Annotated in this window: 55 protein-coding genes and 1 tRNA gene (1 of these 56 running past the window's edge); 27 read left to right on the forward strand and 29 right to left on the reverse strand. The window is 60.3% G+C overall.

Annotation, left to right across the window (positions count from 1 at the left end; translation table 11 throughout):
- Positions 1 to 115: 115 nt before the first annotated feature.
- From E0L29_RS03360 to E0L29_RS03440, 15 genes are all read right to left on the reverse strand, one after another.
- Complete coding sequence (locus tag E0L29_RS03360; RefSeq protein WP_131354738.1) at positions 116 to 976, reverse strand: NAD-dependent epimerase/dehydratase family protein; 861 nt, start codon at positions 974 to 976, stop codon at positions 116 to 118.
- A complete protein-coding gene (locus E0L29_RS03365) occupies positions 973 to 1,755 on the reverse strand; it encodes an aldolase/citrate lyase family protein (RefSeq protein WP_131354741.1) in 783 nt (260 codons plus the stop codon). Before E0L29_RS03365 ends, E0L29_RS03360 begins: the two co-directional genes overlap by 4 nt.
- Positions 1,756 to 2,493, reverse strand: coding sequence for an HAD-IIA family hydrolase (locus E0L29_RS03370; protein ID WP_165498816.1), 738 nt, complete (start codon positions 2,491 to 2,493; stop codon positions 1,756 to 1,758). It abuts the gene before it with no gap.
- A 16-nt stretch (positions 2,494 to 2,509) separates the two neighbouring features.
- Positions 2,510 to 4,306: a thiamine pyrophosphate-binding protein gene (locus E0L29_RS03375; protein ID WP_131354747.1), complete on the reverse strand. Its 1,797-nt coding sequence runs from the start codon at positions 4,304 to 4,306 to the stop codon at positions 2,510 to 2,512.
- Positions 4,303 to 5,640: a lipopolysaccharide biosynthesis protein RfbH gene (gene rfbH / locus E0L29_RS03380; protein WP_131354750.1), complete on the reverse strand. Its 1,338-nt coding sequence runs from the start codon at positions 5,638 to 5,640 to the stop codon at positions 4,303 to 4,305. Before rfbH ends, E0L29_RS03375 begins: the two co-directional genes overlap by 4 nt.
- 36 nt (positions 5,641 to 5,676) lie before the next feature.
- Positions 5,677 to 6,423: a ribonuclease Z gene (locus tag E0L29_RS03385; protein WP_131354753.1), complete on the reverse strand. Its 747-nt coding sequence runs from the start codon at positions 6,421 to 6,423 to the stop codon at positions 5,677 to 5,679.
- A gap of 14 nt (positions 6,424 to 6,437) precedes the next feature.
- Positions 6,438 to 7,508, reverse strand: a complete 1,071-nt coding sequence (gene rfbG / locus E0L29_RS03390) for a CDP-glucose 4,6-dehydratase (RefSeq protein WP_131354756.1) — start codon at positions 7,506 to 7,508, stop codon at positions 6,438 to 6,440.
- A gap of 18 nt (positions 7,509 to 7,526) precedes the next feature.
- Complete coding sequence (gene rfbF / locus E0L29_RS03395; protein WP_131354759.1) at positions 7,527 to 8,297, reverse strand: glucose-1-phosphate cytidylyltransferase; 771 nt, start codon at positions 8,295 to 8,297, stop codon at positions 7,527 to 7,529.
- A 52-nt stretch (positions 8,298 to 8,349) separates the two neighbouring features.
- Positions 8,350 to 9,081: a hypothetical protein gene (locus E0L29_RS03400; protein ID WP_131354762.1), complete on the reverse strand. Its 732-nt coding sequence runs from the start codon at positions 9,079 to 9,081 to the stop codon at positions 8,350 to 8,352.
- A gap of 360 nt (positions 9,082 to 9,441) precedes the next feature.
- Complete coding sequence (locus E0L29_RS11620; protein ID WP_242664263.1) at positions 9,442 to 9,594, reverse strand: hypothetical protein; 153 nt, start codon at positions 9,592 to 9,594, stop codon at positions 9,442 to 9,444.
- A 189-nt stretch (positions 9,595 to 9,783) separates the two neighbouring features.
- The gene (locus E0L29_RS03415; protein ID WP_131354769.1) at positions 9,784 to 10,713 is read right to left on the reverse strand and encodes a hypothetical protein; all 930 of its coding nucleotides are present in this window, start codon (positions 10,711 to 10,713) and stop codon (positions 9,784 to 9,786) included.
- Positions 10,714 to 11,274, reverse strand: coding sequence for a hypothetical protein (locus tag E0L29_RS03420; protein WP_131354772.1), 561 nt, complete (start codon positions 11,272 to 11,274; stop codon positions 10,714 to 10,716).
- Between the two features lie 267 nt (positions 11,275 to 11,541).
- Positions 11,542 to 11,781, reverse strand: coding sequence for a toxin-antitoxin system (locus tag E0L29_RS03430; protein ID WP_131354775.1), 240 nt, complete (start codon positions 11,779 to 11,781; stop codon positions 11,542 to 11,544).
- A 438-nt stretch (positions 11,782 to 12,219) separates the two neighbouring features.
- A complete protein-coding gene (locus E0L29_RS03435) occupies positions 12,220 to 12,444 on the reverse strand; it encodes a type II toxin-antitoxin system HicA family toxin (RefSeq protein WP_131354778.1) in 225 nt (74 codons plus the stop codon).
- Positions 12,444 to 12,668 carry a type II toxin-antitoxin system HicB family antitoxin gene (locus E0L29_RS03440; protein ID WP_131354781.1) on the reverse strand — a complete coding sequence of 75 codons (225 nt, stop codon included), beginning with the start codon at positions 12,666 to 12,668 and terminating at the stop codon, positions 12,444 to 12,446. Before E0L29_RS03440 ends, E0L29_RS03435 begins: the two co-directional genes overlap by 1 nt.
- Positions 12,669 to 13,544: 876 nt before the next feature.
- Between E0L29_RS03440 and E0L29_RS03445 the strand changes: the two genes are divergently transcribed.
- Entirely contained in the window at positions 13,545 to 15,416 is a 1,872-nt protein-coding gene (locus tag E0L29_RS03445) for a tyrosine-type recombinase/integrase (protein WP_131354783.1), read from the forward strand.
- On the opposite strand, the gene E0L29_RS03450 is transcribed toward E0L29_RS03445, so the two are convergent.
- Both E0L29_RS03450 and E0L29_RS03455 read right to left on the reverse strand, forming a co-directional pair.
- Complete coding sequence (locus E0L29_RS03450; RefSeq protein ID WP_131354785.1) at positions 15,413 to 16,504, reverse strand: glycosyltransferase; 1,092 nt, start codon at positions 16,502 to 16,504, stop codon at positions 15,413 to 15,415. The genes E0L29_RS03445 and E0L29_RS03450 overlap by 4 nt on opposite strands.
- A gap of 46 nt (positions 16,505 to 16,550) precedes the next feature.
- Positions 16,551 to 17,669 (reverse strand): Wzz/FepE/Etk N-terminal domain-containing protein, encoded by a 1,119-nt coding sequence (locus E0L29_RS03455; protein WP_131354788.1) that lies wholly within the window; start codon positions 17,667 to 17,669, stop codon positions 16,551 to 16,553.
- A 325-nt stretch (positions 17,670 to 17,994) separates the two neighbouring features.
- Here E0L29_RS03455 and E0L29_RS11505 point away from each other — a divergent pair, with 325 nt between their 5' ends.
- The 3 genes from E0L29_RS11505 to E0L29_RS03465 all read left to right on the forward strand — a co-directional run bounded on the left by E0L29_RS11505 (position 17,995) and on the right by E0L29_RS03465 (position 19,116).
- Positions 17,995 to 18,153, forward strand: a complete 159-nt coding sequence (locus E0L29_RS11505; RefSeq protein WP_165498817.1) for a hypothetical protein — start codon at positions 17,995 to 17,997, stop codon at positions 18,151 to 18,153.
- Between the two features lie 406 nt (positions 18,154 to 18,559).
- On the forward strand, positions 18,560 to 18,829 hold the full coding sequence (locus E0L29_RS03460) for a toxin-antitoxin system (protein WP_131354790.1): 270 nt from the start codon (positions 18,560 to 18,562) through the stop codon (positions 18,827 to 18,829).
- A gap of 17 nt (positions 18,830 to 18,846) precedes the next feature.
- Entirely contained in the window at positions 18,847 to 19,116 is a 270-nt protein-coding gene (locus tag E0L29_RS03465) for a type II toxin-antitoxin system RelE/ParE family toxin (RefSeq protein WP_242664264.1), read from the forward strand.
- Between the two features lie 39 nt (positions 19,117 to 19,155).
- Here E0L29_RS03465 and E0L29_RS03470 read toward each other — a convergent pair whose 3' ends face one another.
- From E0L29_RS03470 to E0L29_RS03480, 3 genes are all read right to left on the reverse strand, one after another.
- Complete coding sequence (locus E0L29_RS03470; RefSeq protein WP_131354794.1) at positions 19,156 to 20,340, reverse strand: ATP-binding protein; 1,185 nt, start codon at positions 20,338 to 20,340, stop codon at positions 19,156 to 19,158.
- A gap of 360 nt (positions 20,341 to 20,700) precedes the next feature.
- Entirely contained in the window at positions 20,701 to 21,531 is an 831-nt protein-coding gene (locus E0L29_RS03475) for a nucleotidyl transferase AbiEii/AbiGii toxin family protein (protein WP_131354797.1), read from the reverse strand.
- A complete protein-coding gene (locus E0L29_RS03480; RefSeq protein WP_242664265.1) occupies positions 21,531 to 22,415 on the reverse strand; it encodes a type IV toxin-antitoxin system AbiEi family antitoxin domain-containing protein in 885 nt (294 codons plus the stop codon). The genes E0L29_RS03475 and E0L29_RS03480 overlap by 1 nt, the downstream gene beginning before the upstream one ends.
- Positions 22,416 to 22,797: 382 nt before the next feature.
- Here E0L29_RS03480 and rfaE2 point away from each other — a divergent pair, with 382 nt between their 5' ends.
- From rfaE2 to E0L29_RS03515, 7 genes are all read left to right on the forward strand, one after another.
- Positions 22,798 to 23,310 carry a D-glycero-beta-D-manno-heptose 1-phosphate adenylyltransferase gene (rfaE2, locus tag E0L29_RS03485; RefSeq protein ID WP_165498826.1) on the forward strand — a complete coding sequence of 171 codons (513 nt, stop codon included), beginning with the start codon at positions 22,798 to 22,800 and terminating at the stop codon, positions 23,308 to 23,310.
- Entirely contained in the window at positions 23,297 to 27,892 is a 4,596-nt protein-coding gene (locus E0L29_RS03490; RefSeq protein WP_131354800.1) for a translocation/assembly module TamB, read from the forward strand. The genes rfaE2 and E0L29_RS03490 overlap by 14 nt, the downstream gene beginning before the upstream one ends.
- Before the next feature lie 172 nt (positions 27,893 to 28,064).
- On the forward strand, positions 28,065 to 28,352 hold the full coding sequence (locus tag E0L29_RS03495; protein ID WP_131354803.1) for a nucleotidyltransferase domain-containing protein: 288 nt from the start codon (positions 28,065 to 28,067) through the stop codon (positions 28,350 to 28,352).
- Entirely contained in the window at positions 28,349 to 28,723 is a 375-nt protein-coding gene (locus tag E0L29_RS03500) for a HepT-like ribonuclease domain-containing protein (protein WP_207387750.1), read from the forward strand. Before E0L29_RS03495 ends, E0L29_RS03500 begins: the two co-directional genes overlap by 4 nt.
- An 82-nt stretch (positions 28,724 to 28,805) precedes the next feature.
- Entirely contained in the window at positions 28,806 to 29,714 is a 909-nt protein-coding gene (locus E0L29_RS03505; protein WP_131354806.1) for an SDR family oxidoreductase, read from the forward strand.
- A 214-nt stretch (positions 29,715 to 29,928) separates the two neighbouring features.
- Entirely contained in the window at positions 29,929 to 30,309 is a 381-nt protein-coding gene (locus E0L29_RS03510; protein ID WP_131354809.1) for an antitoxin Xre/MbcA/ParS toxin-binding domain-containing protein, read from the forward strand.
- Positions 30,269 to 30,997, forward strand: a complete 729-nt coding sequence (locus tag E0L29_RS03515; RefSeq protein WP_242664266.1) for an RES family NAD+ phosphorylase — start codon at positions 30,269 to 30,271, stop codon at positions 30,995 to 30,997. The genes E0L29_RS03510 and E0L29_RS03515 overlap by 41 nt, the downstream gene beginning before the upstream one ends.
- Before the next feature lie 313 nt (positions 30,998 to 31,310).
- On the opposite strand, the gene E0L29_RS03520 is transcribed toward E0L29_RS03515, so the two are convergent.
- Positions 31,311 to 32,477, reverse strand: coding sequence for an ATP-binding protein (locus E0L29_RS03520; RefSeq protein WP_131354812.1), 1,167 nt, complete (start codon positions 32,475 to 32,477; stop codon positions 31,311 to 31,313).
- A 370-nt stretch (positions 32,478 to 32,847) separates the two neighbouring features.
- Between E0L29_RS03520 and E0L29_RS03525 the strand changes: the two genes are divergently transcribed.
- The 9 genes from E0L29_RS03525 (at position 32,848) to E0L29_RS03565 (ending at position 42,532) form a co-directional block, all read left to right on the forward strand.
- Complete coding sequence (locus E0L29_RS03525) at positions 32,848 to 34,062, forward strand: AAA family ATPase (RefSeq protein WP_131354815.1); 1,215 nt, start codon at positions 32,848 to 32,850, stop codon at positions 34,060 to 34,062.
- A 666-nt stretch (positions 34,063 to 34,728) separates the two neighbouring features.
- Positions 34,729 to 35,922, forward strand: coding sequence for an ATP-binding protein (locus E0L29_RS03530; protein WP_131354818.1), 1,194 nt, complete (start codon positions 34,729 to 34,731; stop codon positions 35,920 to 35,922).
- 131 nt (positions 35,923 to 36,053) lie between these two features.
- Positions 36,054 to 36,308, forward strand: coding sequence for a ribbon-helix-helix protein, CopG family (locus E0L29_RS03535; RefSeq protein ID WP_131354821.1), 255 nt, complete (start codon positions 36,054 to 36,056; stop codon positions 36,306 to 36,308).
- Between the two features lie 2 nt (positions 36,309 to 36,310).
- Entirely contained in the window at positions 36,311 to 36,607 is a 297-nt protein-coding gene (locus E0L29_RS03540; protein ID WP_207387755.1) for a type II toxin-antitoxin system RelE/ParE family toxin, read from the forward strand.
- Between the two features lie 73 nt (positions 36,608 to 36,680).
- Positions 36,681 to 37,940, forward strand: coding sequence for a bifunctional phosphopantothenoylcysteine decarboxylase/phosphopantothenate--cysteine ligase CoaBC (coaBC, locus tag E0L29_RS03545; RefSeq protein ID WP_131354827.1), 1,260 nt, complete (start codon positions 36,681 to 36,683; stop codon positions 37,938 to 37,940).
- Positions 37,937 to 38,554, forward strand: coding sequence for a uracil-DNA glycosylase (locus E0L29_RS03550; protein ID WP_242664268.1), 618 nt, complete (start codon positions 37,937 to 37,939; stop codon positions 38,552 to 38,554). Before coaBC ends, E0L29_RS03550 begins: the two co-directional genes overlap by 4 nt.
- Positions 38,551 to 40,092: a replicative DNA helicase gene (dnaB, locus tag E0L29_RS03555; protein WP_131354830.1), complete on the forward strand. Its 1,542-nt coding sequence runs from the start codon at positions 38,551 to 38,553 to the stop codon at positions 40,090 to 40,092. Before E0L29_RS03550 ends, dnaB begins: the two co-directional genes overlap by 4 nt.
- A gap of 12 nt (positions 40,093 to 40,104) precedes the next feature.
- Positions 40,105 to 41,883, forward strand: a complete 1,779-nt coding sequence (gene ptsP, locus E0L29_RS03560) for a phosphoenolpyruvate--protein phosphotransferase (protein WP_131354833.1) — start codon at positions 40,105 to 40,107, stop codon at positions 41,881 to 41,883.
- A 292-nt stretch (positions 41,884 to 42,175) separates the two neighbouring features.
- Positions 42,176 to 42,532 (forward strand): helix-turn-helix domain-containing protein, encoded by a 357-nt coding sequence (locus E0L29_RS03565; RefSeq protein WP_242664269.1) that lies wholly within the window; start codon positions 42,176 to 42,178, stop codon positions 42,530 to 42,532.
- Positions 42,533 to 42,541: 9 nt separating this feature from the next.
- Here the strand turns inward: E0L29_RS03565 and E0L29_RS03570 are convergent, their stop codons facing one another.
- From E0L29_RS03570 to E0L29_RS03585, 4 genes are all read right to left on the reverse strand, one after another.
- Complete coding sequence (locus E0L29_RS03570) at positions 42,542 to 42,868, reverse strand: helix-turn-helix transcriptional regulator (protein ID WP_131354836.1); 327 nt, start codon at positions 42,866 to 42,868, stop codon at positions 42,542 to 42,544.
- Complete coding sequence (locus E0L29_RS03575) at positions 42,861 to 43,187, reverse strand: type II toxin-antitoxin system RelE/ParE family toxin (RefSeq protein ID WP_165498828.1); 327 nt, start codon at positions 43,185 to 43,187, stop codon at positions 42,861 to 42,863. The genes E0L29_RS03570 and E0L29_RS03575 overlap by 8 nt, the downstream gene beginning before the upstream one ends.
- 159 nt (positions 43,188 to 43,346) lie before the next feature.
- The gene (locus E0L29_RS03580) at positions 43,347 to 45,452 is read right to left on the reverse strand and encodes a peptidylprolyl isomerase (protein ID WP_131354842.1); all 2,106 of its coding nucleotides are present in this window, start codon (positions 45,450 to 45,452) and stop codon (positions 43,347 to 43,349) included.
- Positions 45,453 to 45,507: 55 nt separating this feature from the next.
- Positions 45,508 to 46,170, reverse strand: coding sequence for a protein-L-isoaspartate(D-aspartate) O-methyltransferase (locus tag E0L29_RS03585; protein ID WP_131354844.1), 663 nt, complete (start codon positions 46,168 to 46,170; stop codon positions 45,508 to 45,510).
- Between the two features lie 97 nt (positions 46,171 to 46,267).
- Between E0L29_RS03585 and E0L29_RS03590 the strand changes: the two genes are divergently transcribed.
- Positions 46,268 to 46,843 carry a GIY-YIG nuclease family protein gene (locus tag E0L29_RS03590; RefSeq protein ID WP_131354847.1) on the forward strand — a complete coding sequence of 192 codons (576 nt, stop codon included), beginning with the start codon at positions 46,268 to 46,270 and terminating at the stop codon, positions 46,841 to 46,843.
- On the opposite strand, the gene ftsY is transcribed toward E0L29_RS03590, so the two are convergent.
- A complete protein-coding gene (gene ftsY / locus E0L29_RS03595) occupies positions 46,844 to 47,797 on the reverse strand; it encodes a signal recognition particle-docking protein FtsY (RefSeq protein ID WP_131354850.1) in 954 nt (317 codons plus the stop codon).
- Positions 47,798 to 48,024: 227 nt separating this feature from the next.
- Between ftsY and E0L29_RS03600 the strand changes: the two genes are divergently transcribed.
- The 6 genes from E0L29_RS03600 (at position 48,025) to E0L29_RS03625 (ending at position 53,625) form a co-directional block, all read left to right on the forward strand.
- A complete protein-coding gene (locus E0L29_RS03600) occupies positions 48,025 to 48,261 on the forward strand; it encodes a prevent-host-death protein (RefSeq protein WP_242664270.1) in 237 nt (78 codons plus the stop codon).
- Between the two features lie 44 nt (positions 48,262 to 48,305).
- Positions 48,306 to 49,370: a thiamine-phosphate kinase gene (gene thiL / locus E0L29_RS03605; protein ID WP_131354854.1), complete on the forward strand. Its 1,065-nt coding sequence runs from the start codon at positions 48,306 to 48,308 to the stop codon at positions 49,368 to 49,370.
- A 109-nt stretch (positions 49,371 to 49,479) separates the two neighbouring features.
- A complete protein-coding gene (locus E0L29_RS03610; RefSeq protein WP_131354857.1) occupies positions 49,480 to 50,667 on the forward strand; it encodes a Fic family protein in 1,188 nt (395 codons plus the stop codon).
- An 88-nt stretch (positions 50,668 to 50,755) separates the two neighbouring features.
- Positions 50,756 to 50,844 (forward strand) — tRNA-Leu (locus E0L29_RS03615).
- Between the two features lie 303 nt (positions 50,845 to 51,147).
- Positions 51,148 to 52,149, forward strand: a complete 1,002-nt coding sequence (locus tag E0L29_RS03620) for a transcriptional regulator (protein ID WP_131354860.1) — start codon at positions 51,148 to 51,150, stop codon at positions 52,147 to 52,149.
- 108 nt (positions 52,150 to 52,257) lie between these two features.
- The gene (locus E0L29_RS03625; protein WP_131354863.1) at positions 52,258 to 53,625 is read left to right on the forward strand and encodes a TrpB-like pyridoxal phosphate-dependent enzyme; all 1,368 of its coding nucleotides are present in this window, start codon (positions 52,258 to 52,260) and stop codon (positions 53,623 to 53,625) included.
- A gap of 133 nt (positions 53,626 to 53,758) precedes the next feature.
- Here the strand turns inward: E0L29_RS03625 and E0L29_RS03630 are convergent, their stop codons facing one another.
- From E0L29_RS03630 to E0L29_RS03640, 3 genes are all read right to left on the reverse strand, one after another.
- On the reverse strand, positions 53,759 to 55,063 hold the full coding sequence (locus E0L29_RS03630; protein WP_131354867.1) for an AAA family ATPase: 1,305 nt from the start codon (positions 55,061 to 55,063) through the stop codon (positions 53,759 to 53,761).
- A 314-nt stretch (positions 55,064 to 55,377) separates the two neighbouring features.
- Positions 55,378 to 55,794, reverse strand: coding sequence for a hypothetical protein (locus E0L29_RS03635; protein ID WP_131354870.1), 417 nt, complete (start codon positions 55,792 to 55,794; stop codon positions 55,378 to 55,380).
- Positions 55,795 to 55,954: 160 nt separating this feature from the next.
- A protein-coding gene (locus E0L29_RS03640) for an ATP-dependent Clp protease ATP-binding subunit (protein ID WP_131354873.1) crosses the window boundary here: on the reverse strand, positions 55,955 to 56,990 show its end. The gene runs 1,508 nt beyond the window's last position; the window shows 1,036 of its 2,544 coding nt (coding positions 1,509–2,544); its start codon lies beyond the right edge, outside the window; it ends in the stop codon at positions 55,955 to 55,957.

The raw sequence follows: 56,990 nt of genomic DNA on the forward strand, positions 1-56,990 counted from the left end.
CATGAATCGGCGGTTTCGAGGTGCAAGGTTTTTGGGGCTTTTTCAGGCTTTTCCTTGCACATAAGATACGAAAAATACCGCTTAATTCATTACCATAAAATGATTTAACTATTATTCAGCAGACCCTGATTAGATTTTCCGCATAATACCGATACAGCTCAGCAACTCCCTCATAATGTGAACAGAATTCCATAGGACACTCCTTGAGTATCTTTCCATTTGACGCAGTATACTCCAAATTCAGTCCAAGGGTTTCAATTATGATATCGGTTGGCTTTGCTGCAACTGCATTAACAAGTTCCGCAAGCGCGATGAGTTCCACCCCCTCTCCTCTGGTAATATTATATACTTTATAAAAAGTATCTGAAGTCATAGCCCAGAGAACCATTTTCATGAGGTCAGCTACATACACATAATCGAAGAGGACATTCTGTCGTATTCTGATCGGCATTCCCAGAAGGTTCTTAACGATTGCGTTGGAGATGAACTTGTATCGGTAATCTTCATACTTACCGTAACATCCGAAGATCCTCAGATTGATGATGTTCTTTCCTGAATGCTCGATATACCGAGAACAGACTGACTTATAAAATCCATAATCATCATGGGGAATCGAAACTCTAGCTTCATCTTCTTCAACCATCACAATGGCCTTGTGCTTGCCATATTCAGCCCCCGAACCAAAGTGAATGATTTTCTCAACGCTATCAGCGTATTTTACGATATTGAAAAACATTCTAAGGTTTGTGTGAACCACATCGACCATCCCCATGGTATCACGTCCACCACCTTTATTGGCCGCATGCACAATAATGTCCACAGGCTGTTTACGCATAAACGCATCGACAGCCTGCTCGTCAAGGAGACTGAGTTCAGCGCTGGATGGCGCGAGGATCCTGTAACCTTTTTTTTCGAGTGTTTCGGCAAGGTTTCGTCCGATGAAGCCTCGACCTCCGGTTATGAACACCGTCTTCATACCATCATAACTCTTTTTTCTAGGGCTTCGATACGATATTCGTCTTCGATTTTTATCCTGTGATAATACCTGCGCTTACTCTTCAGCCAGAGCAACTCAAAATTGAGAGCCAGATTTATGCCCTCCACCATCGATGAGCATTTGGCACTATCGAAGGCAATTTTTCGGGTTTCAAATTTATCCAGCAACCCCTTGTTATTGAGGGTAGTGAGAAAACTTTCGGAATTGCCGGTGATGCTTCCGCCAATGGCAAGCTTGAGTCCCTTATCTTTAACCCGCTCGGCGATGCTTATCGACATTTCAAGAATGTCTTGCCTGTCAACTTCGTTCCGTTTATAGTTCATGGACTCCACAAGATCCCCCCTGCCGATTGTGATCCCGTGCAACAAATCGATATTTGGAAGATCGAGAATAACATCGAGGTTATTGAATGCGGTAATGGTCTCGATGTTGATTGCGAATTCTATATCCTTCCGGTTATCTTCCGCAACGAACACCTCGATAGCATTCAGGAATTTGGAGACGGCGAAGGGCGTTTCGGCCATCGGCGCAATAATCCCCTTCGCCCCTATCAGCAAGGCGTTGTAAATATCGGTGATCGCCTCGACGCCTCCGATTTTCAGGATAATCGGGATTCCCGCTTTTGAAGCAACATCACTCAACCTCATCAGCTCTTCAAGCCTGCTACCTTCAGCCTCGAATTCAGCTTTGATCTCTATTGCCCCTTTTTCCTTGAGGTCCATGAGAACATCCATCATCTGATACTCTAGCTCATTCATTTATGCCTCTCCGTTTATAATTCCTATGATTTGATCCAATGACTTGACAACCAGACAATCCCTTGCGACGTCATCTGTCACCACAAGGCATGACTTGCAGCCGGCAGTCCTTGCCATGGCAATGTCACTTTCAACATTATCCCCGACCACCATCACGCTGTCGATATCAACTCCCAAATCTTTGCAGATCACCTTAATCGGGTACACTGACGGCTTGCCGACCACAATCCCGGGAGAGATACCCGTACAGCCTGTTATAGCGCCAACCATGGCACCGCATCCCGGCAGCAATCCGGATTCGACCGGATAGCTTTTATCAAGATTGCAGGCAACAAACGGCTTCTTGTCCATTACATGCCTGAACGACCGGGTAATCTTTTCATAGTTGAGCGTCATATCGTATCCGACAACCACACAATCAGGATCGTCTTCAACGCTTCTAACGCCACACCCCTCGATCTCGTTGATCAAACCGGCTTCCCCCAGCACATAGGCGCTGCCATACCCATGGTCCTTGAGGTACCGACCCGCGAGATATGATGCGGTATAGACATCCTCGAGTTCAAGCTCCAGTCCGAAGCCGAGCAGCTTCTCATAGATATCCACCCTGCCCTTGCGAGAATTGTTTGTCAAAAAACAGGTTCTTATCCCTTTCCAGTGCAGTTCATCCAGCACTTCATGCACTTTTTCAACCAGACTATTGCCGAAGTAAATCGTTCCGTCAAGGTCGAAAACCACTACACGTATCAACGCTTTACTCCTCGACTGTTTTGACAATCATGTTCGAGACAAATTCCTTTCGATCCAGAAACGGATACAGATCCTCCAGAGGCTTGGATACGATGCTCCCATTCTCCTTTTTGTACGACGATACTTTGGGACCGAGTTTCTCAAACGGATCCATGAGCACTTCGCACAGAATGGGACCATCGGATTCCACGCCATCGATGATGCTTTTCAGATGCTCTGCAACTTCCGGATCGTTCCTCAACCGGTAGGTATTCAAGCCATATGCCTCGGCAATCTTGACCATATCCGGCAGGGAAACACCGCTTTCCTGACCTTCTCCGACATAGTTGCAGTCGAAGAATCCCCTCTGCGTAGTCCTGATGGACAGGTACCCATTGTTGTTGAACACTATCACGACAATCGGAAGGCGATGATGGACTATGGTCTGCAGTTCCTGGATATTCATCTGTATGCTTCCATCGCCTGTCACACAGACCACTTTCCTGCCGGCAGCGAAACAGGCCCCGATTGCAGCCGGAAGATCATACCCCATCGACGCGCATCCGACATTGGCGAATATCCGTCCATCCTTCTTTACCTTGAACGCCTGGTATGTCGAGGTATATGCTGTTCCATTGCCTGTCACCACCACCGCATCATCACCGACGCAGTCGGACAATATCCTTGCGAAATAGTAGGAGCTGACATGATCGTCACTGCCGTGTCCATCAGCCCCGACAGGATACATTTTTTTCATCCTGTCACAGAAAGGCAGCCACGCATCATTCAGGTCGACTGCCTTGGTTAGCGTTTCATCCATCTTTTCGATGAAGGCAGAAGCATCGGCATGGATCTTCAGGTCGATATCGAGCGTTTTTTTATGCAGCTCATCCTCATCGATATCGACCATAATCTTGAACGCATCCCTTGCAAGGCATGCCCAATTGTAGCTTACGACTCGCAAATTCATTCTCGCGCCGATGATCAGCAGCAAGTCTGAATTCTGAAGGATGAAATTGGCCGCACGTTCCCCAAGAATACCCGGCCGGCCATAAAACAGCTCATTATCGCTCGCAATGACATCGATTCCAGAAATCGAAGTCAGTACCGGGATATGCATCTTCTCCACCAAATGAATAAATGACTCCTGTGCTCCTGACAGGCGAATGCCGTTGCCTGCAATGACAACAGGCCGTTCCGCCTTTTTCAGGGCATCCACAACCTGATCAATTTTGAGATCGTAAACCGGTTCGGAAGGCGCATGGAAGCCTTCGAGGAGTTCAGGTTCGACCTGCGCCCCCTGGATATCGAGAGGAACATCGATCCAGACCGGACCGGGTCGGCCGTGCTTGGCTTCATAGACAGCCTTTTCGAGATGGTAACGAACCTTGCTCTTGTCTGTGATCATGACGGCGTACTTGGTGATAGGACGAACAATATCGACGATATTGATCTCCTGATCTCCCAGCTGCCGTAGTTTCAACTCCGGCTGTGAAGCAATGGTTGTCTGAAATTTAACCTGACCTGATACAATCATCATGGGTATCGAATCAACCCAGGCGCCCATCACTCCAGTGATCGCGTTGGTACCACCGGGGCCTGTCGTCACATAAGCAATACCGATCTTGTTGGAGACTCTCGCATAACCCTCTGCGGCAATAGCACATGCCTGCTCATGATGATTGCAGACGTATCGAAGTTTTTCGTTCCTGCCAAGTGCATCGATCAAATGCATGTTACCTCCACCAGAAACCAGGAAAACAGTCTTTGCCGTCTCTTCATGTTCTGCAATAAATTGTGCGATATAGTCTGCGACTCTCATGCTCTGCTCCCGATAAACTCCCTTATTTTCTCTGCCATATAATCAACTGCCTCATCACGCATACCGGGGTAGACCCCAAGCCAGAAACTGTCATTCATCACTTTCTCAGTGTTCTTCAGTTTACCGCAGATCCGATAATCAACCCCTTCTGTCAACGTTTGGAACATAGGGTGCCTGGTCATGTTACCGGCAAACAGATTACGGGTCTGGATCCGGTTGTTTTCAAGATACTCTACGATGTCGTTTCGGGTGAATGGCATCCCGTCATTGACGGTGATCAGAAATCCGAACCAGCTCGGATCGGAGGACTGTGTCGCTTCGGGCAAGGCAATGTTCTTCTCCAGCCCTGCCAGCGCGCTTTTCAGGCGGTTGAAGTTCTGTTTCCGCTTTTCGACGAACGACGGAAATTTTTCAAGCTGTGCAAGTCCGATAGCAGCCTGCATATCAGTCACTTTGAGATTGAAGCCGAAATGACTGTAGACATACTTGTGGTCATACCCGAGCGGAAGCGTTCCGAACTGCTGGCTGAAACGGTTACCGCAGGTATTGTCATGTCCGCTATCACACCAGCAATCTCGCCCCCAGTCGCGTATCGAGAGAAGTATCCGTTTCAGAAGATGGCTGTTGGTATAGACCGCACCGCCCTCACCCATGGTCATATGGTGTGGTGGATAGAAACTGCTGGTACCGATATCTCCCCAGGTACCTGTCAGTTTCCCATCATATTTGCTGCCCAACGCATCGCAGTTGTCCTCGACGAGCCAGAGGTTGTGCCGGTCACAAAAGGCTTTGACACGCTTCAGGTCGAACGGGTTGCCCAAGGTGTGGGCAATCATCACCGCTTTTGTTTTTGGGCTTACTGCCGATTCGAGCTGCTGCACATCGATATTGCATGTTTTGAGGTCAACATCGACAAACACCGGTACAGCTCCAAACTGTACTGCCGGAGCGACCGTCGTCGGAAACCCTGCTGCGACCGTAATCACTTCATCACCGCGCTTGATCCGCCGATCCTGCAGCAAGGGCGAGGTCAGGGCGAAAAAAGCAAGCAGGTTTGCAGAACTTCCACTGTTGACCAGAAATGCCCACTGCACCCCAAGGTATTCGGCAAGCTTCTGTTCGAACTGCCGTGAGTAGGTTCCATAGGTGAGCCAGAAATCCAGTGAGCTATCAACCAGATTGATCATTTCCTTCTCGTCGAAAACCCTGCCCGCATAAGCCACCCTAGACTGTCCTGGTTCAAATGGTGCTTCCTGAACCGGCTTATGAACAAGTTCGTAATACTCTCTGGTCTTTGCCAGAATTTCCTGTTTCAGTACTTCTGCGTTTTTCATCTGCTATCCAGTATTCTCCTGATGGCGTTGATGTGATTATATGGCATAGGCCTGATTATCGATAGCGATCGACGTTTCAGTAAACACTCTTTTTGATGCTGACTCGGCTCTCCTGCGCATCTCGAGGTCCGGATACCGGTACGCGTCGAAATGGACCAGCACCAGTTTTTTTGCCCCAGCATCGTGGGCGAGCCGCGCTGCGCTTTCCGGATTGAGATGCGGCCATCGCTCGTCCTCTTCGCCTGGCCTGAACGCACATTCGGCGATCAGAAGATCAGCGTCCTTCGACAGTTCGACCGCGCTGTCGCAATAACCGGTATCGGGACAGTAGGCAAGGGTTTTCCCCTCTGTTTCGATGCGGAAACCGATCGTCGGTACTGAATGCCGCATCGGAGCCGAGCGTACCGTAAAACCATCGGTATCGAGCGTTGCCCCGTCATGCTCGATGAAATCGACCGGATAGGAGAGCGCGGAAAAAGGCATGGAATACGGGGGCGCTATTACCGCCTTGAGGTGTTCGAGGTCACCGTTTTGGCAATGGATCGTCAGCCCTTCAGGCATGTCGAACTTGTTCAGCAGATGCAGGCCGATGATATGATCGAGGTGCAGGTGGCTCAGAAAGAGGTGCACCGGCTTGTCGGCTTTCAGGTAACGGTCCGCCTTATGCAGGCCGCTTCCGGCATCGAGCAGCATGAAGGCGCGAGCGGTCTCGACCAGTATGCAAACGGTGTTTCCCGTCGGGGAGTCGTACCATCCGTTGGTACCGAGAAAAACCACCTTCATCTTCCCCGCTCCGTTTATCGCCCGTTCATGTAGTCGTCGATCTGTTTCAGGCAAAGCTCGTGCACCCTGCCTTTCCCGTACTCCCGGTACCACTCGATCGTTTCGCCGACGGCCCGGTCGATCTTCCAGACCGGAGACCAGCCAAGCAGGGCCTTTGCCTTGGTGATGTCCAGTTTGAGCAGATGGGCTTCGTGTACCGCTCCGGGCACCGACCGGTCTTCCCATGCACCGGAACCCCATGCCCTGACGATCGCATCGACCAGCGAGCCGACCGTAAGGAAACTCGAATCCTCAGGGCCGAAATTCCAGGCGCCCTCATAGGCCGTCGGCTTCTCGAACATCCGTTCGGCGAGCAGCAGATAGCCGGAAAGCGGCTCGAGCACATGCTGCCAGGGTCGGATCGCATGCGGATTCCTGACGACAATCGCCTCACCCTTCTCGAGGTGGCGCACACAATCCGGCACGATCCGGTCGACCTGCCAGTCGCCGCCGCCGAAAACATTTCCGGCACGGGCGGATGCGACGCTCTTGCCGTGAAGGGCATAATCTTCGGGATTGAAAAACGACTTCCGGTAGGCTTCGGTAACCAGTTCACTGCAAGCCTTGCTGGAGCTGTAAGGGTCGTAGCCGCCAAGCCGGTCGTTTTCACGGTACCCCCACACCCACTCCCTGTTTTCGTAACATTTGTCGGTGGTCACATTCACGACCACCTGCACGCTGTCGCTCAGGCGGCAGCATTCGAGTACGTTGACCGAACCGCCGAGATTGATGTCGTAGGTTTCCTTGGGCGTATTGTACGACTCCCGGACCAGCGGCTGAGCGGCGAGATGCAGCACGATCTCCGGTTTTGCCTCGTCGAAAAGGCGATGCAGTCGGTCGAAATCGCGCACATCGCCGATATGGTGCCTGATCCGGTTGGCGATACCCGACAGCACGAAGTTGTCATTCGGCGTCAGCGGATCAAGCGCGTAGCCGGTCACCTCCGCGCCAAGCTTATCAAGCCAGATGGCGAGCCAGGAGCCTTTGAAGCCGGTGTGCCCGGTCAGCAACACCTTTTTCCCAGACCAGAAATTTCGATTCAGCATAAACTCATTTATTGCATTTCACCAAACCTTCCACGGCGCATTCCCTGCCTTCCAGAGATCCTCAAGCATCATCTTGTCGCGAAGAGTATCCATCGGTTGCCAAAAGCCGTGATGCGCATACGCCGCAAGCTCACCCTCTCTGGCAAGGCGCTCCAGGGGCTCGCGCTCCCACGAGACGTCATCCCCATCGATGTACTCTATCACTTCAGGGGAGAGGACAAAAAAGCCTCCGTTGATCATCACTCCATCACCCTTTGGCTTTTCCTTGAACGAACGCACCTTGTGACTGTCAATATCAAGTGCGCCGAATCGGCCAGCCGGCATGGTTGCCGTCAGCGTTGCCTTAACGCCCTGGGAGCGATGAAATGCGAGCAGCTCAGCAATATTGACATCGCTGACGCCATCACCATAGGTAAAGAAGATCTCCTTCTCATCCGCCACATAGTCCCGAACACGCCTGAGGCGCCCGCCGGTCATAGTGTCTTCGCCGGTATCGATCAACGTCACACGCCACGGCTCAGCTTTTTTATGATGCACCTCCATCTCATTATGCTCCATATCAAAGGTCACATCGGACATATGCAGAAAGTAGTTCGCGAAATACTCCTTGATCACATACCCCTTATACCCGCAGCAGATGATGAAATCATGGATGCCGTAGGCCGAGTATATCTTCATGATGTGCCAGAGTATCGGCTTCCCCCCGATCTCAATCATGGGTTTCGGCTTCAGATGGGTCTCTTCAGAGATACGGGTTCCCAATCCACCAGCCAGAAGCACGACTTTCATTGATTTAAGCATACCTTGAAAAACGATTTACAGTACATTAACCGGCAAGGCCCTATTCTACGGCAGATACTTGTGAAGATTTCAACTGGTTGACCACTTCACCCGCATATTGGGCAATTGAGGCATATCCATGCTCAAAGAGATCCACGAGATGATCCCCAATTCGCACACCGACCTCACCGGCATATTTCTTCCCTACGGTAATCAGGAACGCCTTTACGAAGCCGGAAACCGATACGTCAGCTAGGCCCGCCTTATGCAACCGCTTGAGTATCTCTTGCTTATGGTGCTTATCGATCAGCTCATCGATCAGTGTTACCAAGGCCCCTTCAGGGATCCTGGCTATGGCGCCGGAAAAGGAGCCGTCAGACAAATAGCCGGCCGCCCTCACGCGCCGCCGCAACCGATCCATCGTCAACGGATCGGGAACCTCAACAAGAAAAAAGCTCCCGTCCTTGAGCACATGCCTGCCGCCGAGCACCGCCCTTAGGGAATCATCAATTTCCGTCACGCTCTGCCCTTGCTGCCTCAAAGCAACCTGATAAAGAAGATTCCTGGCTTTAGTTTTCGTTATCCTCAGCTTTTCGACAAGCTCGAACTCATCACTCCTCTCCGGCAGATAGCCAATTACCTGCAACGCATTAAGCGCCGCGACCTCATGTTCCACGGCTTTTGCGGCGCCAAACACAGGCAGGGCATGAGCAGCTAGCAGCAGACGCAACGACTCGCGAAGCGCCTCCGGCCTCGCGGCGTTGATTGCTTCTGAATACTGGTGTAGACCCATAGATCATAATGGATTAACAAGACGCCCTCTGATTGCTCATCCCGCCTCACCCCCCCCACGCCCGCTAAAGCACACGTTAGCGGGCGCGCTTTTTTTTAGCTTTTAACAGCCGGGGTCCGGTCGGGCCGTGGTGAGGCTGCGGGGCGGCCTCGGAGAGGCTTCGGAGAGGCTTCGGGGACTTATGGCTGTTCGGACGTCAGTTCCGGAGCTGCTGCTGACGGACTTACGGCTGCTGAGACGTCAGTTCCGGAGCTGCTGCTGACGGACTTACGGCTGTTTATACGTAAAGAGCAGCCGGGGTGCTGACGGATAGCGGTCAGCAGCTCATTTACTCCGCCATTTACCCCGCCATTTAATCCCTCATGCCGGTCCGGAAAGGCAAACGTCACCCTCGGGCGACCTCCCCGAGATCGCTCCGTAGAGCACGTCGGGACCGGCGTCGGCACCGTTCGGCCAGACGATGGTCCCCAGTTCGGGACCGAGCGGAACGGAGCGGAAGAACGACGCTTCCAAGAAGCGGCAGGAAGACTCCCGTGTAGTGCCTCTTCACCCGGTCCATGTCAAGCTCTCCCTCGAGACCGTCGGCGAACCTCAAGAAGAGCCTCCGCTCACCCAGCGGCTTGACCTCGACGACATCCGGAAGAAACATGAGGCATCAACAACAACGACGGGAAAGAAGCGACATAACAATCATGTATCGTCTCAACCTTTTGCACTCTCGGCCTCTTCAGGCTCACGAACCAGCTGGTAACGCGGCCGAGCCTCTCCAACCGTTGCTTTCAGCATATGCACGACAAGCTCTTTGCCAAGAAAACTGTTGAGGGATTCCGGCTCATCGATTGTCTGGCTGATGCGCCCCTTGATGAGCTCATTGTCAACGCTTCTGAACTCGAAGGTACGCGAACAGGGCAAGATGCCAAGCAATGTTCCGTTCAGGACAACCGTTTCTTCATGACGGTTGTCTGTCGCCAGGCGTGCCAGGCATGTGCGTAGTTGACCGACATCGGAAAAACGAATTGAACGGCCTTTTGACTGCATCGTACAAACAGCCTGATTTTCCGACAGCAGCTGAAGGAAACCCACGATCTTGTCAAGGGCTCGCGGATCGGTCTCAGCCAGCGAATCGGCAAGATCATCGTCACTACCAAGCGATCCTTCCAGCAGCCGCTCCACATTTTCAAGGGCCCTACCAACGCCGCTCAGCAGACCATCTGCACCATCCTCTTTCGGGCACTCCTCAAGTTCAAAGCCAAATGACCCATGCACCGTCCTTGTGATCAGCAATTGATGCTCCCCTCTGGCGGGGATCGGACCCATCGGAGCCAGCGGCGCCTGAAGGGATGCTGCAACTGCGCTGATGGCATCATTGAACGCGCTCAATGCTTTCACGCCAAAATCCGCATAGATGCCATGCGTACCGATAACCGGCGCCCCATTAAAGGCTAACCGGACCCTTGCCGGAGCTGAAGACGCCATTGCAGGCGCCCTTTCCAGTCGACTCTCCAGATCCCGAATCCTTGACTGGGTACTCATACGCATGATCCTGGCATTTTCAGGCAAGGATTCAAGCCTCTGACGAAGAAAAGTCAGTTCCGACTCCCTGTGCATACGCTCATCTCTATCCATCTCCATTCACTCCCCCCTCTCTTCAGCGTAATTGAGTAGTTCGAGTGCTTCAGCATCTTCTTCAGCATCAAGATCAATCTGCAGAAATCCTTTCCATTCCTGTGAACGGCGATGCGACCATAAACCATACCAATATGCCGTCCATTGCACAAGTTCATCAAAACTCAAGCCCGATTCGACATAGTAACCATCTACCTGGAATGTTTTTTTGAGATATGCCTGATCAAACAACACAGGGTCAATGTCGTCCTCACGCTCACATGGAGCAGCCAGGAAGGTCACAACATCAACATCGTTTGGGCAACGATCTTCCAGGCGCTCAACATGCTCGGCAAAACTGCCGTCAATCCACTGAAACCCGCAAATACATCCAGCTTCATGCAAAGCAAGCCGGTAACGCAACAAACCCCGTAAAATACTCCTGCGCTCACGGGAAGTTGAAAATCGAAGAACCACATCTTTCAGTGAAACCAGATAAGGGGACCGTAACACCGAGGCCGGCTGAAAGGGGTCAACTGGAGGAAGCGCCCCATCCTCGTTCCACTGAGGAATAATGGTTCTCAGCAATGAATCCTCCCCGGCCGCCCATCATCAATTACCCTGTCGAGGGGTTTGACATTCCCGGCCTCAATGGAACCGTTGCTTTCAGCAAGGATTTTCAGCATGGCATGGGTTTTCAGGAAGCGGACAGGCTTGATGGCCGTACCGTATAAGTTCATGGCATTTAACAAGAGAGCCAGATTGATTCAGAGGGCTGACTGTCCACCCATTTCACAACCTTCGGGTCGAGCTGTTGCTGCATCAATGCCGAAAGCACATTGGTGTCAAGAATAATCATTCAACAAAGCCCATTGGCTTAACTCTCTGAGGGAGCAGTTCCGAAAGTGGTCCCTGCAAACCAATACCGGCAAAACGGGCGGCAATCCTCGAGCCGAGCCTTTGGCGTTTTGGTGAAGTTTCGGTGACCGCACTGCGCAATATCTGACATACTTCCTCCTCAAGGCTACGGCCATGTTGGCTGGCGCGGACTGCAAGACGGATTTTCAAATTCTCTGCAATATTGCGGATAATCATAGCTGCAATAGTCTTTTCTTCAGGTTACGATATGCAATGAAACAAACCGTACTGAAGGAGATATCCGTTCACCTATGCCGGCGTTATGCAAAAGGGTTCATGATTGCCCATGGACACAGCGAGCGGCGAGGTTCAGCAGGGCGAACGGGAGGAAGCCTTATCGGGGTCCCGCTTGAAATCATTGCATGAAACCCATAAAGAAGTCATGGGTAATGCGTAATTATTTCAAGTACCGGGGCGATTGAACCGCAAAGGCAGTGGCTTACGCATCATGCACCGGGGAGGGCGTACGGCTCCAGGCGCTGCGCTCACCCGGGAACCTGCCGATCGATGTCCTCTTTGGATCGGGTTCCCGAAGAGGCGTTGCCGGGAAGCCACTTCCTGACAATCGGCTGTTCGGCCGGCTCTTTTTGCCCGACAGGGCAACGGAAAGCCGGTTCAGGCTCCGAGAAACTCATCGACACTTACCTGGGCCTGCTTTAGGATAGCCCTCAGCGTCCCCTCCGGGATATCTCCGGGATGATTGGGAACGGTGGTATAAATTCTTCGCCCGGCATGAAACCATATTTCATGACTCCCGGCAGCCTGCCTGAAAAATTCAAACCCCAGCTTTTTCAGCTTTTTGACAACGAGCCTGTAGCTATGATTGGCAAGTCTGCCCACTACACTCCCACAACCAGAGGATAATCAAAGGCCTCCTGCAGATTGCTTTCCTTTTGCCCGTTTTCCTGACTGGCTTCAAGCAGTTTCTTTGCGACATCGCGCGCGATCTCAAGGGTTTCGCTGATAGTCCTCCCCTGAGCGACAAGCCCCTGAAGATCGTCAGAAGTTGCCAGATAGACTCCTTCCGGCAACTTTTCTATGTGAATCTTGACAATCGTTTCCATACGTCGTGCACCTCGTCAAAAAGGTTGAATTCTTTGCATCAGACCACCTCGGACTGCACCGAGTACAACACGGCTCAGACCCGACGGTCGAGATACCTCCCGACAATACTTCGTTCCGCACTCATAACAAACCGGATCCGTGGAGGTATTCGTTCATGAGAAATCTTTACCCGGAAGCCACTCCGGATCGACTGGGAACGGATACTCTTTTTCACGGCTCCGCCCCTTCAGTCACAACCCTGGGGCCTGGAGTGAACGGGGGCGTACCCATGCAATGCGTCGTTTCGGGGCCGGATCGCGGGGACGGGAGCGGGGGGCTTCAGGTGGCCGGACGCGCTTCCCGGCGGGGGGATCCGGGGCGGCAGAACCGCACTGCCTTTATAAGTACGGCATTACGGGATTTCTTGCAATGGGAATACTGATTTCCGGTTCCCTCCCATAGCCCTCTCTTCACTGCAGGTGAGGCCGGCGGCACCGGGGCCCTGCATTCGATGGCGACCTGCTTTCCCGAACGATCCATGACGAATGTCGATCTCCGCCCCGTTCGTAGTCCGGCAACAGGAGAGTCCGGCGCGGGGAAACAGTCCCTATGCTGACCGGCACCAGCCTCTCCCGGAGCGAACCGGACACCATCCCCGGCAACGTCACGACAGACGCCGAGGATGGTATCCCCCTGTGCTTCCGACAGACGCATGAGGCATGAAGCATGTTCCTTTTCAGGCAATACGCATGGTGCGGGGGCGCCGCCCAAACCGGCCGACCGGGGATGGCCATAACCTACACCCTTACACACTTCCCTACAAAAGCATATATTACCCCCATATCACGCGACGAAACCGGAACGTAACCACCGGAAACGAAGAGAGGGACCCGCCCATGCAGAACGAAACAGAGACCAGGGAGCGGTTCGAGGCCGTCATCGAACGGCTCGAGGGAGCCTACGCCTACAACACCATCCGGGCCTACCATGCCGACATGGAGGAGTTCATCCGATACTGCCTGGAGCACAACCTCGAGGCCCTGCCCGCTTCGGCCGGAACCGTAGCGGCGTTCCTCGAGGCTACCATCCATTCAGGCATCAAGAGCTCCTCGATACAGCGCAAGTTCCACTCGATCAGCACCATCCACCAGCTGGCCGATCTTCCGGACCCGACAAGGGAGCCGGTCGTGCAGCTGGCCATGCGCAAGGTGTTCCGCTCGCTCGGAGGGCGCTTCACGCCGGCCTACCCCGTCACCCGCCCGCTGCTCGACCGGCTGCTCGAGGCCGCCGGCGGAGAGCTTCGGGGACTGCGCGACCGGGCCCTCCTGCTGCTCGCCTACGACAGCCTGCGCCGCCGTCAGGAGCTCACGAGCCTCCGCCTCGAAGAGCTCGAGTTCCACGGCCTGGAGGCCGTGGTGCTGCTGCGCAAGAGCAAGAGCGACCGCTCCGCCACCGGACACCTCATCCACCTGCACGCCGAAGCCGCCTCGGCCGTGAAGGCCTGGATACAGGCGGCGGGGATCAGCGAAGGGTTCATCCTGCGGGGCGTCACCGCCGGAGGGGAGGTGACCGGGGGCCTCGGCGCCCGGCAGTTCTCGCGCATCGTCAACACCCTCGCCCTGCGGGCAGGCCTCGGGCCCGAGATCCTCAAAACCATCAGCGGCAACTCCATGCGGGTCGGCGCCGCCCAGGACCTGCTCGAACAGGGCGCCACCCTCGTGCAGATCATGCAGAAGGGCGGATGGGAGAAGACCGACACCCTCCGGCGCTACCTCGAACGGCTCCGCTCCCCGGGGATGGTCCGCGAGGAGCCGGAGGGCGACACCGTGCGGGAGAGTGCCGCGCGCGACATCCTCCTGCAGGCGATCGGGCAGATGGAGGGGGCCTACGCCCCCGCCACCCTCAAGGCCTACCGCTCGAACATGGAGGAGTTCATCGGGTTCTGCGAGTCAGAGGGCCTCGAGCCCCTGCCGGCATGCTCGCGAACCGTGGCGGCGTTCCTGCTCATGCTCTCGGAGCACGGGCTCTCGAGCAAGACCATCCGGAAACGCTGCACCGCCATCAGCGCCATCCACCAGCTCTCAGGGTTCGGGGACCCGGCCGGCGGCGCCGACACGCGCCTTGCGATGCGCTCCATCTACACGAAACTCGGCCGGCAGTCGAAACAGGCCTACGGCATTACGCGCCCGATGCTCGAGAGGATGCTCAGAGGCTGCGGCGGCGACCTGCGGGGCCTGCGCGACCGCGCCCTCCTGCTACTCGCCTACGACACCCTGCGCCGGCGCCGGGAGCTCGTGATCCTCCGGCTCGAGGATCTCGAGTACCGCGACCGGGGCGCCGTGGTGCTGCTCAGGAAAAGCAAGACCGACCAGTACGGGGAGGGCCACTGGCTCCACCTGCAGGAGGAGACCGCCCTCGCGCTGAGGGCGTGGGTAGCGGCGGCCGGCATCACCGAAGGCCCTCTTTTGAGGGGGTTCACGAAAGCGGGCGGACTCACCCCGGAACTCAAGGCCGACCGGATCTCCCCCATCTACAAGCGCCTCGCCCGCAAGGCCGGGTTCGAGGAGCGCGTCGCCGGGGCCGTCAGCAGCCACTCCATGCGGGTCGGCGCCGCCCAGGACCTCCTGCAGAACGGGGCCACCCTCCACGAGATCATGGAGAAGGGCGGCTGGAGCAAGATCGACACCGTCATGCACTACGTCGAACGGACCCGCCCGCCGGGCCTCGTCTGCGAAGAGGAGGGCGAGGGAGAGGAAGAGCCCGGCTAGGAGGCGCTCCCCGGCTCCCCTGCCGGCATCCGAAGAAGGGCCGCGTGGAGGGCGGCGTAACCGACGAACATGGCGGCAACCGCGAGCATGAGCGCCGCGGTGTCGCGGTAGAGGAGCGTCGCCGGAAGGGCGAAAAGCACTGCCAGGGCCCAGCAGAAGGGCGAGACCAGGGCATTGCGCAGGCTCGGTGCGAGATGCGCGAAATAGCGGCGCACGAGCCTCGTCTTCACGAGGCTGTGCAGGTGCTCCGTGTCCGGAAGGCCCGGATGCTCCCGGTTCCAGAGCCGGCGGAGCATGCTGAAGATGGTCTCTATCAGCGGATAGGCGCAGACCGCGACGGGAGCCCACGGCGAGACGTCGGGGTTGCGGGCGGGCAGCATCACGGCCGTCCAGCCGAGCAGGAACCCCATGAGATAGGCGCCGCCGTCCCCCATGAAGAGCTTGCCGAAGGGGAAGTTCAGGAGCATGAACCCGCCGACCGAGAGCATGAAGAGCAGCGAGAGCTTCGAGAGGTGCACGTCACCCGCCGACCAGGCGATCGAACTCAGGACGGCGAAGCAGATTAGAAGCACCCCGCCCGAGAGCCCGTTGAAGCCGTCGATGATGTTGACGGCGTTGGCCACCCCTCCCACCGCGAACGCGGTGAAGGCCACCGACACGAGCGAAAAGGCCAGCAGCAGGTCGACGCCCGGCACGTCGATCCGGGTCAGGCTGTAGCCGGTCAGGTACCAGGCCGCAACGCCGCTGAGCATGGTGGCAAGGAGCCGTTCCCGGACGCCGACCTTCTTCGTGAGATCCTCCAGGAACCCGGCGAGGAACGCGGGCAGCGAAGCGATGACCATGGAGCCCAGCAGCTCGACATGCCGGTCGCGCATGAGCCACCAGGCCATGCAAAGCGCCGTCATGAGGGCGAGCCCCCCGATGCGCGGGGTCGGGTGCGTGTGGAACTTCTGCACCCCCTCGGCGCAGTCATGGGTATGCTTGCCGTGCCAGCGCCCGGTCAGGACGATGGCGAGCGAGGCGACGGCGCTCGTCAGTCCGACAAGCAGGGCCACCGAAGGCTCGATGAGCTGGGTCTCGAGAGGCATCAGTCGGTAGAAGGGTTCGCTTGGGGGGAAGGGAGGGGAAAAAGGCTCACTTCCAGCCCAGGGACTCCTTCAGAAGCTGGAGTTTCGGCTGTTGCTCGCTGTCCTGCGCGGCGTTCCTGAGGGCTTCGGCGACGAACGCCCAGAGCACGGCGAGGAACAGGGCGGCAAGCGCCGCGATAAGAATGATCTTCGAGCGCTGCGGCTTCGACGGAGCGGCCGGAACGTCGGCGCGGTCGAGCACCTGCACCATCGGGGCTGCGCGCTCTTCAGCCTCTTTGGCAATATCGATCTGGCGCTTGAGTGCCGCCGCCCGTACTTCGGCATATTTCAGGTTGCCGACGGAGCGGATGTATGTCGCCTCCCTGTCGGGAACGCTGGTAATGAGCACCGACAGCGAGGCGAGCTGATCCCAGAGTCCGCCCAGCTCCTTCGCGGCAACCTCCGATTTCCCGATGCCCTCGTTTCCAGCAAACGAAACCTCCATTTCCTTCATGGCGATGCGGGCCTTGAGGTCAGAGATGGACTTGACCAGGGAGCCGACCTTCTCGTCCGACGTCATGGTCCGGGCGCTCGCCTGTGCGTTGCGCATCTCATTGCGCGCGTCCCTGATGGCGGCTTCCGATACGGGAAGCTGTTTTTCAAGCAGCATGCGGCGCTCGGACTCCGGCGTCAGGACATACTGGTTCGTCAGCCGGTTCAGGGCGACTGGATAAGCGTTCGCGATGGCAGCAGCCCTCTCGGGATCCGCGTCGCCGACCTCCACCGCGATGAGGCCGTCGCGACCGACACTGACTTTCGTCGCATCGGAAAGCCGGCCCCGGGCAGCGCCTTCGTCTTTCAGGCCGAATGCCTGCTGCAGGTTCAGCCGGGCGACAAGCGTGTCGCCCATCGGCTGGCTCTCCAGCAGCGAAACGAAAATCTCTTTCGGGGTATCCTTTCCAGACCTGACAAGCAGCTTGGTTTCGGCGGTATAGGTGAGCGGCATCAGAGCGGTCGCTACGGCCGCGACCGCCGCCACAAGGAGCGGGAGGCCGATGATGAGCTTCTTGTGCTTTGCGAGGGTGATGGCCAGGTCGAGAAGGCTGATTTCGTCATCGTACATGTCGGGGCGCTGGTACTGCGCGCCCCGGCGCTCGTCGGCACTGCCCTGTAACGGGTCCTGCATGGCTCTCCTGAAGGTATGCTGATGGTATGCTGAAAAGGGGAAGGAATACATGGCTCCGCCGACTTGATTCACACCCCGGAACGGGATGCACGTCGAGGCCGGCGAAGTCTTCTAAGCAGGGGAACAAGGGGCGGGAAAGACGGCCACACATGCTCCGTTCGACGTTAAATATATGCAAAAGGCCTGAAAAAGTCGGACACAAAAACACGAAGCTACGTTTTTTTTATGGAGGGAGAGAGAAAACACGAGCCGACTGCGCAGCGAACACTCCGCCCGTATAGACGAGAACATATAGCAGCATACATACACGCACAGAGCGCTTCGGGTGCCGGGATGCCGCCGGCCCCCTTCAGGAGCGACCCCCGGCGGGATGCTCCACCCCGTCGAGCACCTCCAGCTGGTAGCCGGAGGCCTCGACGCAGGCCTTCGGCTTCACCTCGCCGATGAGATCCTCGACCCTCTCCCGCCATGTGCCGGGGAGTGATCCACCTCAGCTACAGCTACAACCGGATCGTTCATTGCGGCCATGCAGAAGATCCAGCAGTGGAGTTCCGAGTTCGACTACACCGACCTCGACCGTGTCATCGCCCACATGAAGGCCTGCAACACACTGTAACAATCCCGCACAGTACCGCCAGCTCAGCACGAGAGAGGTGACGAATGAAAGAGAAATATCATCGACAAGCCGAGCCCAGGATCGACCCGCCGCCTCACGGCCAAATCCACAAGCGCCCACCTGCATGTAACAACACGGGCAATTGTCTGGAAATAACGGATTCAGGACATACGACAGGAGTGCATTCGAGCTACAAACGAGAACGGATACACCCGGAAATCGATTGCATTTGGTTGCACCTTATACTACCTTTCTTAAAAAACGAGGAAAATCGATGGCACAGACAAGGGGCGTAAAGCTGGACGATACCACACAGATGCGGCTGGTAGCCCTGGCCCGTATCCGCGAACGTTCACCGCATTGGCTGATGTGCAGGGCGATTGAAACCTATCTGGACCGCGAGGAAAAGTTCGAGAAGGAAAAACGGGAAGACATGCAGCGGTGGGAAGACTATCAGCTTACAGGGATTGCCATACCTCACGAAAAAGTTGCCGCATGGCTTGAAGAGCTGGCAAAGGGGGAGGATAAACCTTGCCCCAGATAGTATGGCTCCCGGAGGCATTGACTGACATTGAACGCCTGCGTGCCTTCCTCCAAACAAAAAGCCCTGACGCTGCGGCACGTGCGGCAAAAGCCATTCTGGACGGAGCGGGGATACTGCAATCAAGAGCGGACATTGGACGCCCGATGGATGACGACACAGACAGGCGCGAATGGTTCATCTCTTTCGGATCCGGAGCCTTTGTCCTTCGCTACCGGCGCGATGTCCTTGACAGGGTTGTCATCATCCGTGTCTGGCACAACAGAGAACACAGGGATCCGGGCCGGTAATCCATCGGTCTTCTCCAGACCCGTCCAGTATTCCCATACCTATACATGCGGCACGGCGCCATAGGCGCCGGCCATGTACTTTGCGTAGAGGTTGTCATCGGCACGCACCCCCTTGACGCTGTCCAGGCGCCATGCCTCACTCCCACCCTCGCGATCCTTTTCCACCAGCACCACCTGGGCCTTGTGCAGCAGACCCAGGACCTCCATCGAGTGGCTTGTGAAAATGATCTGGGCGTTATGGGGGTTGGTGACGGGAGAAAAGAACAGGTCCAGGAGAGGAGCGAGCATATGGGGATGGAGATCGGCCTCCAGCTCGTCGATCACCACCAGTCCGCCATGCTGCAGTGCGGGAAGTATCCGTGAGAGCAGGACGAAAGCGCCTATGGTACCGCTCGACTCATGCAGGAACATCAGGCGATGCGCCCTCTCACCGATACGGTGCACGCCGAACGGAACATTGATCTCCCTTGATGCTCCGCCCTCATCCTGCACCGTCTGTTTCTCGATGCGCACGTCGCTGAGTCCGAAATCCCATTCGCGGAGGAGTTCCGCCATCCGGGTCCGGAAAGCATCGTTTCCGGCGTAGAAATCCGAAGCCGGCATAAGCTGGTTGTGGTCCATGCCGAGCCGGCCCAGCGCATGGACATTGCTCCAGAGACTTGTCGACACCAGGCGCAGGGCAAGCGGCACATCGTACTGCGCCGCAGTCGAAATCAGCGAAGCGTTCTCACGTACCTTTCCGGCCTCTCTGGCCAACATGCCGAACTGCCGCTGCTTGACCCTGTAACCCTCGACAGCGGGATCCCAATCCCGCACGAAGAGATACGAAAGAGAGCTGGTCCTGCGGGAGTAGAGGGACTCGTGATAGACACGCTCTGTGGAAGCCTTGAGCCTGTAGCGCCACTCCCGCCCGTCCAGATCGAACGAAACCTCGAAGGTGGACGGCTCGGACGCTCTTGAGAAATGCGCAAACAGCGGAATCGGCTCGTCCGGCTTCGCCCGGAACGAATGCTTTACGAACCAGTCGAGGAACACCAGGGACTTGATGAGGGCCGTCTTGCCGCTCGCGTTGGGACCTATGAGGGCGATTGCCTTCGACAGGCGGGTTCCGTCCGCCACTGCGAAAGACCTGCCGTCCTCGGGCGAGTGGCCGTTCAGCTCCAGCGAGATGCTGACGGGATCCCTGAAGGACTGGAAGTTCTGAAACGTAAAGGAGCGGAGCATAATGATGCGTATTAATTAATTTTCAACAATTATTTGTAGAATACAGTATTTTACATAAAAAGAAAAGCCGCCCGAAACAGTCAGAACAATGGAGAAACCCTCCCGATTTCGGCACGAAAGACCCATGAAGAACTCGGAAAGGCGCCAATGAAGCAGGCATCTGCGGCCCGAGAACCAGGGAAGCACAAGCGATGCCATGGAAGGGTGGCGGATTAACCGTCTAGTAAAAAAAAGGGGGGGGCTGGTTTTCGCACTAAATGGCGAAGTCGAGCGGAAGGAGCGGCGCGAGGCACGGCCGGAGTGCACAGGACTGGTAGCCGGCGGAATGATCCGATAACGAAATCAGGAACTGCTGGAAACTCAGGGCAACCCTGCATTGCGCAGCGCGCGCTGAAGGGCCCGAAACACCTCACCAAAGGGAGGAAGATCATCCATCTGATGGGCCAGGCGTTTTTCCCAGAGCAGTGCAAACCTTTTCTCTTTCCGGGTGATCGCCGCATCAAGACCCGAAAGTGAGCGCTGGCGGAAATCGAGCTTCGAGGCAAGTTCGCCCTGCATTTCGCCAATCCGATAATCACCCGACTCCAGCAGATACCAAAGGTCATAGAGATCACGCGGTTCATTGCGCGCAGGATCACTGAGGGCCAGGAGTTTCTCGGCGATGATCTCTTCCTTGGCGTATACCTTCAGGGTGCGCCCTTCCGGTAAATCATCAAAACCATCATAGACCCGCAGGATTGGCCGGTCCTGCAGGGAATAGCATAGACGCTCGTTGATCGTGATATCGACTTTCACGTCGTTCGGAGCGGGCAGCGGCCCCTCATAGCGAAGGTAAAAGGTATGACTATTGCGGTGCAAATGCCGGTCAGGACGGTCATAGCCGATCTTGAGGCCTACGCTACTCTCGATGCGGGCAAAAACATCGCCGAGCCCCAACAGGATAGCTTCGAGCGGCATCGGCTTGATCATGGTGAAATCAAGATCTTCAGAAAACCGGTAGTGTTCGAACCAGCAACGACGAAGGGCGGTTCCATCCTTGAATGCAAGCACTTCTCGCAACGAATGTTCTGCCAGGCCATTAAGGAGCCATGCAAGGACATAATCACGCTCGATGACGCTCTCAAGGACGCGCCGCCCTCCTTTACGCGCGAGGCCATTGGCGATGAGGGATATGTTTCGCTGTGGAATCATCAGCTGCTCCGGACCATATCGAGTTCCTCAGCCTCCACATTCAGCTGAAGTCTCCACCGTGCCAGCGACGGCCCCTCATTAGGCAGCATCGGATCAAGGCGCTGATAGGTTGCCGTGAGCTGCTCGCGAAGGGGCCGAAGAACCACATCATCTGCCATCCCGAAAAATTCGAGCAGATATCCCAGACGGCGGATTACCGAGCCGGCCCCCAATCGCAAAGCATACTCCACGAGCCGCTCACAATCGAGTCCGTCCCGCCGCATCCACATCCCCTTGGCAACCTCGGTGATGCCTCCGCAGAACTCAGGATGACGGAGCGCGTCGACTACCGTACGTTCGGGATCGCTCACCATGACGAAGCGTGCTTTGTCCACCCAGTACTTGGCGAGGCCAAACACATGCGCCTCCGTCACATGGAGGCACCGGAAGCCGTATCCGCCGACACGCCGGGAACGAATGCGCCGTGTACAGGAAAACGTCAGGGTCAGGCTCGGCTGGGTCACCATGCGATGCAGTTCCATCGCACTGCCATGCGAAATAAAGTAGGGGGCCTCCCCGGCCAGCTCACGAGCAATGATGTAAGGGCTGTCGACGTGCTCGGTGGCACGCCCGAGTTCGAACGGCACCAGACAATATACCCCCGACTTGAGCCTTGTCGCCACGCCGCGACGCACCGCCCTGTACGCAAGGCTTCGCGATGCATATTCGCCAAGGCCCGTGACATCAGCCACATCGGCGACCGTGAATGTCGTCCGCTGCCGTTCATGCAACTCCGTAATGAGTTGAGCGACACGGAAACCAACCGTCTTTGTCATAAAATGATATTCTCTGGCAGAAACATCTCTTTTAGTGAAATGAATCTGCCAATAAATATCAATACCCATAAACATCCAGACCATTATGGGAATTACGCCCGACGTCGCCACAATAGAACCCGAAGAGCTCATCGTCCGGAATCGGAACCCGCCAACCCATACACCCAACCGCTTTTGATACAATCAGTTGATATGGCGTCCGAGCCAAGGCAAAAGTTTTCACCCTGTCAGGAACGACCGGCAACCCGACGAACAGGTGCGCCAGAACCCCGAAGAGGGTTCGCCGTCCATCTGCCGGACAGTGCCCGATAACCGCCCAAAGACCCCGTACGGGCGGCACGCCCCGCATTTTACCCTCCGTCGTTTTCGGAAAAATATGCATTATACAGTAGAGGCGCCCTCCGGGCACAGTACCCACAGAAACGTAACGATGAAAGAGAGCATAGAGCGCATGATAGACTACAGGAACAAGGTGATGGGGCGCATCGACGCCCACGACCAGGTCAAGGAGTGGCAGCGGCAGGGCGAGCGGGTGGTCTTTACGAACGGATGCTTCGACATCCTCCATGCCGGCCACGTCGGCTACCTCGCCGAAGCCCGCAGGATGGGAGAGCGGCTCGTGGTGGGGCTCAACAGCGATGCCTCGGTGCGCCGCATCAAGGGCCCCCTGCGCCCCGTCTGCCCGGAATCGGACCGCGCACTCGTCCTCTCTGCGCTCGAGGCGGTGGACCTCGTCACCGTCTTCGACGAAGAGACCCCCGAAGAGCTCATCGGCGTGCTCCTCCCCGACATCCTCGTAAAAGGGGCCGACTGGCCGCCAGAGAAGATCGCCGGAGCAAAAGCGGTGCTCCAGCACGGCGGCAGCGTGCTCAACGTCCCGCTGCTCCAGGGACGCTCCACCACCGGCATCATCGAACGCATCATCGAGGCATACGGCGGGGGGTCGCGCTGTGAAACACCTTAAACAACTCCTCTTCAGGCTACTCGCCACACTCTCGGCGCTGCTGCTCATCCTCTCCCTCTCGCTCGCGGTGGTGCTCAACAGCGGCGTCATCGACAACTGGGCGAGGGAAGCCGGTATGGCGCTCTTCAACAAGGAGCTGCGGGGCCGGCTCGAAATCGAGCGGGTCGAGCTGAAGTTCCCCGACCGCATCACCCTCGTCCGCCCCCGCCTCTACGAACCCGGAGAGCGCGTCCCGGCCCTCGAGGCGGGACGCATCACCGCCCGCTTCAACGTGCTCTCGCTCCTCCGCCCGGAGCTCACATCCCTGCACTTCCGCCGGCTCGCGGCCGACTCGCTGAGGGTGCGGGCGATCGAGCGCGAAGACGGCAGACTCAACCTCGAAGTCATCTTCACCCCCCGCGAACCCGACAGCACGAAGAGAGGGATCGAGGAGTTCTCCTGCCGCCGGCTCCGCCTGCAGCACGCGAGCCTCTCCTACGCAACCCTGGAGAACGACGGGAAGGCCGCGGCCCCGAAGACCGCGTTCCTCGCCAGCGACCTCGACCTCCGGCTCTCCTCCTTCGCCCTCGGGGAGGGGCTCCTGAAAGGCGAGCTCCGCTCGCTCGCCCTCAGCATGCCGCAGGAAGGGTTTAGGCTGAAGGAGGCCTCGGGCCGGTTCCTCGTGACGGACCGGCGGGCGGAACTGATCGGCCTCGACGCCAGGGGCGGCGAAAGCCGCCTGCAGGGCTCGGTGTCGCTCGACGGGGTGGACCTCTTCCATTTCAACCCCGAAACAGCCGCCGCCACGGGCAGCTCCTTCATCAACCTCCGCTCGCTCGAGCTCGACAGCCGCGACATCGCCGCACTCGCCCCGGGCCTCGAGCTGCCCTCCGGCACCTACACCCTGCAGGGGAACCTCAAGGGCAACACCGAGTCCTCCGAGCTGCTCGACTTCGCGCTCACCCACGACGGCAGCCGGCTGAAGCTGAAGGGAGAATTGATAAACCTCACCGACAGCCGGGCGTTCGCCTACCGGGTGCGCTGCGACACCTCCAGGGTGAGCGGCGAGCTGCTCTCTTCCCTGGCGCCGCGGGGAGCGGCCGCTGAAGCGGCCCTCCGCTCCGGAGGGATCACCTTCACCGGCACGGCCGAGGGAAGCCTCGAAGGGGTGAAGACGAAGCTCGCCTTCAGGACGGAGGCGGGAGCGGGCTCGCTCGAGGCCCTCGCCCTGAAAAACCCCGGCGGGAGCACCAGCGCCTCCGGCTCGCTCGAGCTCGCAGGGTTCGAGCCGCACCGGATCCTTGCGATGGACGGCATCGAGAGCACGCTGAACCTCAGGGGCACCTTCTCCGGAGCGCTCGGCAAGGAAGGGCTCGAGCGCGCAAAGGCCGACATCGCGCTGCAGGGGTCCAGATGGCACCGCCAGCCGATCGAAGCGGGGAAGGTGAAGGCGGACTACCGCGACGGGCGGCTGAGGGTGGACGCCTCCTTCGACGACCGGCGCTCGACGAAACTCACGCTCGAGGGCACCGGGGAGCCGGGAAAGAAAGAGCCGGCCTACAGCCTCACGGCCTCGATGCAGGGCATCGACCTCGCCCGGCTCGTGCCCGCAAGTACCTACGCCACCGACCTCAACGGCGTGGCGGCGCTGAAAGGGTCCGGGTTCGACCCCTCCACCCTCAACATGGCCCTCAGCGTGCGCTTCGAACCCTCTTCGCTCAACGGCCTCCGCCTCCGGGGCGGCTCGCGCCTCTCGGCCGAGATCGCCCAGTCGGGCGGAGCCTCGAAGATATCCCTCCGGAGCGACTTCCTCGACCTCGGTCTCCAGGGCAACTACTCGCTGGAGCAGCTCTCGGCGCTTGCCAGCTACGCCGCCCGAGCCGTCACAGAGGAGGTCTCGAGGGAGAACCTCTGGCAGAAGGGCGGCGCACCGGCGCCCGCATCAAGCCCGGCCCTCGAACGGCCCTTCACCGTCAACTACAGCGTGAACGTCCGCGAGAGCGCCCCCCTGGAGCTCCTTCTCCCGCTCGGCGGGACCTCCTTCCGCGGCAGCGCCGTCGGACGCGCGGCATCCTCCCGGGGGCATTGCTCCATCACCTCCTCCGTCGACGTGCCCTCGCTTGCGCTCCGCGCCTCAGACGGCGCCTCCGGCACCGCCATGGACCAGCCGCTGACGCTCGGGGCCCTCAACATGCAGGCCGCTCTCGAGTGCAGCTCGAACGGCATCTCCACGGCCTCCCTCACCGGCAGGGTCGGCGCCCTCGACGCTCTCGGCCGCAAAACCGGCAACGCCTCCTTCAGCGCACGCTACGCCCCCTCGTCCCTCTCCATGAAACTCGATGCCTCGGTGCCCGATCCGTCTACGAGGGTGGCGGCATCGGTCGAGGCCGTGCGCACCGGCGCCGCCTACCGCCTGCGCTTCAACACCCTCTCGCTCGCCGACAGCTCCGGCACCTGGGGCCTCGAGGGCATGCCGGTGGTGAGGGTGGACCGCTCGGCCATGCGCTTCGAGCGCTTCACGCTCTCGAAGGGAGGCCAGCGGGTGGTGCTCGACGGCGCGCTCAGCGAACGTGAGGCGGGAACCTTCACGGCCGCCCTCACCGGCTTCGAGCTCAACGACCTGCAGCGCTTCACCCTCGATCCCTCCCTGGCCCCGCTCTCCGGCACCCTCGACGCCACCGTGAGGGTCGAGGGCGCTCCTGCGGCCAAGACCACGACGCTCGAGCTGCAGGGCAGGAAGGTGCGCTACGAGCGCTTCCAGCTCGGCGGGCTCAGGGCCTCGGCGCGCCACCGCGGCAGCACGCTCGGCTTCAGCATGCAGAGCGGAGGAACCGGAGAGGACGGTGCTGCCGTGAACACCATCACGGGATCGGGCACCGTGCCGCTCGAGCTCGGCTACTTCCCGCTCTCCCTCAGGGTGCCGGAAGGCCGGCCCGTCAAAGCCTCGTTCAACGCCCCCGACCTCTCGGCCGAGGTGCTCGCCTACGCCCTCCCCTTCTTCGCCTCCGCAGAAGGAAGGGTGCCGACCGTGCTGCGCGTAGAGGGCAGGACCCCGTCGCCCGACATCCATCTCACGAGCACCCTTCGCGGAACGAAAATCAGGGTGGCGCCGACCGAGGTCGACTACACCCTCGACGGAGAGATCGTCCTTACGCCCCGCCAGCTCGAGCTGCGCCGCATCGCAATCAGGGACGCCGAGGGCGGAAGCGGCACCATCCAGGGCACGCTGCAGCTGCACCGGCTGGAACCCGGCGCGCTCTCGCTCGACATGCGGCTGCGCCGGCTCCTGCTCTACGACAAGAAGGACAAGAAGGACGAGACCTCCTTCGGCACCATCGTCGGCACGAGCGGCGGCATGCACCTCGGCGGGGAGCTCTCCTCGCCGGTGCTCGAGGGCGAACTGCGGGTGAACTCGGCATCGTTCTCGCTCTACCGCTCGGGCGCCAACGAAAGCACGAAGTTCGTAGGGGCGGAGAAGTTCATCGAGTTCGTGCCGCGCTACCCTGCACCGGCGGTGCCGGGCGAGCGCGCAGTGAAGCGGCCGAAGGACGCGGAGTTCTACTACTCGCTCATCGACATCCTCGAGATCAGGGACTTCAAGCTCACCGGCCAGGAGCCGATGCGCTACAGCATGATCTTCGACCGGCTCCGCGGCGAAGGGCTCGAAACGACCGTCAACAACCTCTCGCTCGTCGTCAGCAAGCACAACCAGCGCTACCGGCTCTTCGGCTCGGTGCAGGTGGTGGGCGGCAAGTACCGGTTCTCGAACTCGAACTTCGACCTCGAGGACGGCGGGCGCATCAGCTGGAACAGCGCCGAGATCCGCGACGGCTCGATCACCGACCTCTACGGCTCGAAGTTCGTCAGCGCCCTCTACCAGCCGACCGCCGAGCGCGACAACGTGAAGCTGCTGCTTGCCATCACCGGCACCATCAACGAGCCGCGGGTGGCGATGGGCTACTACCTCAACGAGACCGCCCAGCCCTATGCCGCCACCACCACCCTCGGCACCCACTCGGCACAGATCGACCCCAACGCGGAACTCAACGTGATCTCCATGCTGCTCTCCCGCCAGTGGTACATCCGCCCCGGCAGCAACGGCGTCGGGGGCGGCGGGGTGGCGGCCTCGAGCGTGGGGCTGTCGGCCGGCACCGGCCTGCTCTCGGCGCAGGTCTCCAACGCCGTTCGGAACCTCGCCGGGCTCGAGAGCTTCAACGTCAACGTCGGCACCGGCCAGGACGGGGCGCTCACCGGACTCGACCTCTACGTCGCCATGCACGTGCCGGGTACGGGGGGGAAGCTCCGCTTCATCGGCACGGGAAGCTCCACCGACATCAAGCAGTCCTCGCTCTTCGGAGCGTACGGCACCTCGCAGAAGCTCGAGTACCGCATCACCCCGAAGATCTCGGCCGAAGCCTACCGCTCCTACGGCCAGACCTCAAGCGAGCTCATCAGCACCAACCTCCAGAAACCCACCGAGACCTGGGGCGTGAGCCTCTCCTACAAGGAGCGCTTCCACACCTGGGACCAGTTCTGGCGGCGGCTGACCGGCACGTCGAAGCGGAGGGCGCCGGAGAAGGGGGAGCCTGAAAAGCAGCCTTAAAGCCCATCAGGCTTGATACATCGAGATCAGAGCATCAGCCCGCACCAAGCTCTCTTCAAGTAGTAAAGCTCGCGGACAACCCCGCATCATCTCACGTAGCAATTAGTGTTGGAATCATGGCTAAGCGAACGTATTCTTAAAGAAAGGATCGCTAACAACAACGAAAAGAACGATGATCCAAGAAACGGTTCTGAAGATTCTCAGTGAACATAAAGCCGAGCTCAAACATCGCTACCACGTCACCAGGCTTGGAATCTTCGGTTCCCAGGCAAGAAACACATCTGACGCCGAAAGCGACATAGATATCGTCGTCGACATGGATCCGAATCTGCTTCTCCAAGCGGAACTGAAGCAGAAACTCGAAACACTCATGCAGAACAGAGTGGATCTTGTGCGATACAGGAAAAGAATGAACCCATACCTTAAAGCACGTATCGACAGGGAGGCGCTCTATGTATGACCAGCGTCTGCTCGAAGAAAAACTTCTTCAAATCAATGATGCGCTGGAGAGAATCCATAGAAGGTGTCGGGGACATAAACTCCGTCGATGATTTTCTTGACAGCGACCATGGAATAGATATGCTTGACGCGATTGCCATGATGCTGATTGCCATAGGAGAAAACTTCAAAAAAATCGATAAGGAGACCGAAGGAAAACTGCTCAGCAATTACCCCACAATCAACTGGGCCGGTGTCAAAGGCATCAGAGACATACTCTCACATCAGTATTTTGATATTGATGCTGAGGCCATTTTCCACGTCTGCACAATTGACTTACCAGCGCTTCGCCTTGCGGTCACGTCGATGATTGAGACTACCCGCAGCGAATGATTTTTTCCCATTACCAGGGAACCCACGCCTCGACCCCGCTGTTCAGACAGCTGTCCGCTTCAAACGAAACAACATCATAGCGATGCAGACCGTCCTTGTCGCCGGAGCCGCCGGCTACCTCGGCCGCCACATCGTCGTCGAACTGAAGCGCCGCGGGTACCGTGTCCGGGCGTTCGTCCGCGACGGCCGGAAGCTGAAGCAATCGGGCCCCTTCCTGGAACCGGCCGTCGACGGGCTCGTCGACGAGGTGTTCGAAGGGGACGCCACCCGGCCCGAAACCCTCCGCGGCCTCTGCCGGGGAGTGGACCTGGTGGTATCGGCCATGGGGCTCACGCACCCCGATGCGCGCATGACGCCCGAGTCGGTCGACCACCAGGGCAACCGGCGCATCCTCGAGCAGGCGCTTGAGGCCGGTGTGGGGAAGTTCGTCTACGTCTCGGTCTTCCACGCAGGGGAGATGATGGAGGTCGAGACGGTGAGGGCGCACGAGGCGTTCGTCCGGGATCTCGAGTCCTCGGGGATGGAGTACGCCGTCGTGAGGCCGAACGGCTACTTCTCCGACATGGCCATGTTCCTGAAAGCCGCCAGGGTGGGGTTCATGGTGTGGATCGGCGACGGGCGCAGCCGCATCAACCCGATCCACGGGGCCGACCTCGCCGGGGTCACGGTGGACGCGCTGGAAGGAACGGAGCGCGAGGTAGAGGCCGGAGGCCCCGAGACCTTCACCTACCGCGAACTCCTGGAACTCGCGTTCGAGGCCCTCGGAAAGAAACCCCGCATCCTCTTCATCCCGCTCAGGGTCGCAGAAGCGGTCCTCTCCGTCATCGGCCGCTTCAGCCCGAAGCTCGCAGCCCTTGGCTCCTTCGCCGTGGCGGTCGCCGGCATGGACAACTGCGCGCCGCCGCACGGGAGCCGCCGCCTCGGAGCGTTCTACCGGGAACTTTCCGCGAGAGAGAAACGAAATCACACAACATCACACCAGGAAATATAGGCGGCAGCACCTGGACATGGCCCATGAGAGACACAGGCATGCTCCCGCATACTGCACCACGGCTTACAACCCAGGACACAGCAAGACATCGCGATCCTTCCCCTGGAGAAAACGCCCATCAAGCGGCAGGATATGCCGCAAAACCTGTTTCCCCCAGAAATAAAAGCACTATATTATTCCTATAGACCGGCACACGAAACAACAATACCCGACCATGCCGCACCCGATACCAGCCAACAACCTGCAGCGCCAGGCAGTACTGTCGAAGGCGGTGGTCAGAAGTGCGGATCATCTCGAAATACCGGGATCGCTGCTCGCACGTATTATCGGAATAAGCCCGGCATCGGCATCCCGCCTCCGCGCCGAAACCTACCTGCTTTCCGAGAGCAGGAAAGAGTGGGAACTTGCCGTTCTCCTGGTCCGGCTGTTCCGTTCCCTTGACGCAATTGCCGGGGGCTCCCGCCAGACTGCCCGCGAGTGGATGCAGGCCGACAACAGGGCGCTTGGAGGGAAAAAGCCCATTGAACTGATCACAACAGCACAAGGACTCGTCAATGTCGTCACCTACCTGGACGCCCAGAGAGGTATCGTCTGAATCGTTTTCCTGGCGCGGCGGAGTCTGGAGAATGGTGGAGGACCAGTACCGGGTCTCGACCCTAAAAGTGGTGGACAGCCGACGTGAGCAGGAGCTGCTGGAGAAGATCCTTGAAGAGGGAAAGCCGCCGGTCCCTCCCCGTGCGGAAAACCTTGACTACCTCCTCTACACGCCCTTTCGTTATCCGCCCCACCGCCCCCTCGGCTCACGCTTCCGCGGCCCCTTCGACCCCGGCGTCTATTACGGAACGGAGCGACTGAGGACCGCAGCCGCGGAAATCAGCTATCGGCGCTGGAGGTTCCTGCAGGATGCCGGGGGCATGAAAAACCTGCCTTCATCGACCTTTACCGCATTCCGCACCGACGCCGCAGGCCCGGCCGTCGACCTGCGGCATCCCCCATGGAACCGCCATGAGCGGCTCTGGACCGCTCCGGAAAGCTACGAAGCGACCCAGGCGTTCGCGCGCACCGCCAGAGAAGCACCCATAACCATCATCCTGTACCGGTCCGTAAGGGATCCCGAAGGATACGGCTGCATGGCGCTCCTTGACCCTTCGACCCTTTATGGAAGCCAGCCGGAACTGATGCAGAACTGGACGCTCACCATCCTCCCCGAAGAAGCCGTCTGGCAGAACCGGTTCGAAACCCCGTTCACGTTCAGGACCGCTCTGTTCGGCCGGCATGGGTGAGAAAACCCACGAAATTGTCCGGGATGCCGAACAACGGCTCAGCAAGCGGCGACTGAACGCTGAAAACGACCCTGCCTCCATTACCTGGACAAGGTGAGGAGACCTTGGCCCGCTCAATCCCCTTTTCGAGTCTTTTGATTGGTGCGGGCTATGCACCTGCTCCTGTGCGAAATAGTCAGCACCGGGCGCCCGGAGTTGTTCGGCTTGTTATTCAGCAGGCGGGAGAGTACATCCGCATACCTTTCCGCCTCCCGGCCACCCATACAATGCCACCGCAACCCACGAATGCGGTGTTCTGCCCGAAACGGCAGAGTCAGCGGGCAATCCTGCTGCCGATCTGGCGCCAGCCGATCACCTCCACGCCGTTTCGGCGGTAGGATTCCTCGCCCCCATAGATGAGCCAGGGGGACCCGGCCTCCTCTCCGGCAAACCTTCCCGATCGCCGCCCCGCACGGAGGTAGTCGGAAGTAACGGTGCCGCCGGACTTGATCTCCACCGGCTGCAGTTTCATGCCGGCCTCGAAAACCAGGTCTGACCCGGCGCCGTTGTTGTCCCTCCAGAAGAAAAGATCCGGCGGAAGCCCCCTGTTGTATCGGTCCTTCAGGAACTCGCCGACGATGAGGGTCTCGAAGAGCGCTCCGCGAAGGGGATGGAGCATAAGCGTCTCCGGAGTGCGGATGCCGAGGAGCCAGGAGGCCAGGCCGACGTCGAGGAAGTAGAGTTTCGGCGACTTCACCAGCCGCTTGCCGAAATTCCTGTGGTAGGGCGGCAGGAGGTGGACCAGATAGCTTGCTTCGAGCACCGACAGCCAGGAACGGGCCGTACTATGCGACACGCCCGCCTCTCCTCCGAGAGCGTTCAGGTTCAGCAGTTGTCCGCTGCGCCCTGCGCACAGGCGGATAAAACGCTGGAATGCGCTGAGATCCTGGATATTGAGCACCTGGCGTACATCGCGCTCCACATAGGTCGCCACATACCCCGCAAACCAGTCTCCCGGATCTATCCGCCGTGCATGGAGTGCGGGGTATCCCCCTGTCATCATGACGGCATCGAGCGCTGTTTCGGCCATCTTCGCCTGAGGGATCTCCGAGAGAGCGAGCGGAAGGAGATGGGTCACTGCCGCCCGCCCTGCAAGGGACTGGCTGATGCCGGCATGCAGACCGAACTGCCGGGAGCCGGTAAGCACAAACCTGCCCGGCTCCGGATCACTGTCGACCGCTCCCTGAAGCCAGGAAAAGAGCTCCGGCCAGCGCTGCGCCTCATCGATGACGGCCCCCGATGCGAACCTCCGGAGGAACCCTTTGGGATCCTCCATGGCAAATGCCCGCTCATCGGGATCTTCGAGGGAAACGTAGGGCTTGTCCGAAAAGACCGACCGAGCCAGGGTGGTTTTGCCCGACTGCCGGGGTCCCGTCATGACAACGACGGGAAACGACCGCGCCAAGCGCAGGAGGGTTGCTGTCATATCTCTCTCAAGCATGAAAAGAATATACAATTCCATGCCCTAACTATCATAATGTATAAAAACATCAGAAAAGCCCATGAGGTGACGATCCCGGAGCACGCTACCGGGAACCGCTCTCGAGCGGGAAACACGCTCCCATACCATGCCACCGCAACCCACGAATGCGGTGTTCTGCCCGAAACGGCAGAGTCAGCGGGCAATCCTGCTGCCGGTCCGGCGCCAGCCTGCCACCCCCAGGCCTCTCCGTGAAGCACCCGCCCTCGCAGCTGATGGAAAATCGGGCCGACATGAAGCCGAGCTTTACATTTTTTACCTGCTTTTGTAAAAAGTGTTTTACGCTTTATCAATTAAAGAGAACACCTGACAACCCCTGAGTTGATTCGCCATGGAAAACCTGTTCAGAGAGCAGCGCCGGCTCACCGCATCCGCAGGGGAGACGAGACGGTCGCTCTACGGGAAAATCGACTGGAATGAACGCTGCATCGGCATCCTCGGCGCACGGGGAACAGGAAAGACGACCCTGATGCTCCAGCAGGTAAGAGCGGCCTACGGCGACTCCGAACGCGCGCTGTATCTATCGGTAGACAGCCCGTACTTCCAGGCCAGGAACCTGTTCGAATTCGCCCGGGAGTTCCGCCAGCTTGGCGGCGAAACGCTGCTGCTCGATGAAATCCACAAGTACCCCGACTGGTCGACCCATGTCAAAGCGATCTACGACACCTTTCCCGAACTGAAGGTCGTCTTTTCGGGCTCGAGCCTTCTGCAGATTTCCCGGGAGAAGGGGGACCTCAGCCGACGCGCAATGATCTTCAGGCTCCACGGACTCTCTTTGCGTGAATACATCCACTTCACGACCGGCAAGGAATTCCCCCCATACCCGCTTGAAACCATCCTGCAGGAGCATGTCGCCGTCGCCGAATCCGTCAGCCGTGAAATCGTGATCAGAAAGGCATTCAGGGAGTATCTGGAGAGCGGATACTACCCGTTCTTCCTTGAGGGCAGGGAGTCCTACCCCTTCAAGCTCCGCGAAGTCGTCAACCATATCATCGATGTCGACCTCCCGTCGGTCGTCGGCATCGAAACACGGCAGCTCTCCAAGCTCAAAAAACTGCTCTACCTTCTGGCGACCAGCGTTCCCTTCACCCCGAACATCAGCAAGCTGGCCGAGGCTACCGGCATTTCCAGGCCCAGCATGTACGAATACCTTGAGCGCCTTCAGGACGCCGGCCTCCTGAACCTGATACGCTCCCGCGGCAGAGGATACGAAGTCATGACGAAACCCGACAAGATCCTGCTTGAAAACGCAAACCTCCTCCATGCGATTTCCGAATCGCCCAACACCGGCACGCAAAGAGAGCTCTTTTTCGTCAACCAGCTCAAAAACGCCTTCAACGACCACCAGGGCATCGTCAGCTCCCTTGTCGAGCTCTCCGGAAAAGGCGACTATATCGTCCGCTCCACCTACACCTTTGAAGTCGGCGGGGCAAACAAGGGGTTCGACCAGCTGCGGGGAGTGGAGAACAGTTACGTGGCGGCTGACGATCTTGAAGTCGGTTTCCGGAACAACATCCCTCTCTGGCTCTTCGGATTCCTCTACTGAGCCTGCTCCTGGAAAGCCCGGGGCCGGAGACCTTTCTTCATATCGAGGCCCCCGCGCCAACACATGACAGCCCAGCATGCCACGTCGGAACGACGAACAGCACCGGGCAGTGAGGCAGGCGCCCTTCAGGAGCGCAGAGGATCTCGTGATGGCGGAGCCCCCTACCCGATCACGACCCCCACAACCCAACCGGACAGGTCATACAAACAGCCACAGAATCCAACCAGATCCTATAACAACGCCGAAGCAAACCCAACCGCACCACCGCGCACCACCCCCCCCACCAAAACATACCGAATCATACTTTCCCATACGCAAAACCATCCCCCCCCCACACACGACACAAGGCCCATCCCGAAGAGAACACGGCCGCTCCGCAACACCGAACAGCGCACAGCGCCCAAGCCTACGAATACCCACAGGAACATACGCCACCACACCAACCAACGGACGCCGCCACACGACACGACAGGCAACGAGCGATTCCATGCCCGAACGGCTGTTCGAGAGCATCAGACGGGGACTCGAGGGCCCGAAGGCAGAAGCGAACAATACAGCATGAAGAGCTGCTCCGGGAGTGGGCGGACGACGACGAGGCATTTTGAATGCGCCGATTTGCTCAGTATATTGAGTAAATTCACTCAACGCATTGAGTAGCCGGAAGCCATGCAGATAGAACGCAAAGAGAAAGCGCTCCTCGGAGCGCGCATCGAGAAGGAACCCAGACGCTTCATCCAGGTGATCTCCGGCCCGCGCCAGGTGGGAAAAACCACCATGGTCCAGCAGTACATCCGCCAGGCACGCCTGCCTGTCCATTTTGCATCGGCAGATCTCGTTGCCGCGGGCCGGACATCATGGATCAGCCAGCAGTGGGAAGCGGCGCGGGTAACGCTCCGGACGAGGGGCGCCCGGTCGGCGGTGCTCGTCATCGACGAAATCCAGAAAATCGGGAACTGGAGCGAAGCGGTCAAGAAAGAGTGGGACGCCGACACCCTCTCCGGGCTGGACCTGAAGGTCGTGCTCCTCGGCTCGTCCCGCCTGCTCCTGCAAGAGGGGCTCACCGAATCCCTCGCCGGACGGTTCGAAACCATCCACCTCGGACACTGGTCGTATACCGAAATGCGCGAGGCATTCGCCTTCACGCCGGAGCAGTACGTCTGGTTCGGAGGCTATCCCGGAGCAGCGGCGCTCACGGGCGAAGAAGAGCGTTGGAAACGCTACATCGTCGACGCGCTCATCGAAACCAGCATATCGAAAGACATCCTGATGCTGACGCGGGTCGACAAGCCCGCACTCCTCAAACGCCTCTTCGAGCTCGGCTGCAGCTATTCGGGCCAGATACTTTCGTTCACCAAGATCATGGGCCAGCTGCAGGACGCGGGGAACACGACGACGCTGGCGCACTACCTGCGCCTCCTCGATTCGGCAGGGCTCCTGAAGGGACTCGACAAATACAGCCGGCACGCCGTTCGGCAGCGGGCGTCCAGCCCGAAGTTCCAGGTGCACAACACGGCGCTCATGAGCGCCCTCGAACCACGCTCCTTCGAGGAGGTCTCGGCCGATCCGGCAAGCTGGGGACGCTGGGTGGAATCGGCGGTCGGCTCCCACCTTCTCCACCACGCCGAAGCCGGCGACCTCCGGTTCACTTACTGGCGCCAGGGTGACCTGGAGGTGGACTTCGTCCTCGAACACAGAGGCCGGAGCGTCGGCATCGAAGTCAAGGGCGGAAAGAAGAACGAAGCTCCGGGCATGGAGGCCTTCGCCCGCACCTGCAATCCCTGGAAAGTGCTCCTGGTCGGCGAGGGCGGCCTCGGGTGGCAGGAGTTCCTGGAGCTCGACCCGCGCATCCTCTTCGACTGAACGCCAACTGAAAAACTGCCAATCAGATAGAGAGCAGACAAATCAGGAAAAAGCAACACTCTTGACTGCTGATTTCCCATTTCGTATTATGCAGTAATACGCAGCACCACACACGCTCACTGAATGATACCATGAAAACCTCACCTAAAAGGAAAGCGGAGCGAAATCAGCTAAGCCTGAAAATCGATGCTGACACAAAACAGCGCATCGAACTCCTGGCATCAGCGACACAGAGAACAAAGACTTTTGTCATTGAGGAGGCAATCAACCAGTACCTTTCGCTCAATGAGTGGCAGATTGAAAGCATCCAGCGAGGACTGGCCGACTCCCGAGCAGGAAATACCATTGCTCATGAAGACCTCATGAAAGAATGGGAGGATGATTGACGGTGGTCAGATGGACCGAAGAGGCCCGGATACGGCTGACTGAAATCGAACACTACATAGCCCGAGACAGCAAAAAAGCCGCAAAAAAGGTCATCCGCTCCATCATGGACAAAGCGGCCAATCAACTGGCCAACTATCCGGCAAGCGGCAAGCCCGGAAGAATCAGCGGAACCAGAGAACTGGTATGCACCGATCATCCGTTTCTGGCTGTATACCATGTAAGCGGAGGGGTCCTGGAAATCCTGACGATTTTCCACACAGCACAGAACTTCCGCCTGCGATACCATCCATTCGAATGACCCTCCCGGAGAGCCGATAGCACGCCCCTCCCCCGTCTTTGTTGTGGGGCGGATTTTCGTACATTAATCTTATATGGTCTTTACGATTAAACCGAAAATCTCCCCGGTGAAAGGAAAGCGCATCGTTCTGGGTATCTCCGGCGGTATCGCCGCCTACAAGACGCCGCTCCTCGTGCGCCTGCTGAAGAAAGCCGGCGCAGAGGTCAGGGTGGCGCTCACCGAGGCCGGCGGGCGGTTCGTCAGCGAACTGTCGCTGGCGACCGTCTCGGGCGAAGCCGTGCTGAAGGGGGTCTTCCCCGAGACCGACACCCCGGGAGCCGACTTCACGCGCCACATCTCGCTCGGCGAGTGGGCCGACCTCTTCGTCATCGCGCCGGCGACCGCCAACACCATCGCCAAACTCTCGGCCGGGCTCTCCGACGACATGCTCTCGGCCACCTTCATCACCCTGCGGCCCGACCGCCCCGTGCTCATCTTCCCGGCCATGGACGGCCACATGTTCCGCTCCCCGTCCGTGCAGCGCAACATCCGGACACTCCGGGAGCAGGGATGCCAGGTCTTCGAGCCCGAGAGCGGAGCGCTCGCCTCCGGCCAGTGCGGGCCCGGGCGCATGGCCGAACCCGAGGAGATATTCGGGCGCATCAAGGAGGCCTTCGCCCCCGACACGTCACTTGCGGGAACGCGCGTGGTGGTGACCGCCGGGCCGACGCGCGAGAGGATCGACGGGGTGCGCTTCATCTCGAACTACTCCTCCGGCAGGATGGGATTCGCCCTGGCCCGGGCCGCCAGAAAGCGCGGAGCCTCGGTCACCCTCATCTCCGGCCCGGTGCAGCTGCCGACCCCGGAGGGGGTCCTGCGCATCGACGTCGAGAGCGCCCTCGAGATGGACGCCGCCGCAAGGGAACGGTACCGGGAGACCGACATCTTTATCGCCGCCGCCGCGGTGGCCGACTACCGGCCCGCCTCGCCGGCCGGAGGGAAGCTGAAGAAGGGTGCGGCCGAAATGGAGGTGAAGCTCGCCCTGAACCCCGACGTGCTCGCCGGGTTCGGAAAAGAGAAGCGGCCGGGACAGCTCGCGGTGGGCTTCGCGCTCGAAACCGCCGGCAACCTGGAGAGCGCCCGACAGAAGCTCGAAAGGAAGAACCTCGACCTCATCGCCTTCAACACCTTCGAGGAGGAGGGCGCCGGCTTCGAGGTGGAGACGAACCGCATCACCCTCCTCTCGAGAGGGGGCGCCGAGATTCCGCTCGGGCTCATGACGAAGGAGGACGCCGCAGAAAAGATCCTCGACGCCCTTCGCCCAGCCGGAGGATCGAAGGAGTCGAAGGGTTGAGCCCCGCCCACCCGAACGAAGCGCTCGAGCAGCTCCGCAGGGAGTGCCTCGAGTGCCGGCGGTGCGGGCTCGCCGAAACCCGCAACTCGGTGGTCTTCGGCGAGGGCGACCCGAAGGCGAAACTCGTCGTCATCGGCGAGGGACCCGGGGCTGACGAGGACCAGAGCGGCAGGCCGTTCGTCGGCCGCTCCGGCCAGCTGCTGACGAAGATCCTCGCCTCGATCGGGTTCCGGCGCGAGGAGGTCTTCATCTGCAACATCGTCAAGTGCCGCCCGCCCTCGAACCGCAACCCGATGCGGGACGAGATCGAAGCCTGCCTGCCCTGGCTGGAGCGGCAGCTCGGGCTGATCGGGCCGAAGGCGGTGCTGCTGCTCGGCAAGGTCGCCGCCAACACCATCCTCCGGAACACCCTCCCGTTGGGAGCGATGCGGGGAAAGGCGTGGCGGTGGGAAGGCCGCGACTGCTTCGTCACCTACCATCCCGCAGCCCTCCTGCGCAACCCGAACTGGAAACGCGGGTGCTGGGAGGACGTGCAGCAGCTCAGGCGGCACTACGACACCATCACCGGAACGGAAGCAAACAGAGAGAACGAGAAGGAACAAAGCGCATCATGAGCAGGAAGGACAAACGGGAGGATCCCAACCACATAGACTTCAACCAGGACATCGACTTCTCCAGGGAGAGCCGCACCCCGCCCTACTCGACCGAGATCGAGCAGGAGGTGCTCGCCTGCCTGCTCCTCGAGGAGGACCCGATCGAGCAGGTGGTGCAGATCTTCGGCGAGAGCGCCGAGAAGGTGTTCTTCGAGCGCCGCCACCAGATCATCTTCCGCGCGATGATGCAGCTCTACAACAAGCGCCAGGCGATCGACATCATCACGGTCGGCGAGGAGCTCCTGAAGATGGGCGAGCTCGACAACGTCGGCGGGCGGCACTACCTGGCCGAACTCTCCGGCAAGGTCATCAGCGCAGCCAACGTCGAGTACTATGCGCGCCTGGCCAAGGAGAAGTTCCTCTACCGGAGGATGATCTCCATCTCGACGAAGATCTCGGAGAGCTCCTACAGCTCATCGATGGACATCTTCGACCTCGTCGAGCACGCCAGCCAGCAGTTCTTCAACATCTCGCAGGCGGGCATCAAGAAGCGCGCCACCCCGATCAAGGAGCTCGTCAAGAACGGCATCCGCATGCTCGAGACCCTGCGCGCCTCCCAGTCCTCGGTGACCGGCGTGGGATCCGGGTTCTCGGAGCTCGACCAGATGACGGCCGGCTTCCAGCAGTCCGACATGATCATCATCGCCGCGCGCCCCTCGGCCGGCAAGACCGCGTTCTCGCTGGCGCTGGCGCGCAACGCCGCCGTCGACTTCCAGACCCCCGTGCTCTTCTTCTCGCTCGAAATGGCCGAGGTGCAGCTGGCCGTCCGGCTCATGTGCGCCGAGGCCTCGGTGGAGTCGCAGCTGGTCAGGACCGGGCGCATCTCCAACGAGATGATGGGGCGCGTCATCAACAGCATGGACAAGCTCAACGAAGCCAAGCTCTTCATCGACGACACCCCCGGCATCTCCATCATGGAGCTGACGGCCAAGACGAGGCGCATGAAGCAGGAGCACGACATCGGCATGGTGGTCGTCGACTACCTCCAGCTCGTCACCCCCGTGCGCGACGGCAAGAGCAACCGCGAGCAGGAGATCGCCCAGATCTCGCGCTCGCTGAAGGCGCTGGCCAAGGAGCTCAACATCCCGGTCATCGCGCTCGCCCAGCTCAACCGCTCGGTGGAGCAGCGCTCGGGGGACCGCCGCCCGCAGCTCTCCGACCTCCGCGAATCCGGCTCCATCGAGCAGGACGCCGACGTCGTCATGTTCCTCTCCCGTCCCGAGATGTACGGCAAGCAGACCTTCGAGGACGGCAGCTCCACCAAGGACGTCGTCGAGATCGTCATCGGCAAGCAGCGCAACGGCCCGATCGGCGACATCCGCCTGCTCTTCCTGAAGAACTACGGCCGGTTCCAGTCGATGGCCAACGCCTACGTCACCGCCGGTGCCGAGGAGGGGGGCGTGGATTACGGCAACACCGACCACTACCTCCCGCCCGAGGGCGCAGCGGCGCCGGAGGCCGGAGGAGCCTACATCAACCATGACGAAGCACCGTTCTAAACCGAGCACGTTATGACCGACACCACCCCGAGAGAGGAGGGCGCAGTGAAAAAGGGCCCGAAAGGCCGCAGGAGCCGCGAGGAAGAGTACCACGGCATTGCCGCATCGCGCGGCATCGCCATCGGCGAATGCTATGCGTTCGTCAAAGAGTCGGAGCTGCCGCTGCCGGAGAAGCTGGAGCCGGAGAAGACCGAGGCGGAGGTCGAGCGGTTCCTCACGGCGCTCGGCCGCTCGGAGAAGGAGCTGAAAAAGATCGAGCGCGTCACCATCAAGAAACTCGGCAAGGGGTACTCCAACCTCTTTCAGGCCCAGATCATGATGCTGCACGACCCGGTCCTCACCGAAGCCGTCACGCGCCGCATCCGCTGCGAGATGCGCCCGGCCAACGTCGTCATCGAGGAGGAGTTCTCGCGCTACCTGGAGCTGTTCCGCAGCTCGGACGACGAGCTCTTCCGGGAGCGCGCCGACGACATGCAGGACATCAAGGACCGCATCATCCGCAACCTCCACGTGCGCAAGCTCCACTCCTGGATCCCCGAAGGGGTGATCGTGGCCTCCTCCCACCTCTCCCCGGCCGACATCATCCTGCTCAGCCGCAGCAACATCAAGGGGTTCGTCACCGACACCGGAGGCAAGACCTCCCACATCTCGCTCATCTGCAAGTCGCTGAAGATCCCGATGGTCGTCGGGCTCGGCAAGCTCTCGCAGAAGGTGGTGGCCGGACGGCGGATGATCCTCGACGGCAGCACCGGCACGGTGATTCTCGACCCGACGGAAAAGACCCTCTCCGACTACACCGCCCGCCAGCTTGAGGAGCAGCAAAGCGAGGCCGACGAGTCGGAAACGGCCGTCCAGCCGGCGACGACGAAGTGCGGGGTGCGCATCGGGTTCTACTCGAACATCGACTTCCACGAGGAGCTCGACGCCATCTGCCGGGCCGGCGCCGAGGGGGTGGGGCTCTTCCGCAGCGAGAACCTCTTCACCGACGCCTCGAAGGTCCCCACCGAGTCGGAGCAGGAGCGCTACTACTTCCGGATGGCCGACGCCATCGCCCCGATGCCCCTCGACATCCGGCTCTTCGACATCGGCGGCGACAAGCTGATGTACTCCCCCGTCAAGGAACCGAACCCCAACCTCGGCTGGCGGGGCGTGCGCATCCTGCTCGACCTGCCGGAAATCCTCGAATCGCAGCTGACGGCCATCATCAAGGCCAACCTGCACGGAAACATCGACATCCTGGTGCCGATGGTCATATCGCTCGAGGAGATCGCAGAGGTGCGCGCCATCGTCGAGCGCCTCTACCTGGAGATCTCGGAGAAATGCACCCGGCAGCTCGAAAAGCCCGGCCTCGGCGTCATGATCGAGGTACCGGCCGCCGTCGAGCTGATCGAGGAGATCACCCGGGCGGTGGACTTCATCAGCATCGGCACCAACGACCTCACCCAGTACACCCTCGCCGTCGACCGCAACAACGTCATCGTCCAGGACCTCTTCGAGAAGTTCCACCCCTCGCTCATCCGCCAGCTCCACCGCATCATCTCGACGGCGCAGAGGAACCGCTGCAAGGCGGTCATCTGCGGCGACATGGGCTCCGACCCGCTCGCCCTCCCGTTCCTGCTCGGCTGCGGCCTGCGCCACTTCAGCACGGTCAGCTCCGACATCGCGAAGCTCAAGGCGCAGGTCGGCCGCTACACGCTCGAGGAGTGCGAGGCGCTGGCCCTCGAGTGCCTCCGGCTCACCAGCGCCCAAGAGATACGCGAGCGGCTGGAAGCGTGCCAGGCGTCCCACTGAAACGAGCGCACTTCGCCAAATCTTCCCTCCCTGCCCTGAATAAGGATAGTATACTGACCTTATTCAGGGCGAACAGGCTCAAGCAGGCCGCCAAACGATGGTCGTCGCATCGGAAGAAGCACGGCTGAACGATCCCCCCCACAAAAGCAACAACCATGCAAATTGAAAGTCTGCGTTTCAATTGACATGGTTTACCGGCAAAGGCGCAAAGAACGCCACTGCAGCACCCGAGCCGAACAACCGTAATTATTTTTTACAGAAAAGCCCTATATTAAAAAAAATAATTACGGTTATGAACAAGAGAACAGCCCTGCTCTATCCCGCATCCCTCAAGGCCATGACGGCGCTCGGCGAGCGCCTCAGGGACGCGCGGCTCCGTCGGCGCTTCTCCATGGAGACAGTCTGCCTGCGGGCAGGGATCTCGCGGCCGACGCTCTACAAGATCGAACACGGGGAGGCCTCGGTGGCCATCGGGCACTATGTCAACGTGCTGAGGGTGCTGGGGCTTCTGGAGGATCTCGGGGCTATTGCCGGAGAGGACCGGGTGGGACGGCGTATACAGGACGAGTCGCTGCCGCTTCGGAAACGGGCGCCGAAAAAGAAGATGCAACTGGACTGGGACGAGGTGTACAGGAAGAAAAATCCCTGAATGAACGGCTCAGGAGCCGGCGGCACTCCGCCTGGGCTTGAGCTTGATCACCAGGTCGCACCCGACGGCTTCCGCATATTTGCGCAGGGTGGTGATCGACGGTGTGTGCTTGCCACCCGACTCCATCCGTGAAATCGCACTTTTGGTGGTACCGATTTTCATCGCCACGGCCTCCTGGGTCATACCCGACTGCCGGCGGGCGGAGAGGAGCTCACGGATGAGCGCATATTTCGCCTCAAGGGCCTCATACCCCTCCTTGAACTGACTGCTCTTCATGGCTTTCCGCAGAAACGCGTCGTGATCATGGGGCACCGGCTGGTAAGTCAGATCATCCATTGGTAATCTCCTTCATTCGCTTGCGAGCTATCAGCAACTCTTTTTGTGGCGTCGCCTGTGTTTTTTTGATGAATGCGTGCAATATCACAATCCGCCTGCCTCGCATGAAACAGAAAAACGCCCGTCCGATCCCGTCACTACCCCTTGGCCGTATCTCAAACAAGCCATTACCCATAGCCCTTGAATGAGGCATCCTCAAATCAGGCCCATAGTCCATCAGCAGTTCAATGAGTCGGGCGTAATCCATCTTGACGGAATCCGGCCACGCCTCAATCTCCTTGAGAATGCGAGGATGGAAGTATTCGATTTCATGACGAATGGAGCAAGTTAGCAACTATGTCAACCATCTAAAAATGCAAAGCAAAGAAAAACTCCGCACAACCGTCCTGCTTCGACTCCAGAAATGAACAATGGCGGGACAACTCCCGCCATTGCACCGTGTGGCATGAAGGGGCGCCCCGCTGCCCCGAAGCCCCGCTCAGGGCCTCAGGTCCTCGATCTTTGCGGACTTGCGGATGGCGGCGAAGTACTCCTGGAAAAGCTGCTCCTGCTTGAGCTGCAGGAGGCGGGGGGCGACGGTGGCCTTCTCCGCCTTCAGGTCGAACCCTTCGGGAAGGGTTTTGGCTGCCACCACGAAGACCGCATAGCCGTCAGTAGCCCTGACCGGCAGCGAGAGCTTCCCCTCCGGCATGCCGGCCATCGCCTCGACGAGCGGACGGTCGACCCCGTAGCCGGGAATGAAGCCGTCGCTCCAGCGGATGTCGTCGGCACGCAGGAGGCTGAACTCCTTGTCGGCGGCGGCGATCTTCTCGAGCGTCGCGCCGGGAGCCCCGACAAGCGCCTGCAGCTTCTTCCTGATGAACTCCCCTTTCTTCTCCTTGATGAGCTCGGTGGTGATGGCGGCCTTCAGGCCGTCGTCGATCCGGCGGTAGCCGCTGTCGTTCTTCGAAGAGAGGCGCATGACGTAGAAGCCGCGGTCGGTCTCGAGCACGTCGGAAAGGTCGCCCTCGCCGGCCTTGAAGGCGAACGCGCCGACCTTGTCGCTGTAGCCGATGCCCGGAATCTGCATGTGGCGGGTGAACTCGCCGGTCTTTGAGACCGGCACCTTTTCGGTAGCGGCACTCTCAGCGAACCCCTTCTCCTTCGCATCCATCTGGAAGGCCATGGCACGGCGCCGCACGCTCTCGGAGGTTTCCGAGGAGGGGCGGATGCTGCGCGAGAGCGAGGAGCCGACGAAGGCACGGCGGTCGAAGCCCTCGACCTTGATGATGTGCAGGCCGAAACGTGTCTCGACGGGACCGACGATCGAACCGGGAGCGGCGCCGAAGACGGCGTCGGAGAACTCCGGCACCATGCGCCCGCTCGAGAACCAGCCGAGCTCGCCGCCCTCGGGGGCGCTGCCGGGATCCTCGGAATAACGGCGGGCAAGGTCGGCGAACGAGGCGCCGCCCTTCAGCTGCGCCATGATTCCGGCGGCAGTGCTGCGGGCCTTCGCGGCCGCGGCCTTGTCGGCGGGGTTGAAGCTGAGGAGGATGTGCGCGGCACGGGCGACGGGACGGGAGGCCGAAACGACCTTCTTCACCTTCAGGAGGCGGTAGGCGCCCTCGTCGGCCACGGGGCCGATCATGCCGCCCGCCTTCATGGAGGGGGAGCCGAAGACGAGGCTTGCGGCCTCAGGAGAAAAGTCCGAACGATCGAACGTCGCGTCGGCCCCTCCCGCCATGTCGCTCTGCACGGAGACGAAGGCGCTGTCGCTGACGGCCGAGGCGAACTCGGCCCGCAGCGACTCGAGCTCGCTGCGGGCCGCGCTGCTGTCCGAAGCCGAGGGCACGAGCGGGAAGAAGACGTAGTCGGCGGCGCGGGACGGGGTCTGGCGGAACATCTCCCTGTGGTCGTCGTAGTACTTTTTGATCTCGGCCTCACTCACCGCGAACCCGGCGTCGTCACCGGCATAGCTGAAGGAAACGGGGATGAACGAGGCCGACATGCGGGTGTACTGGCGGCGGACGAGCTCGTCGGTCTCGAGCTCCGTGACGTGCTCCATCGTGCGCAGGGCGCGGAGCAGCTTGTCGATCTTCAGCTCACGCCGTATCAGGTCCTCGACCTGCACCCACATCTCGCTGTTCCGCGGATCCTGGCGGGCGCTGTCGAGCCGGGCGCGATCGATCTGTCCGGTCTCCGGGTCCATGAAGTTCTGCGCGATGATCCGGGGCGGATCGGGACGCCGGATGGCGGCGAGCACCTCGGAGTCCTCCACCGTGACGCCGAACTTCCGGAACTGCTCTTCGAGCAGCGCCTGGTCGACGAGGGTGTTCCAGGCCTGCTCGCCGATGCCGAGCTCGGCCTCGGGGGTGATCTCTGCGCCGGGGTTGCTGCGCCGGAAACTCTCGCTGTACTGGCGGTAGAGGGCCTCGTACTCGCTGTAGGGGATGGCCTTGCCGTTGACCTTGCCGGCCTGGCCGTTATGGCTCGCCGGCCCGCTGAAGTTCATGCCCCATTCGAAGACGATGAGCGCCAGGAACGCGGCAAGGAGGGTATAGAGGATGATATGCGTCTTGTCGCGCATGCTCGTCATGAGGGCCATAGGACTTCCACTCTGTTGGTTAGGAACTGTTATACTTCTCTGTACGGACCGCGCCTTACGGGCGCTCTTCCTTCCAGCCTTCCCGGCCGATGAGCGGCACGAAGGCGAACTCATGATACCGCTCCCGCTCGAAGGCCTCCCCTCGGCGGGTGATGAGGGTCATCTGCTGCACGGCCAGCGAGCCGAGCGGGATGACGAGACACCCTCCGTCCGAGAGCTGCCGCAGCAGCGCTTCGGGCTCCTTCGGCGCCGCGGCCGTCACGATGACCCCCTCGAAGGGGGCCTCATCCTCCCACCCCAGGGAACCGTCCCCGAGCCGCGCCTCGACCGGAAGGCCGAACTGCCGAAAGCGGCGGAGCGCCAGGCGGTAGAGCTCCGGCACCCGTTCGACGGTGTAGACCCGGTAGCCCATCGCGTCGAGAATCGCCGACTGGTACCCCGATCCGGTGCCGATCTCGAGCACCCTGCCGGAGGGGACGCGCTCGGCGAGCAGGCTCGTCATGTAGGCCACCGTATAGGGCTGCGAGATGGTCTGGCCGTGGCCGATCGGCCATGCCAGGTTGTCGTAGGCGTGATCACGGTCGCCTTCGGGGAAAAAGAGGTGGCGGCGGACCTCGAGGAAGGCCTCGAGGACCCGCTGGTTCGAAATGCCCGAGCGCCGGAGTCCCTCGACCATCTCCCGGCGCAGTCCGTCAAAAACCGATTCACTCCATTCCATACCTGAAATCCTTTATCTTTCTGAAGACAAGAGGCGCAGGGGGAACGCTCCGCTAATATTGCATCAAAAGGGGAAAAAGCCAAAAAACGCCGCACCTATGGAGCCGTCGAAATTCACCATGCTGGGAGAAGGGTGCGCAATGGGCACCTACCTGCTCTTCATCCGCCTCGACCGGCCGCTTCGGATCTGCTTCGGCCGCTTCCGGGGCGGCCGGCCGGTCGAGGCCCCGGCGGGCGAGTACGTCTACGTCGGCTCGGCGCTCGGCCGGAACAGGTCGGCGACGGCGCTCGCAGGCCGCCTCCTCCGCCACGCCTCCCGCACGGGAAGGAGGAGCGCCCACCGGCTCCGCCCGGAAATGCTCCGCCTCTTCCGCGCTGCAGGCCTCATCGAGGGACGGGTGCGGAAAGCCCCCGAAAAACACCTCCGCTGGCACATCGACTACCTGCTCGACCGCCCGGAGGCCGAGCTCTTCCACGTCGTCGCCATCCAGAGCCCGCAGCGGCTCGAGGAGCCGCTCTCGGAGCTCCTCAACAGGCACCCGGCAACCGAAGCGCTCGCCCCGCGGCTCGGGGCACAGGACGCCAAAAGCGGCGCCCACCTGCTCCGCCTGCTCGACACCGGTTCCGTCATGGCCGCCGCAGTCGAGCTGGCCGGCAACTCCCTCGAAGGCTAGCTACTCCTCATCACGGCCGAGCAGCGCCCCGACGAACCGCCGGCGGTCGAAGAGCTGCAGGTCGTCGATCTTCTCTCCGACGCCGATGTACTTCACCGGCAGCTTCAGCTCCCGCGAGATGGAGAGCACGATGCCCCCCTTGGCCGTGCCGTCGAGCTTGGTGACGACGATGCCGGTCACGGCAACGAACTTCATGAACTCCCGGGCCTGCTGCACGGCGTTCTGGCCGGTGGTGCCGTCGAGCACGAGGAGTACCTCGTGGGGAGCGTCGGGAATGCGCTTTTTGGCGACGCGCATGATCTTGGCGAGCTCCTCCATGAGGTGGCTCTTGTTGTGGAGGCGTCCGGCGGTGTCGACGAGCACCACGTCGGTGCCGCGGGAGACGGCCGAGCTCACCGCGTCGAAGACCACCGAGGCGGGATCGGCCCCCTGGCCCTGGCCGATGAGCGGCACGCCCGCGCGCTCGGCCCATACCTGCAGCTGCTCGTAGGCCGCCGCGCGGAAGGTGTCGGCGGCGGCGATGACCACCTTTTTGCCGGCGCGCTCGTAGTTGGCGGCCAGCTTGGCCACGCTCGTCGTCTTGCCGGCGCCGTTGACGCCGACGATGAGGATCACGTGCGGCCTGGCCTCTAAGGGAGCGTCGAACTCCACCGGATGCTCGTTTCCGCTCTCGAGCAGCATGCCGGAGATCTCGTCGAGGAGCATCGCGTTCAGCTCCTCCTCTGAGCGGTAGGTCTCGCGCTTTGCGCGCTCGGTGATGGCGTCGACGATGTCGAGCGTGGTCTCGACGCCGACGTCGGCGCCGACGAGGATGTTCTCGAGCTCCTCGAGGAACTCGTCGTCTATCTCCGTGCGGCCCTGCGTCACGACGGCCAGCTTCTCGCGAATGGTCTCACGCGTCTTGCCGAGCCCTTCGGTCAGCCGCGACAGCTTGAACTTGTCGAAAAATCCCATTGTCTCAGTTGTCCTCTTCCGGCCCCTCGAGGGGCGTTGCTGGTGTTCGGGTGCGGCACAACGGCCGCATTTTCCCGCAATATAACGAGCAGTCGTCCGATAACGGCAGGAACAGCGGCAAAAAAAGCACACCGGGGAGAGCGACAGGGGGCGAATGTTGTATGTGGAGGCAAAAAGCAGTACATTCCACTAACATTCCGACCGGACGGCCACAGGGCGCCGGGACCATGGAGGAAACCCTCATGAAGATCTATACCTGTTCGGAAGCGCGCCAAAAGCTTTCGACCCTGCTGGAGATCGCACGCAGGGAAGAGGTGATCATCCGCAACAGGGCGGGAGAAACGTTTTCGCTGGTCTACAGGAAACCCGAAGGCTCTCCGCTCGACGTCCCCGGGGTAACGGCCGCCGCTTCGACGGAGGAGATCCTGGATGCCGTCAGGGAGAGCCGGTCCGGACACCGGTAATCGCGCCGCCCGGCAACCCGCACACCGCAAGCACAACCGCACATATGGCACACAAGACGACATCGGACATCGGCGAATTCGGCCTCATCGAGCGCATCTCGGCGATCGTGGCGCCGACGCTTTCGGCCTCGGAAGGCCTCGTACAGGGCATCGGCGACGACTGCGCCGTCTGGCGCCCCGCATCGGGACAGGTGGAGGTGGCCTCCACCGACCTGCTCATCGAACAGGTCCACTTCGACCTGCTCACCACGCCGGCCCGCCACCTCGGCAGCAAGGCGATCAGCGTCAACGCCTCCGACATCTGTGCCATGAACGCCCTGCCGCGCCACGCGCTCGTCTCCATCGCCGTGCCGCCCTCGCTCCCCGTCGAGATGATCGAGCAGCTCTATCTGGGAATGGCGGCGGCCGCCCGGGAGTACGGCATCGCCATCGCGGGCGGCGACACCTCGAGCTCCCGCTCGGGGCTCGTGATCTCGGTCACGGTGACCGGCGAGGCACCCGAAGACAGCCTCACCTACCGCAAGGGTGCGCAGCCGGGAGACCTCGTCTGCGTCACCGGCACGCTCGGAGGGTCGGCGGCGGGCCTCAGGGTGCTGACGCGGGAGAAGCTCATCATGATGGAGCACCTCGAGAACAACGAAACCTACAGCCGCAACCTCATGGCCGACCTCGAGGAGTACAGCGGCGCCATCCAGCAGCACCTGCTCCCCCTCGCACGACTCGACATCGTGGATCTCCTCCACGAGCGGGGTGCGAGCCCCTCGGCCATGATCGACGTCTCCGACGGCCTCGGCCAGGACCTCCGCCACATCTGCCGCGCCTCCGGCACCGGCGCGCTCCTGCAGGAGAACCGCATCCCCGTCAACTCCACCGCCCGCCTCATCGCCGACGAGCTCCAGGACGACGCGCTCGCATGGGCCATCAGCGGCGGCGAGGACTACCAGCTCCTCTTCACCATGTCGAAAGAGGAGTACGAAAAGATCTCCGATCTGCGCGACATCTCGGTCATCGGCGCAGTCACCCCGAAAGAGGAGGGGATCCTGCTGCGCGACATCTACGGCATCACGATCGACCTTGAGGCCCTGCCGGGCTTCGACCACTTCCGCTGAGGAACAGAAGCACGACCAAACATCGGCAGAAAGATCGGCAGGATTTTTATTGTGAAGTTTTTAAGCTATTTTAAAACAGCACGAAAGCTCCGATAAAAACCGGCAGAAAATGACACTTCTAGAAGTCCCTGCACGCCTCGAGCCATGCCTTCCCGGCACACTGGAACCGGAAGTGGCCGACCTGGCGGCGGCGCTCTCATCAGCCGCAGGAAAACTGGAGGGCCGGCTGCACCCCGTGACGGCAGCAAGCCTTGCCGACCTGGTACGGGTCATGAACTGCTACTACTCGAACCTCATCGAGGGGCACAAGACCCGTCCCCGCGATATCGAACTGGCCCTGCAGGAGCGCTACCTTGAGGGTGAGGAAAAACGCAACCTGCAGCTCGAGGCGGTCGCACACATCAAGATCCAGCGCCGGATCGACCGCATGCATGCCGAAGGGAACCTGCCGGACCCCGTTTCCGACACCTTCATTCGATGGCTGCACGAGGAGTTCTACCGGAACCTGCCGCCCCGCATGCGCCGCATCGAAAAACAGGGGCGATCGTTGACCATCGTCCCGGGAGAGTACCGCAGCAGGCCTGCAGAGGACGTGAGCGTGGGTCGGCACCAGCCCCCCTCGAGCATCCATGTGCACGACTTCATGGCCTACTTCACGGAACACTACGCGCTCGCCCCCATGGGGAAGGCCATGCGCATCGTATCCATCGCCGCGGCCCATCACCGCTTCAACTTCATCCACCCGTTCCCTGACGGAAACGGCCGGGTAAGCCGCCTCCTGAGCCACGCCATGGCTCTCCACTCGGGCATCGGGGCCCATGGCCTCTGGTCGATATCAAGGGGACTGGCAAGGGGGCTCGAAGGACCGACCGACTACATGCGGATGATGGACTACGCCGACATGCCCCGCCAGGGCGACCTCGACGGCCGGGGCGGCCTCTCGCTCAAGGCCCTGAACGGCTTCATCGCATGGTTCCTCAAGGTCTCGCTCGACCAGATCGAGTTCATGCAGGACCTTTTCGCATTCGACTCCCTCGCCACGAGGTTGCGCCGCTACTCTGAACAGAAGGCATGGGGCACGGAAGGGTTCACGCTGCTGGAAACGGCTCTCATCCGCGGCGAAATACCGCGCGGCGACGTCCCGCGCATTACCGGCAGGAAAGAGCGAAGCGCACGACTCCTGCTCAGCAGCCTCACCGCTGACGGAATCCTGGCATCCGACACCCCTAAAGGACCCGTTTCGATCCGCTTCCCCGCTACCGCAGCCGAGACCCTCTTCCCGAACCTCTTTCCCTGAAACCGGAGGAGAGGCCGGTGGCAGGCGGAACACCCAATGTGTGCCCGGGCCTTGCGAAAGTTGTCGAAGAGTGTAACTTTACCTGCTTGCCGAAGTGGCGGAATTGGTAGACGCCCGGGACTTAAAATCCCGTGTTCAGCAATGGACGTACGGGTTCGACCCCCGTCTTCGGCACCACATCCCCCCCATCAATCGATTGTTCCAGTCGACTTCGTCGCCTGGAATCGCGGCGCTCACTTCGTTCGGCGCGATTCCGCCTCATCCCATAGGGAACGGGCCAGCAACAAGCCTGAATCCCCCCCTACTCCAACACCCATAACCCGGCCTCGCCAATAGCTCAAAATACATCGATTCGCCGGAACCGCCCTCACGCCCCAGGCAGAAGAGACGGATAGAATATTTCAATAAAATCAAATAACTTTTTATTGCACGATAACATAGAAAAAGTTACCATACAGAAAAGAGATAGGAGGAACACAGATGACCAAGAGCTCGCTGGAGGAATACATCCTGGCCATGACCGGGCTGCACGCCGTTCTGGGTGAAGAGGTATCCCTACGCGCCCCGCTCTTCATCCGGCAACGATACGGCCTGCATGCGCTGCATGTCGGAGGGCGGCGCTTTCTCGCCATCCGCCCGGACACGAGCGAAGCGTTCAGGCCGGCCGCCTTCGAAAAGCATCTGAGGGAAATTTCAAAAGCCATGCCGGACATGACCGGCTACTGTGTCATCACCCGCGGTCTGGCGGGGTACGTGCGCCGGAGAATGACCGAACGGGGCATTCCGTTCGTCGACGTCGGCCGTCAACTCTACTGGCCCCAACTCGGTGCCGCCTGCCAGGAAAAAGTATTGAAGGCGCATCTGCCCTCGGCAGACACCCTGAGCCCGGCAAGCCAGGCCGTTGTCATGCATCTGCTGAGCGGAGAAATCCGCCAGCCGACCTCAGCCAAAGCGCTTTCCGGGCGACTCGGATACACGACCATGAGCATATCCCGATGCCTCGATGAGATCGAAGGGAGCGGGATCGCACCCGTCGAACGGAAGGGACGCGAACGGCTCCTTCATCCGCAGGATACCGCCACGCTTTGGGCCCGCGCCCTGCCGCTGCTCCAGAGTCCGGTCAGGAAGGTCGTGCGCATCATGGAAACACAGATTGCCGGCGAGCGCCTTCCCCTGGCCGGCCTTACGGCCCTCGGCGAACTCGGTCGACTGGCAGCACCGGGAGAGGCGACGTATGCCATATGGGCGAAAACATGGAACGGCAGGCTTCAGAAAACGGAGACCATCCCCATAGAGGATGAAGGCACTTGCCTGGTGGAGCTGTGGCGCTACGACCCGCAGCTCTTCAGCCCGAGCGGCGTCGTAGACCCGTTCTCGCTCTACCTCAGCCTCAAGGGAAACCCGGATGAACGGATTGAAAAAGCGCTGGAAGAGCTGACCGAAAACGCCGCTCCGGCTGAAAAAAGCCGACCCCTCCGCTGACGGCAGCAGACGATTTCTCATGGCCCCGACCCGATACTTTCGTTTCTTTAATGAAGCGACTGCCCGCAGGGAAGCATTCCGTGCCATCCACTCCAAACCCGCCGCGCCATGAGTACAGAACCCACCAAGATCCTCCTCACCGAAGACGAGATGCCGCGCCAGTGGTACAACATCCAGGCCGACCTGCCCGTGCCGCTGCCGCCGCCGGTCGGCATGGACGGCTCGCCGATCGGGCCAGACGATCTGGCCAAGGTCTTCCCGATGAACCTCATCGAGCAGGAGATGAGCACCGAGCGCTGGATCGACATTCCCGAGGAGGTGCTCGGGATCCTGAAGCTCTGGCGCCCCTCCCCGCTCTACCGCGCACGGCGCCTCGAACAGGCGCTCGGCACCCCGGCCAGGATCTACTACAAGAACGAGGGGGTATCGCCGGCCGGAAGCCACAAGCCCAACACCGCCGTGGCCCAGGCCTGGTACAACAAGCAGTTCGGCATCAAGTACCTCACCACCGAGACCGGAGCGGGCCAGTGGGGCAGCGCGCTTGCGATGAGCTGCAAGCTGGTCGGCATCGAGTGCAAGGTATTCATGGTGCGCATCAGCTTCGAGCAGAAGCCGTTCCGCAAGATCATGATGAAGACCTGGGGGGCGGACTGCATCCCGAGCCCCAGCATGGAGACAGCGGTGGGAAGGAAGATCCTCACGGAGATGCCCGACACGCCGGGAAGCCTCGCCATCGCCATCAGCGAGGCCATCGAGCAGGCCGTCGAGCGCGAGGACACCCGCTACGCGCTCGGCAGCGTGCTCAACCACGTGATGCTCCACCAGACCATCATCGGCCTCGAGGCAAAGAAGCAGCTCGAGAAGGTCGGCCGCTACCCCGACGTGGTGATCGGCTGCGCCGGCGGCGGCTCGAACTTCGCCGGCATCAGCTTCCCCTTCATCTGCGACAAGATCCACGGCAGAGACGTGCAGGTGATCGCCACCGAGCCGGAAGCCTGCCCGACCCTCACCCGCGGACCCTACGTCTACGACGCAGGAGACGTGGCCAAGATGACGCCGCTGCTCCCGATGCACAGCCTCGGCCACGGCTTCATCCCCCCGGCCATCCACGCCGGAGGGCTGCGCTACCATGGCATGGCCCCGCTCGTCAGCCATGTGCGCAGACTGGGGCTGGTGGAGGCCACCGCACTGCCGCAGACCGAGTGCTACCAGGCCGCGCTGCAGTTCGCGCACACCGAAGGGTTCATCCCCGCGCCGGAGACCTCGCACGCCATCGCCCAGACCATCCGAGAGGCCCTGAAGGCCAAAGAGGAGGGGAAGGAGAAGGTGATCCTCATGAACTGGTCCGGCCACGGCCTCATGGACCTGCAGGGGTACGACGCCTTCATGTCGGGCAAGATCAGCGACTATCCGCTGCCCGAAGAGATGCTGCAGCGTTCGCTCGAGGCGCTGAAGGACCACCCCCCGACGCCCTGAGGAAGGACTCCGGAAGGAACGGCAGCCGCCATTACAACAGACAACCGGTAACGAATCTTTCCGACTCCGAGCTCAATCGGCAAGATTCGTTGCCGGCTCAACGCCCACTCTCCCCATAGAAACGCGCTCTCGCTCAGCCGCGCCTCGTGGCAGAAAACGCGCTGTAGAGAGGAAGGAATGCGATCTTCTGCTCCGGGAGTTCAGCGTACCGCCGGTCCGAAAAGACCAGGGCCATGCCGCACTCCGGGTAGGATGAGAGGAAGAGATGGAGGCTCCTGAGACTTCCGGCCGCACCGCTTTTCACCTCGACAGGGTGCACCTTTCCCTCGATGACGGCCAGATAATCGATTTCCGAACTGCTGCTTCTGGCCTGCCGGCACCAGTAATGGAGATCGCCCTTCTGCGCGACCAGCATCTCCTGCCCGACGAACTGTTCGGCCATTGCGCCCCGGTAGATGGCCAGCAGGTCATCTTTAGCATATTCGATATCCTCAGGCATGCCGGACAGGTGGCGCAAAAGGCCGATGTCGAGCATGATGGCCTTGAAGGTTTTGGCCGAGGCGGTGGCCCCGAGGGGCAGTCCCGAAGGATCGGCGGCAGGAACTCTCCTTGCCACACGGGCAAGACAGAGGGCATCGAACGCCTTTTTGAGAAGGGGTCCGCTGTAGCCCTCGCCAAGGCGGGCATACTTGATCTGGCGGCCGACCTGTTGCGAGAGGGCGATGAAAACCGAGTCGAGGCAGAAGCGGTCGACTTTCGGAGCATACTTGGCAAAATCCATCCGATACGACTCCGCAATATCCCGCTGGACCTCGAACGCATCCCTCATCGACCGTTTTTCCAGGTATGCCCTTACGGCTGCGGGCATGCCGCCGATGAAGAAGTACCGCTTCAGCTCCTCCCGAAGCAGCCCGTGCACGGCCGGAGATATCTCTGCCGGATCACCGAGCACGGCCTCTGCCGCCGGAGCGTTGCCGACGGCCTCGAGGTATTCGGCGAAGCAGAGCGGGTGGAGCGTAAGGAACTGGACCCTGCCGACAGGAAAGGAACTCTCATCGAGAGCGAATTCAAGAAGCGATCCTGCGGCGATGAGATGCAGCTCCGGGAGCTCTTCATAAAAATAGCGCAGCGCGGTGATGGCCCGGGGGCAGGCCTGTATCTCGTCGAAAAACAGCAGCGTTCTGCCGGGTATGATACGCTGGCGAAGCATCACCTCCATATCCGAAAGGATGCGCCGGGCGCCGAGATCCCCCTCGAAAAGTCCGGCGAGGCTCCTGTTGCGCTCGAAATCCGCGACGACAACCGACTCGAAATGCTCCTGGCCGAACGAGGTTATCGACCAGGTCTTCCCGACCTGCCGGGCGCCCCGGATGATGAGGGGCTTTCGGCCGGCGGCATTCCGCCAGCCCTGAAGATCATGCTCGATAAAGCGGCGCATAGATGCCGGCGTTAGTGGTTGAGGCTGTCATACAGACTTAATCTAGCTCCATAAAAACAGAAATACAAGGCAATTTCATATTCGAATGACACAAAATACAAGGTTGTTTTGTGTTTATTTGAACAGAAACACAATGCAATTTCTGACCAAGGCACCGGAAAGCCCTCATACACCTCCACCCTAAACAGCGGAAGCCGCTCCCCGATAAGAGCGGCTTCCTTCGTTCCCTCCACCGGCAATCCAGAGAAGAAGCTGTCAGCTTGTCTGTGATGGTTGGCAGAGAGGAACGTCCACGGACCGGCCGGAGCCGGGCGCTATTTCTTTCCGCCGCCCTGGCCAGGACCCATGCCCTGGCCCATGCCGGGGCCCATCCCGCCGCCGGCGGGAGGCATGTCGGGAAGCGTGATGCCGCGCTCCTTTGCGCGCAGCTGCATCTCTTTGTGGTGTTCGGTGCGGAGTTTCTGGCGGGCTTCGTCGGTGGTGCAGGCCTTCATCCGCATACGGTAGTCGTCCTGCTCTTCCGGCGTCATCATCTGGCGGCCGTAGATGGGCTCTTCGGCGGGCGCCGCCTGCACTGCCGCCGGCATCGGCTTCTCGGCCGGAGCTGCAGGAGCCTCTTTGGGTGCGGGCTTGACCTCGGATACCGACGGCGTGGCAGCCATCGAGGCCGCCGGCCCGAGAGCGAGCGCTCCGGAAAGCAGCGGCAGGATCAGCGTGTGTCTCTTCAGCATGGTGTTTCCCCCTTTGTGGTAGTGGTTGCGGGCTGGATTGCTACGACCGCGGCCGCGGCAACCCGTTCCCGCAGCGGCGGCAACCGGCCGCGTTCCTCCCCGTTATGGATCGGGGAGGAGGCGACCGGAACCTGGCTTTGGGGGAAACAGAAAAAAAACCTTACTCGTCGAGCTTCTCCTGGCGCTTGCTTTTCTTGGCCGGCGCCTTCGAGCCGTCCTCGAAGCGCAGCCCGTTCTCCTTCTCGTCGAAGCTGATATGGATGGTGCTGCCCTCCGCGAAGCGGCCCTTGAGCATCTCCTCGGCGAGCGGATCCTCGACGAACTTCTGCAGCGCACGCTTCAGCGGCCTGGCGCCGTACTTCTGGTCGTAGCCCTTGTCGACGAGGAACTCCTTGGCCTTCTCGTCGATCTCGACGGCGATGCCCATCTCGGCAAGGCGCCCGAAGAGCTTGCCGGCGGTGATGTCGATGATCTTGAAGATGTCGGCCTTCTCGAGCTGGTGGAAGACGACGATGTCGTCGATGCGGTTGAGGAACTCGGGATTGAAGACCCGCTTCAGGGCGTCCTCGATCGTCGACTTCATCGCCTTGTAGCTGCCGGCGGTGTCGTCAGGGGCGGTGAAGCCCATGCCGGCGCCGATGCTCTTGATGTCCTTGGCCCCGATGTTCGAGGTCATGATGATGATGGTGTTGCGGAAGTCCACCTTGCGGCCGAGTCCGTCGGTCAGCACGCCCTCGTCGAGCACCTGGAGCAGGATGTTGAAGACGTCGGGATGGGCTTTTTCGATCTCGTCGATGAGCACCACCGAGTAGGGCTTGCGGCGCACCTTCTCGGTGAGCTGGCCGCCCTCCTCGTAACCCACGTAGCCGGGAGGCGCTCCCACCAGGCGGCTGACGGAGAACTTCTCCATGTACTCGCTCATGTCGGCGCGGATGAGGGCGTCCTCGCTGTCGAAGATGTAGCGGGTGAGCGCCTTGGCCAGCTCCGTCTTGCCCACTCCGGTGGGACCGAGGAAGATGAACGAGCCGATCGGGCGCGCCGGATCCTTCAGCCCCGCGCGGGTGCGCTGGATGGCCTTGGTGATCTTCCTGATGGCCTCGTCCTGGCCGATGACCTCCTTCTTGAGATCCTCCTCCATCGAGAGCAGCTTCCTGGACTCGGACTGGGCGACCCGGTCGACCGGGATGCCGGTCATC

Source organism: Chlorobium sp. N1, from assembly GCF_004332115.1.
In the GTDB taxonomy this organism is placed as follows: domain Bacteria; phylum Bacteroidota; class Chlorobiia; order Chlorobiales; family Chlorobiaceae; genus Chlorobium.

Coding starts and splice junctions, on each gene's coding strand:
- E0L29_RS03590 (WP_131354847.1), top strand. CDS start 46,268: ATGGAGCCGTCGAAATTCACCATGCTGGGAGAAGGGTGCGCAATGGGC.
- dnaB (WP_131354830.1), top strand. CDS start 38,551: ATGAGCAGGAAGGACAAACGGGAGGATCCCAACCACATAGACTTCAAC.
- E0L29_RS03495 (WP_131354803.1), top strand. CDS start 28,065: ATGATCCAAGAAACGGTTCTGAAGATTCTCAGTGAACATAAAGCCGAG.
- E0L29_RS03585 (WP_131354844.1), bottom strand. CDS start 46,170: ATGGAATGGAGTGAATCGGTTTTTGACGGACTGCGCCGGGAGATGGTC.
- E0L29_RS03510 (WP_131354809.1), top strand. CDS start 29,929: ATGCCGCACCCGATACCAGCCAACAACCTGCAGCGCCAGGCAGTACTG.
- thiL (WP_131354854.1), top strand. CDS start 48,306: ATGGCACACAAGACGACATCGGACATCGGCGAATTCGGCCTCATCGAG.
- ftsY (WP_131354850.1), bottom strand. CDS start 47,797: ATGGGATTTTTCGACAAGTTCAAGCTGTCGCGGCTGACCGAAGGGCTC.
- rfbF (WP_131354759.1), bottom strand. CDS start 8,297: ATGAAAGTCGTGCTTCTGGCTGGTGGATTGGGAACCCGTATCTCTGAA.
- E0L29_RS03630 (WP_131354867.1), bottom strand. CDS start 55,063: ATGCGCCGCTTTATCGAGCATGATCTTCAGGGCTGGCGGAATGCCGCC.
- E0L29_RS03385 (WP_131354753.1), bottom strand. CDS start 6,423: ATGAAGGTGGTTTTTCTCGGTACCAACGGATGGTACGACTCCCCGACG.
- E0L29_RS03500 (WP_207387750.1), top strand. CDS start 28,349: ATGACCAGCGTCTGCTCGAAGAAAAACTTCTTCAAATCAATGATGCGC.
- E0L29_RS03530 (WP_131354818.1), top strand. CDS start 34,729: ATGCAGATAGAACGCAAAGAGAAAGCGCTCCTCGGAGCGCGCATCGAG.
- E0L29_RS03505 (WP_131354806.1), top strand. CDS start 28,806: ATGCAGACCGTCCTTGTCGCCGGAGCCGCCGGCTACCTCGGCCGCCAC.
- E0L29_RS03365 (WP_131354741.1), bottom strand. CDS start 1,755: ATGAATGAGCTAGAGTATCAGATGATGGATGTTCTCATGGACCTCAAG.
- rfbH (WP_131354750.1), bottom strand. CDS start 5,640: ATGAAAAACGCAGAAGTACTGAAACAGGAAATTCTGGCAAAGACCAGA.
- ptsP (WP_131354833.1), top strand. CDS start 40,105: ATGACCGACACCACCCCGAGAGAGGAGGGCGCAGTGAAAAAGGGCCCG.
- E0L29_RS03625 (WP_131354863.1), top strand. CDS start 52,258: ATGAGTACAGAACCCACCAAGATCCTCCTCACCGAAGACGAGATGCCG.
- E0L29_RS03565 (WP_242664269.1), top strand. CDS start 42,176: ATGAACAAGAGAACAGCCCTGCTCTATCCCGCATCCCTCAAGGCCATG.
- E0L29_RS03535 (WP_131354821.1), top strand. CDS start 36,054: ATGAAAACCTCACCTAAAAGGAAAGCGGAGCGAAATCAGCTAAGCCTG.
- E0L29_RS03600 (WP_242664270.1), top strand. CDS start 48,025: ATGGAGGAAACCCTCATGAAGATCTATACCTGTTCGGAAGCGCGCCAA.
- E0L29_RS03525 (WP_131354815.1), top strand. CDS start 32,848: ATGGAAAACCTGTTCAGAGAGCAGCGCCGGCTCACCGCATCCGCAGGG.
- E0L29_RS03450 (WP_131354785.1), bottom strand. CDS start 16,504: ATGCCTCTCGAGACCCAGCTCATCGAGCCTTCGGTGGCCCTGCTTGTC.
- E0L29_RS03375 (WP_131354747.1), bottom strand. CDS start 4,306: ATGAGAGTCGCAGACTATATCGCACAATTTATTGCAGAACATGAAGAG.
- E0L29_RS03515 (WP_242664266.1), top strand. CDS start 30,269: ATGTCGTCACCTACCTGGACGCCCAGAGAGGTATCGTCTGAATCGTTT.
- E0L29_RS03580 (WP_131354842.1), bottom strand. CDS start 45,452: ATGGCCCTCATGACGAGCATGCGCGACAAGACGCATATCATCCTCTAT.
- E0L29_RS03360 (WP_131354738.1), bottom strand. CDS start 976: ATGAAGACGGTGTTCATAACCGGAGGTCGAGGCTTCATCGGACGAAAC.
- E0L29_RS03440 (WP_131354781.1), bottom strand. CDS start 12,668: ATGGAAACGATTGTCAAGATTCACATAGAAAAGTTGCCGGAAGGAGTC.
- E0L29_RS03400 (WP_131354762.1), bottom strand. CDS start 9,081: ATGGGTCTACACCAGTATTCAGAAGCAATCAACGCCGCGAGGCCGGAG.
- E0L29_RS03475 (WP_131354797.1), bottom strand. CDS start 21,531: ATGATTCCACAGCGAAACATATCCCTCATCGCCAATGGCCTCGCGCGT.
- E0L29_RS03570 (WP_131354836.1), bottom strand. CDS start 42,868: ATGGATGATCTGACTTACCAGCCGGTGCCCCATGATCACGACGCGTTT.
- E0L29_RS03470 (WP_131354794.1), bottom strand. CDS start 20,340: ATGCTCCGCTCCTTTACGTTTCAGAACTTCCAGTCCTTCAGGGATCCC.
- E0L29_RS03415 (WP_131354769.1), bottom strand. CDS start 10,713: ATGGAGATGGATAGAGATGAGCGTATGCACAGGGAGTCGGAACTGACT.
- E0L29_RS03635 (WP_131354870.1), bottom strand. CDS start 55,794: ATGCTGAAGAGACACACGCTGATCCTGCCGCTGCTTTCCGGAGCGCTC.
- rfaE2 (WP_165498826.1), top strand. CDS start 22,798: ATGATAGACTACAGGAACAAGGTGATGGGGCGCATCGACGCCCACGAC.
- E0L29_RS03455 (WP_131354788.1), bottom strand. CDS start 17,669: ATGCAGGACCCGTTACAGGGCAGTGCCGACGAGCGCCGGGGCGCGCAG.
- coaBC (WP_131354827.1), top strand. CDS start 36,681: ATGGTCTTTACGATTAAACCGAAAATCTCCCCGGTGAAAGGAAAGCGC.
- E0L29_RS03460 (WP_131354790.1), top strand. CDS start 18,560: ATGGCACAGACAAGGGGCGTAAAGCTGGACGATACCACACAGATGCGG.
- E0L29_RS03620 (WP_131354860.1), top strand. CDS start 51,148: ATGACCAAGAGCTCGCTGGAGGAATACATCCTGGCCATGACCGGGCTG.
- E0L29_RS03430 (WP_131354775.1), bottom strand. CDS start 11,781: ATGATTATCCGCAATATTGCAGAGAATTTGAAAATCCGTCTTGCAGTC.
- E0L29_RS03610 (WP_131354857.1), top strand. CDS start 49,480: ATGACACTTCTAGAAGTCCCTGCACGCCTCGAGCCATGCCTTCCCGGC.
- E0L29_RS03520 (WP_131354812.1), bottom strand. CDS start 32,477: ATGCTTGAGAGAGATATGACAGCAACCCTCCTGCGCTTGGCGCGGTCG.
- E0L29_RS03480 (WP_242664265.1), bottom strand. CDS start 22,415: ATGGGTATTGATATTTATTGGCAGATTCATTTCACTAAAAGAGATGTT.
- E0L29_RS03445 (WP_131354783.1), top strand. CDS start 13,545: ATGCAGAACGAAACAGAGACCAGGGAGCGGTTCGAGGCCGTCATCGAA.
- rfbG (WP_131354756.1), bottom strand. CDS start 7,508: ATGCTGAATCGAAATTTCTGGTCTGGGAAAAAGGTGTTGCTGACCGGG.